Here is a 57,671-nt window from a genome sequence, read left to right on the forward strand (position 1 = left end):
ATTTTGGCTCAAAGAGCCAAATCAATGGTTAATAATCAAGCAGCTTAAGGCAGCGCCATTGGGTCGTTTGACCCAACAAGTTTTTTTTCAAGCACCCCAAGCCTGAAAAGTGATTGAAGATTGGTAATGTTGGGTCAAACGACCCAACCTACACTGTTAATTATGGCAGTTTAATTGTTTTTAAGGCGCCGCCGCCAAGCGCTTCACTGAGGCTAATATACGAATCCAGGAAATTCTGTTTTGCTATTACTAACTCCTCCTGAGCGGAATAAAGCTGGCGCTCTGCGGCTACCACGTTGATAAAGGGTAATAAGCCGCGGCGGTATTGTTCGCGGACTAAATCCAGATTGCGTTGCTGGGTATCCTGATTTACCCTGTAGCGCTGGACAGCGCGATATCTCTGTTGATAGCGGACCAGATTGGTTTCAACCTCGCCCAGTGCATTCAGGATAACGGATTTGTAATTGGCTAATGCCTCATGCTGAGCGCCACGCGCCTCTTTAACCTGAGCGTCTATTCGCCAATAATCCAGCACGCGCCAGCTTAAAGAGGGGCCAGCGTAAAAATAAACTGCATCACGTACTAACAAACTTCTTTGAGCGAGCGCCTGTACGCCGATATCACCCATTAAAGTAAACTTGGGATAATACTCCGCCTCGTTCGCGCCGATATCAGCCGTTGCTGAAATTAATTGCTGCTCCGCACTGAGTATATCAGGCCTTAGCCTTAGCAGTTCAGAAGGCACTCCCGGATTCGGGATAGCCGGAACCATTGGCACACCGGCGGCTTTTTTCAGCTGTGCTTCCAATGTACCCGGCGCCTGCCCAGCCAGAATATCGAGCCGGATAGCGCTCTGGCTTAACTGAAACTGCAAATCTGGCAACAATGCATTGGTTTCAGTCAACAACGCCTTGGCCTGGGTAGCATCAGTTTCTGCGGCGATTCCAGCCTCATAACGTACTTTATTAAGATACCAGGACCTTTGCTGGCTGGCGGCTGTCTTTTGATTAATAATAATTCGTTGTTGCAATGTACGATAAAGCGCGTATTCATGAGCAACCTCAGCAGCAAGCGATACCTCATTTGCCAGTCGATCAAGCACTGCCTTGTCAAGATTGGCAAAAGCCGATTGCCGCTGACGCCGCAAACGGCCAAATAAATCAATTTCCCAGGAAGAATCCAGTTCAATCTGATTCTGACCATAGGTGCGCAGCACAAAGGGGTTCAAACCCTGAAGACCCTGCAGAGAGGTCTGATTCGTCAGTGCGGTTGCAGTGGTTGAACCCTCGGGTAAAAAGCGGGCATTCGCATATTGCAGCCTTGCCCTGGCCTGTTCAATCCTTGCCGCGGCCACTTCCAGATCAGGATTATTGGCTAACGACAACTTGATGAGCTGATCCAGAGTCTGATCATGAATTGCAAACCACCAGGGCTTATCAGGTTTAGGTACTGAAACGGTCCTCGCATGGCTATTTACATAACGGTTGTGAACAAAATTGAATTTTGGACGCAGATAATTCGGGCCAACCATACAACCGCCCAGAAAGCTCGACAACAGCAGCAGAGAAATCGTCCTGCGAATCACCTTAACCGCCTTGCGACATACTTGTCGCCAACAACGGTTTCGCCTTCTCGCTCTCGATATAGGCATCAACCTGTTGACCAATAAACAAGGGGGGATTTTTCTGCTCAATCTGAAAAACCAGTTGCAAAATCCGGGTATCAACAAGTTCTTTCGAGGCGCCGGATAAATTTTCCTTGGGTTTGACGTAGGATTCCACTTTTACCAGCCTGCCCTGCAGCTTTATTAAGGAATCCCCTTTCGGACTAATAATCGCCCGTGGATTTTGATGGATTTTACTGATATCGAATTCATCAAAATTTATCCTGGCATTAAAATGGCGGGTATCGCCCATAATAATCAATGGCTCTGCCAAAACACCGGCAGATGAGAATTCACCGGGACGAACATTGACCCGTAATATTTCTCCGTTAATCGGGGCTCGTACTGTATGAAGCTCAAGATCGGTTTCTGCCTTTTCCAGATTAGCCTCTGCCTCCTGCAAACTGGCTTTTGCCGTCAGTACGCCATTTTGGCGGCTAACCAATTCTTCTCTGGCAATTGCGCCCTTATCACGGACATTTTCATAGAAACCAAGCTGGCTCTGGGCATCCTGCAACCGGGCCTTGGCAACTTCAACCTGCGCCCGGCGCAGACTGCATTCTGCCTGTGCGCTTTTGATATCGAGCTGAAACAGCGGCTCTCCTTTTTTAACCTGGCTGCCGACTTTGACAAAGACCTGCTCAACTACCCCGGATAAATGCGAACCGATTTGAATATTTTCACTTGCGGCTTCAACAAGGCCGGTACCTGCAACAATAATCATATCTTTACCGTTTACCATCGGCGCAGACAATGGCGGCTGCGGCGGTGCCAGTGACGATTCATCAGGCTCCATGGTAATCGCGCTAACGACTGCAAAAACCAAACAGGCTCCGGCCACTACCGGTAAAATAATCCGGGGAGACAACTTTGGCATTGACTGCTCCTACGCCTTATTAATTGATTTAATCAGACCATCACCAATGGTGACAATCACATCTGCAAATTCAAAAATACGATTATCATGCGTTACCACAATAACGCAGCGGCCAGGTTTTCTGGCATTTTGCTGCAATAACTCCATTACCTGCCGGCCAGTAATACTATCCAGAGAAGCAGTTGGTTCATCACAAACTAACAGCCGCGGCTCATGGATTAACGCCCTGGCGATAGCAACCCTTTGCTGCTGTCCGCCTGACAATTCCCGGGGTAATTTATTGACATGCTCTCCCATCCCGACTTCAGCCAGAAATGCCTTGGCAGCCGCTACCGCCTGCTCACGCGCCATGCCATTTGCTACCAAAGGAATACAGGCATTTTCCGCAGCAGTCAACGCCGGTAATAAATTAAACTGCTGAAAAATAAAGCCTATATTTTCCCGGCGAAAACGGGCATTAGCGCTATTGCTCATGGCATTAATATTCTCGCCAAACAAAGTTACCTTACCATCAGAAGCGCTTAAGATACCAGCGATAATTGAAATCAGCGTTGTTTTACCGCAGCCGGAAGGACCTACCAGAAACGTCATTTGTCCGGGCTCTATTACCCAGCTAATGCCATGCAATACTTCGGTTTTGATTTCGCCTTCGCCAAACCATTTTTTGACATTTTCCACAACGATAGTCTGTTCGGCTGAATTATCCATATTACCCCTTAAACACGATGGCCGGATCAATACGCAAAACCCTGCGCAGGCTGAACATACTGGATAATATCGTTACCACAAAAATCAACCCGCCGGTTATAGCCAGCATAAACCAGGGCATATAAAGGCCTTTCAGAGCATAAGTATTGCCAGTAATCCTGAAAAACAAGGTAGCAACCCCACTGCCCAGGGAAAATCCGATTGCAAATACCACCAGCGATTGAACCAATACGATAGACATCAATCGCCTGTTTGCAATTCCCATGGCTTTCAACGCGCCAAATTGCCGAATATTGTCTGAAACAAACATATTCAATAACAGGCCGACAATTGTCGAGCCAACGATCAGGCCAAGGCTTACTGTTACGCCAAAATTAACCGGTATTCCAGTGTTTTCGATATAATATCGAATCGTGCTGCGTTTAAACTGTGGACGGGTCAGCGCTCGTAAAGGGGTTGTTTTTTCAATTTTTCCGGCAACTTCTTCTGGTGAATAACCGGGCTGAGCTTTGACCAGAATAAACGACATTCGCTTTCTGCCGCCATTGGTAAAATTCAGAGCATTGCTATAACGGGTATAAATGATGGGTGCAAACTGAAAGGAAGGCATGGTATCGGCCACTCCGACCAGAACTGCGCGATGATCATTTAACTCAAGCGTCCTGCCCAGTTTGTAATGACCATGATCCTGCGGCCATAACAGATTGTAGCCAATGGTATCAACAATGATTGCATCAGCCCTTCTTAAGTCTTCAATATTGCCTGCTTTCAACAGAGTCGGAGCGCCGGCTAAGGATGGATCATCCAAACCAATCACCGTCGCCTGATTAAGCACGCCATCAGTCGGTTTGGCAATAGCGATAATTTTAAGCAAAGGAGCGGCCCACTGTACCCCAGGTACAGTGCGGACCATGTTCAGCGCCGTATCCCGAAGGGGATCAATAATATCAAGATTATCAACCTGTTTGTCCATAACCCAGATATCAGCATCACGGATAGCATAAATAAAACTGGCGGTCCTTTTCATTACTCCAATAAAAATTGACCCTTGCTGGGCGATAAGCACTGTTGCAAAGGCGATTCCAAATACCAATCCCAGGAATTTGGTTCTATCGCCCACTAACATTTTAAGGGCTATCCAGTTCAAATTATAACGCCCCCTGTTATTAAGTTCGCGTAATTAAGCGGCTTCCCTGATAATCCAGACACGCTTTGCCTGTTGAGGCAATATTGCCGCTTCGCTCCATAAAACGATTGGTGCGTCATGTGAAGCCGGCGCGTCCTTTGATGACAGTTCGACAGCAAACGGGTATTTTTTACGCACATTTTGTAATGCGGATAAAACCCTGCTCAAATCAGCATGATTATCTTGCAGCACCAATTGATTACCCCGATAAATAACCGTAACCGGCAACCCGTTCAAAGCCTGTTTAACCACTGTTTCCAGTCTGCGCCAGCGTGCCTGTCGGCCGCGTTGCTGCTCAGCCTGAGTCGGACTTTGCTGGTATTTGATCCGTGAATTGCTGGTGAATACTTTAGCCCAGGAGTTATTGCCCGGCTTCTGCTGCAGGAAATAAGTGCATAAGGCATCGACCAGATAGCGGTATTTACCAGACACATTATGGCTGCTACCAGGCGTATTATTAATATAAATTGCGAACGCAAGCGTATGGGCATTAGCGGTATACATATAACCAGACAGGCTGACTATGCCAGTCATCGTGCCTGTTTTTGCCCGCACCATATCCTGCTGGTTTGGCTTTCTGAATCGGCGCTGTAAAGTACCATCACGGCCAGAAACCGGCAATGCAGCAATATATTCATAGGACAGCGGAAAACGGTCAAACAGGAAACGCAACAAATTAACGGTCTGGGTCGGCGTTAATAAATCATAACGCGACAAGCCGGAACCATCGGTCAGAACAGCTTGTTGCATATCAATCCCGGTCTGCTGTTGCAGGAATTTTTTTACCAGCGTCTGTGCTTCAGCCCAATTGACTGGCGAACCATTTAATTTGTCGGCAGCATGCAAAAACAGGCTGTCTGCATACAGATTATCTGATGGTTTAAGAGTATCGGCCATTAGTTGTGAAATCGGTTTAGAGACATCGGTCGCTAATAGCATGGAACCATAAGGCGTTTTACCAAGCTGGACGCTGCCGTCAAGGACAATATTCGCTTTGGCAAGCTGTTGTTTGACTTGTCCCTGAGCGTATTTTAATGGGTTGCGTATTGCCATTTTCTGTTGCACTGCCCATTGTCCAACATTAACACAGCCACGTACCGTCAGATTATTATCTTTATCCATTGCAAAACTGACTCCGCAATGGGCTGATTTTTCTTTCGTTTTCACTTGATTGTTAATGATTATGCTGCCGCTGTCGTCATCCACCTCGACAATCGCAGGCTCACCCGGTTTATCAGCGGGATTGGCAGTAGCAATTATACGATTGGCATCAATCATAACCGGCGCTGCTGGAGCGCCGTAGCTATAAGTAAGATCAGAGGCCATCCAGCCTGGCGGATAAGGAGCTACATTGGCATGGCTGCTGTCAATGATCACATTACCCTGAATTCTGGTCAGGTGCAGTTCCTTGAGTGAACTCATCAGGCTGGCAAGCCGGTCACGGCTAAATGACGGGTCGCCTGAAAGTTTCAGATAAAGATTGCCTTTCAGTACCCCATTCTGCAATTGCGCCGTTCCGGTACTCAACTGGTTTCGGAATCGGTAATCCGGACCTAACACCATCAACGCAGCAGCATCGGAAAATAGTTTCATATTGCTGGCCGGGATAAATGATCGAGCCTGATTACGCTGATACAACACGGAACCAGTCGTTAGATCAACAACCTGAATACCGATGTTAATGGCAGGGTCGACCTGATTAATCAATTTGTCAGCGCCACTCTGAATACTGGCATAAGAAATCATTGAAACTAATGACAAACCGGCGATATAGCCAATGGAACTCCATTTCATGGTTTATATTTCCTTAAAAATAATTACCCTAATCATAACGCAAGCCCATACGCTCCAGAAGCCCTGCGAGAGTATCATTATCAAAAAATTTAATTTGCAGCCAACCACTGCTTCCTTTTTCACTGGCTATCTGTACCGGAGCGCCGATTTGTTCCGCCAGAATTTGCTCCAGGCGCTTGATGTCGCGATCGGAAACAGACTCCTGCGACACTGGCATAGCCTTCAAATTTCTTACTTTTTCTTCAAGATATCGTACTGACCAGTCTTGTTCAATCACTTGTTCTGCAAGCATAATCTGCTGATTAACGGACAGCCCAACCAGCGCACGCGCATGCCCCAAGCTTAATTTTCCCTCGGCAATCAAGGTCTGCACTGCGCTACATAGCGTTAATAACCGCAGAATATTGGCAACATGGCTACGCGATTTGCTGACTAAAGCCGCGATTTCATCCTGCTGAAAATGAAATTCATCACGTAATCGCTTATAACCATTGGCTTCTTCAATTAAGGTCAATTCCTGGCGCTGGATATTCTCAACCAGGGTCAGCGCGGCGGCCTGTTGATCAGTGTACTCGCCCGACAAACAGGGAACTTCCGTCAACCCGGCCAGTTTTGCAGCGCGCCATCTGCGCTCGCCCGCGATAATTTCATAATGGCCGCTGGCAATTTCGCGGACAATTAATGGTTCAATCAGGCCTTGGCTCGCTATCGAGTGCGCCAGTTCCTCAAGACTTTTGGGATCAAAATTTATCCGGGGCTGATACCGGCCGCGTTGTAAACTGGCAACCGGGAGCAGCTTATAACTTACTGTCATAAAGATACCATCCCAGGTTGAAGATCAAATGCGAGCAGATTGCGGCCAGGATGCCATGATGCCAGAAAATCCAGCCAAACAGCACGGATTGAAAACAGTTCAAAGCCAGCATCAGATAAACAAACCGCCGGCTGTTCTTACAACCAGCCGCAATATAAACCGGTAAATGGGTGAGCATATACATCAAACCACTTAATATAATTGCCGTCCAGAATACAAAATCGGTTTTTTTCCTGAGCAACAGCAGCATAAAAAAAACGATTACATTCATTAATCCCCAGCGGATTAATATTTCCTCAACCACTCCGTTATAGAGTGCCGCGCCATCAAGGCCAAACACAGCGCGCAGCTTTTTCAATGCCAGCAATGAAACAGTATCAAGCAATCTGCCGACTACACCATAATACAAAACAAAAAACAGAGTTAACCCAAACAAGGTAAGGGCAAGTACAGGCAGAACTACGGGCTGTACAAGATCCAATACTGGCTTGCCTTGCAACAACCCCTCAAGAATCGGATCAGACAAGCCTGTTCGCGACGATAACGCAACGCCGGCCAGGCTCATAAGAAAAACCATAATCAGATTCTGGACTATCACAATAAAACTGAATCGGCTTCTAACCTGCTCGCTGTTATCCGGCAACAACAAACCAATCAGTTTCGGCGTTGCGATTAACACACCGGGTATTGCCAGACAAAAAAGAAAAATCACCAGGGGCCAGTTGATCTGCATCCGTTATCCCTTTTGCAAAATACTATAAAAAAACCCATCACAATCTGACTGGCCCGGCAAAATTTGCCAACCATGCCCCGTTGCTATTCCATGTTGAAATGGCGCATCCTTAACGATACGGCAATCTGGTTGACGAGCAATAAAGCGCGCGATCTGCTGTTCATTTTCTTGTTTAATCACCGAACAGGTCGCATATACCATTCTGCCCCCCGGTTTTAACAGCGTCCATAAACTATCCAGCATTTGTTCCTGTAGCAGCACAACCTGTCCGATTTCCTCCGGTGTCCGTAATAACTTGATATCAGGATGGCGGCGAATAACTCCGGTTGCTGAACATGGCGCATCCAGTAAGATACGATCAAATAAATTCCCATCCCACCAGGACTCCGGCTTCAGAGCATCGCCTTGCTTTATCGTTGCAGTCAGTTTGAGTCGGGCGAGATTCTCCTGTACACGCTGCAATCGTTTACTTTCAATATCGAGGGCTACGCAAGCCTGTAATTCAGTCTCGCTTTCAAGAATATGACAGGTTTTTCCGCCCGGGGCGCAGCAGGCATCCAACACCCGTAAACCCGGTTTTAAATCCAGTAAAAAGGTAACCAGTTGTGCAGCCTCATCCTGGACAGATACCAATCCGTCTTTAAAGCCAGGCAAGTCATTGACATCACAGGCAGTCTCAAGAGCAATGCCGGCACTGGAGAAAACAAGCGCGTGAGCGGCAATGCCTGCGGCATTTAATTGTTGCAGATAAGCCTGCCGCGTCACTCGAGCCAGATTAACCCGCAATGTCATCGGCGGATGCTCATCATTATTTTGCAGTATTTGCTGCCAGTGTTGCGGCCAATCCTGTTGCATCTGTCTGACAAACCAATCCGGGTGGCCGGTCTGGTAATCCGGCAACTCATTGAGCTGCTGAAGAATATCGCTGCTTTCACGGCCAAAGCGCCTTAAAACTGCATTAACCAACCCTTTAGCCCAACTTTTTTTCAGTTTATCAAGCAAGCCAACTGTTTCCTTAACAACGGCATAATCAGGCATGCTCATGTATTGCATTTGGTATAGTCCGGCTAACAGCACAAGCCAGACATCCATCTGCGGCCTTTTATCAACCAGTTTGCCGGCTATAGCCTGTAAGCGGTAATAATGCCGGCACACACCGAAGCAAATTGCCTTGGCGAGGGGCGTTACCTCATCGCTGCCCTGCAATGCATGCATCAAGGGCATGTTCTCAACAATAACCTTGTGCAGCAGTCTGACAGCTTGTAAGCGTTCGTTTTTTTTCATTGTAAAACCAGATTAACAGCCAATTGCGCTTTACCGGAATTCAACCAGTCAGCCACAGTAATTATTTTACCGCCCGCAAATTGCAGACGCTGAATGCGCAAAAGGCCATCGCCAGTCGCAACCTGGATGCCAGACTTGTCAATTGCAACAATAGTCCCCGGCTTCGCATCACAGGTTTTTGTTTCTGCCTGCGCCTGATGTATCCGGATAACTTCATCCTGGGCATGAGTGAAAGCAATTGGCCAGGGATTAAACGCTCGAATCCGGCGTTCGATTTCAATTGCTGTTTTTGTCCAATCAATCAGCGCATCATCCTTACTGATTTTGCCCGCATAGGTTGCCAAATCATGGGCCTGCGGCTTAGGCTCAGCCTTACCGTCCGCGAGTTGCTCAAGCACAGCAAGTAATGGCTCGGCAGCAAGCGCTGCCAGCTTGTCGTGCAGTGTTCCGGCAGTTTCATCGCCAGCCAACGGACAGCGGACTTCAAGCAGGCTGTCGCCAGTATCCATGCCTGCGTCCATCTGCATAATAGTGATCCCGGACTCACTGTCTCCATGCAAAACAGCATGTTGAATAGGCGATGCGCCACGCCAGTACGGCAGTAATGACGCATGAACATTAATACAGCCAAGGCGTGGAATGGCCAGTACCTTACGCGGTAGAATCAGCCCATAAGCGATAACCACCATTACATCAGGCGCTAGCTGCGCCAAATCGTCAACAGCATCCGGCTCTTTGAAATTCAGCGGCTGATAAACAGGCAGGTTACGTTCCAACGCCCAGCTTTTTACAGGCGAAGGCTGCAGTTTACGCCCACGGCCTGCAGGCCGATCCGGCTGAGTATAGACTGCGATTAATTCATGCCCTGATTGACCCAAAGCATCAAGGCACGGCAGGGCAAATTCTGGCGTGCCGGCAAACACTATTCGTAACTTGCTCATGATCTTTTTTCATGCTGACGTTTGTATTTTTCCAGTTTTTTACGCGCCATGGCACGCTTTAGCGGAGAAAGCAGATCGATAAATAACTTGCCGTTTAAATGATCAATCTCATGCTGAAAACATTCGCCCAGTAATCCATCCGCACTCATTTCAAAAAACTCGCCGTGCCTGTCTTGTGCCCGGATAGTCACTTTCTCAGCCCGGGTTACCGTGTCATACGCGCTCGGCACCGATAAACACCCCTCCTGGTATTGAGCCGTTCCTTCACTGGCAATAATTTCCGGATTGGCAATAACCAGTTGCTGGCTTTTGTCGCCAATCACATCGATGACCGAAAGACGCAGGCTAACGCCAATCTGAGGCGCAGCAAGGCCAACGCCCCGGGCGTCATACATCGTTTCAAACATATCCTCAATCAGAGTTTGCAGATTATCGTCAAACTGCTCAACCGGTTTGGCAACCAGCCTCAAGCGCGGGTCAGGGAGATAAAGAATCTTGCGAATTGCCATAAATATCTATTTCCAAATCGTAAATGCGTGCTATTATCGCCAATACTCCGTGCCGCCGCAAGATACCAACAACCATATTCAAGGATTGAAGCATGCGATACCTGTTAATTGCCTTACTCCTCCTGGCTCTGCCTGTACAGGCAAGTGCTGTTACATTACGCAGTGATTACCCAAAGCAATATGTGGTACAGCCAGGCGATACCCTATGGAGTATTGCTTGCCGCTATCTGGAAAAACCCTGGGAGTGGAAAGAACTGTGGTATGCCAATCCTCAGGTTAAAAACCCGAATCGCCTGCATGTCGGTGCGGTACTCAGGTTAAGCTTCAGCCAAAACCGTCCTTATATTCGGGTTTTATCAAACGGCACAGTCAAACTTTCCCCCAATATTCGACGCACCGCTGCCTCTGAGACGATTACAACGATTCGGCTGACTGACATCAAACCATTTTTTAATGAATCAATAGTCATGGATCGAGACAGTTTGCTTAGTGCGCCTTATGTGGTTTCTTTGCCTGAGGAACGGATGCTGGGCGGCCAGGGCGATGAGATTTATGTCAAAAAACTGCACCCAAGCCCACTAATGCCAAGGGGAGCAACCATTCCCTATGCAATATATCGCCCCAATTGCCCCTATGTTGAACCCAAAATCAACCGGGTTATTGGTTACAAGGCAACACTGGTCGGGTATGGTGAATTGGTCAAAGGCGGCGAGCCAGCCCGAGTCATCATTACTAATATTACCGAAGGCGTACGGCTGAAAGACAGGGTTCTGCTTAATGATTTCCCCGATTTCAAACCTTATTTTATCCCCAAGGCGCCGATGACGCCCATAAGAGGCAAGATCATCGATATCCTGGGCGATTATACTCAGGGCGCAGTAGGTCTTGTCGCAGTACTAAACCGCGGTGAAAATGTCGGCCTTGAACCGGGTGATGTACTTGGCATTTACTCACCAGCCAAACTGGTTCCCGATCCATTAATACGGGGTAAATCGGTGCGTATTCCTCCTGAGCGTGTTGGCGAAGTCATGGTATTTCGGGTTTTTTCTGAAACCAGTTTTGCCCTGGTAATGCGTTCGGTTCGTGCAATTCATTTGAAGGACTGTATTACTAATCCATGAATAACAAGTATTATTTCCTCGCATTAAATCGTATGCCTTCAATCGGGCCGCGTACTGTCATGAAGTTGTTACGGCGCTGGCCAGATCTGGCAGAGTTGTTCAAGCTTTCACAAATAGAAATGGAAGAAGCAGGCCTTCCGGGCAAGCTGGCCGCCATCCTTGCCGGTTTTGATTTCAGCCAGGTGGAGCAGGATCTGTTATGGCAACAACAGAATGGAAATACGCTGCTGACCTGGGCAGATTCGGCTTATCCATCGCTGCTCAGGGAAACAGCGGATCCGCCAATGGTACTCTATGCCCAAGGCGATCTTGCCAGTCTCGAACAACCGGCTGTTGCCATGGTAGGCACCCGTAAGCCGTCAATAAGCGGCAGTGAAAATGCTTACCGCTTTGCTCATGAGCTGGCAAAGCATGATCTTACCATTGTCAGCGGCCTGGCCTTGGGGATAGATGCCAGGGCACACGAAGGCTGCCTTGCTGCTCAAGGCAGGACAATTGCGGTTATGGGTACCGGAATTGATTATATTTATCCGCACAGACATCAGAATTTAGCGTTAAAAATCAGGGAAAAAGGTTTGTTGCTAAGCGAGTTCCCATTAAAAGTCCGTCCAAATGCTGGACATTTCCCCCGCAGAAATCGTATAATAAGTGGCTTATCATTATGCACTTTGGTTATTGAGGCGGCAATAAAAAGCGGTTCTCTTATAACAGCAAGGCTCGCTCTGGAGCAAAACCGCGATGTTTTGGCCATACCTGGTTCAATCCACAATCCGCAATCCAGAGGCTGCCATCATCTGCTGCAACAGGGAGCGAAGCTTATCACCTCAAGCCATGATGTACTTGATGAGTTGAACATTGCTCCTATTAAGGCTGATGCAGGCAAGGAACCAGTATCTCTTGCAACCAATAATAAAAACCTAGTAAAGTGCGTGGGCTTTGAAGTTACGACAATGGATCAGATACTTCAGCGCAGCGGTTTAAGCGCTGATGAGGCAGCCTGTAATTTGGCAGAATTGGAATTACAGGGAATTGTACAGGCAGTTCCCGGCGGTTATATGAGGTTTATATGAAAGATAGTTTGTTTGAAATGCTGATGAGCTTTTTTGAAAAAAGCCTGTCCCAACTTACAGAAAGTAATGCTGAAGCTGAAGCGGTTGCAGATAATGCCCAAGACAGCAATGAACAGGAAACAATTGGCATTGATAACAAGACCGTTATTCTGAGGCCGGCAGCTGAAACTGCGACTCGGGTTTTTACTTGTGATGAAAAACACAAATTTACCAAAGCCAGTTACCAGTTTATTGCGCGTATGATGCAATGGAACATTGTTTCTTCTGAAACAATGGAACAGATTATTAATCAGCTTCTATTCTCTGAATCACGCTATGTGACTCTGGAAGAAACAAAATGGACTATACGTAATATACTGGCTGATAAAATGGATAGCAATCAACTCGCGTTTCTCGATCTTGTGCTATACCAAAAAGAAGATCAATTTGCTTTACACTAGGTTTTGCCATTCGCGCGCGCCAACAGGAATGATGAAACAGGACAGGATTATTAAAGTTTTGTCCAGATAAATTGATAACATTAATAATAAAGTAACTATCCGCTGCAATAATAAAATCCTGCTGAATAGTTACATAATCAAAGGGTCAGTTTAAATGAGTAAAAACCTGGTTATTGTGGAATCACCAGCCAAGGCGAAAACCATTCAGAAATATCTGGGTAAAGATTATGACGTGCTCGCCTCGTATGGGCATGTCAGGGATCTGCCTGCGCGTAAAGGCTCGGTCAATCCTGATAATAATTTTACTATGACTTATCGCCCGATTGAAAAAAACGCCCGTCATATCGAAACAATAGCCAAGGCCCTGAAAAACTCACAATCTCTTTTACTCGCAACCGACCCTGATCGCGAAGGCGAAGCCATTTCATGGCATATTTTTGAACTGATGAAAGAGCGTAACCTGCTCAAAGACAAGCCGGTACACCGCATCTTTTTTAACGAAATTACCAAATCAGCCATTCAGGAAGCAATTAATAACCCACGCGATATTTCTACCGATCTGGTTAATGCCCAACAGGCACGCAGAGCTCTTGATTACCTTGTCGGATTTAATCTTTCCCCTTTGCTGTGGAAAAAAATTCGCCGCGGTCTGTCGGCAGGCCGGGTACAAAGCCCTGCGTTGCGGCTGATTGTTGAGCGTGAAGAAGAAATTGAACGCTTTGTCGCTCAGGAATACTGGCGCATTATTGCCGCCTGTGAGCATGATAAAGCTCAGTTTCAGGCGCGGCTGACTCATTATCAGCAAGAGAAATTACAACAGTTTACTATTACTGGCGCAGACCAGGCACACCAGATTCGAGACGCCTTGCTGAAACAGGCGCAAGGGATTCTGACTGTCGATAATATCGAGAAAAAGCAACGCAAGCGTAAGCCGGCTGCCCCCTTTATTACATCCACACTGCAACAGGAAGGCGCACGCAAGCTTGGTTTTACTGCGCGTAAAACTATGATGGTTGCCCAGCAGCTTTATGAAGGAATTGAGATTGGAACCGGTACGGTCGGTCTTATTTCTTATATGCGTACCGACTCGGTTAACCTGTCTTTGGAAGCCGTAACAGAAATCAGGGAGTTTATCGTCCAGCGTTATGGTAAAGATAATTGCCCGGACAATCCGCGGGTCTATAAAACCAAATCCAAAAATGCCCAGGAAGCACATGAAGCCATTCGACCGACTTCTGTCAAGCGCACACCAGAAATGTTGCAGGAATATTTAACAGCGGATCAATTTAAACTGTATAGCCTGATCTGGAAACGCAGCATTGCCTGTCAGATGTCCGATGCCTTGATTGATACCGTTGCTGTTGATTTAAGCTGCGGCCCAGGCAATGTATTCCGGGCCAATGGCTCAACAATTGCCTTCCCAGGCTTTTTAAGCGTCTATGAAGAAAGCTTTGATGATACCGCTGACGAGGAAAATGCCGGTTTGCTTCCAAACCTGAAACAGGGCGATAAAATCAAACTGAATGATCTGTCAGCCAATCAGCATTTTACCGAACCGCCGCCGCGCTATTCTGAAGCCTCGCTGGTCAAGGCGCTGGAAGAATATGATATTGGCCGTCCATCAACCTATGCCACTATTATTCATACCCTGCAACAACGTGAATACGTGATTGTTGATAAAAAACGCTTTGTTCCGACGGATGTAGGCCGAATTGTCAATCGCTTCCTGACTGGCCATTTTACCCGTTATGTCGATTACCAGTTTACCGCGCAATTGGAAGATACACTGGATGCCATCGCCCGCGGCGAACGCGAGTGGATTCCCGTACTTGATGAATTCTGGAAACCATTTATTAACCAGATTCATGACATTGACGAACAGGTACAGCGCAAAGACGTCACCAGTGAAGTGTTATCAGAAAGCTGCCCAAAATGCGGGAAGCCGTTATCAATCCGCCTGGGTAAACGTGGCCGGTTTATCGGTTGCACGGGCTATCCAGAATGTGATTACACCCAGGATCTGGGCTCGCCTGAAGGTGAAAAAAGTGAACCGGATGTCGTTGAAGGCCGTAGTTGTCCCGCTTGTGAGAGCGCATTACATATTAAAACCGGGCGCTATGGCCGCTTTATCGGCTGTAGCAATTACCCGCAATGTAAACACATGGAACCATTGGAAAAGCCAGCGGATACCGGAGTAGATTGTCCAAAATGCCATGAAGGTAAAATTCTGAAACGCAAATCCCGCAAAGGCAAAATATTTTTCTCCTGCGCCAACTATCCTAAATGTGATTACGCGCTATGGAATGAGCCAATAGCCCAACCCTGTCCACAATGCGCCTGGCCGATATTAACGGTAAAAGAAACCAGAACGAAAGGCCGGCAATTACTTTGCCCGAAAGAAGGATGCGGTTATAGCGCAACGGAATAAACGTACTGGGCTGTAAAGCCCAACACCCTGCTCCAACAACTATCCGAATTCAATCTCTGGTTATCACTAAAAAAATTCGTCATAATACCGGGTTGTATTTCAATAGCAGGAAGGGATTATGATAGGCTTTAGGCAATGGAGATGGCTGATTGGCTTTATGCCGATTTTAGTTTGCAGTTGTTATGCTTACTCCCTGGCTGCTCCGAAATTTACAATTTTCCCCACAATTCGTGCGCCGCAGGTTTTACCGGCAAATGGCTCAGCGACAGCGCAATATCGGGTTATTAATAATACTGCAGTCACTCGAACCTTAACAATGATCCCAATAACCGGGGTCAGCGTAACACCACAGGGTATTGGCAGTTGTCAGATTCCATTTACCCTGCCGCCGCATCAAACCTGTTTACTTGACTTGGTCATTAACGGCTCACAGTTAACGCGAAACCTGCAAGGCGGCCCGAAGGTCTGTAAAACACTGGGGCGCGATAACCCGGCGCCCGATCAGTTCTTATGCTCACAGCCGGTATTAAGCGATACGCTGTCCGTTACTCTGGTTCCTGCTGAAGCAGCTGCGCTAAGTTTATCTGGCTCACCATTAACTTTGAATGCTAACGGCAGCGGCAGTGTAACCATTACTAACAACTCTACCACTATTACAGCGACCAATATTAATGCCTATTTAGAAGGAACTGCACTGCACGGAAATGTCAGCGTCATCGGCAATACATGTGCTTCAGTCGCTCCAGGCAGAACCTGTACTTTAACATTTACTGCCGGATTGTCGGGCGTGCCTCAGACCAGTTTTACCCTCTATGGCGACAATACCAGCGTTTTGAATGGGCAAATTACCGTTAATGGCGGACCGCTGGTTACTATCAACCTGACAAATACGCCATTATCCCTGGTAGTTAATGGCGCCAGTGGAAATATAATCGTACACAATACCGGCAGTGCAGATGCATGGAATGTTAGCGCTGATCTGTCAGGCACTGCTCTGGATGGCCGGGTCACTCAGGATGCCAGTAACTGCCTTGTCCTGACACCAGGCAATTCCTGCCAACTGGTATTTACTCCTGGCAGTACACCCGTTCCGGCAACCAGCTTTCCAGTTTCCGGCTCCAATACTACCACCGTAACAGGCCAGATGAATGTTGCTCTTACCTTCGGTTTTGCGTGGGCGGGCGGGCTTGTTTTTGCGGTGAATGCTGATGGAGTAAGCGGCAAGGTCGTGGCCTCTGTCAATAATTCTAACGGTCTGGTGTGGGGCGCATCAGGAACCAACGTAATTGGGGCCAGCAGTATATTGGACGGTGAAGGGAATACAGCAGCTATTGTGGCGGTTTTAGGGGCTGGAACAGGCTATGCGGCTGGATTATGCGATGCCTATTCGATTAACTCTAATGGCATTTCACCATGCACAGGGATACCGGGAGAGACCTGCTATAATGATTGGTATTTACCTGCAGTCTGCGAAATTGGGCTCTCGATTAACAACCCGCCTGCCGCGTCCTGCCCCAATGGCACCCCAAACTTTTATACCAATCTGTACCTGAACGGTTTCGGTGGATTTGACCCAAGTTTCTACTGGAGCTCTACTCAGAACGCCGGTAATCCGACTTTGGGGGCATGGCGGCAGAATTTTTCAAACGGTAATCAAACAACAGTGACCAAAGTCACCCCACAGCTAGTCCGCTGCGTGCGTAAGTTTTCCTGATATCAATCAGAAGGTAATTAACCATTTCATATTTTTCTAAATTCTGCCTCATCATATACATGATTCTTATTTCTTTTGCCCACAGCAATTACTGTTACAATTAATTTATTATCATTTACCTGATAAACCAATCGATACCCAGACTGGCGCAGCTTAATTTTGTAACAATCTTTAAGCGCTCCATTTAATACTGCCGATACAACATGTGGACTTTCAAGACGGCGTTTTGACTGAAATGGCTCTGGAGATTCTGACAATGTATGTGGATCGTTTTGACCCATTTGATTAAGCTGCGTTGCGTCTACCTCTAAAAAATAAAATTCTGCTTTGCTTTCAGCATTAATGCTTGAAAATGCTGAAGATGTTTTTCTGTATTTTCAGGGGATTTCAAAATTAATTCCGACATACAGAGCGCATACAGCAGACGGCGAATTTCCCAAATTGTGCATTGGAAAAGATCGATTTGCTCTTTACTCTCGGGACTTACTTTATTTTCCAATTTCAGATTTTCAGAACTAATTGCAATAGGAGCAAAATGCGCGATCATTTGATCCCGCGTCCGCTCAATGAAAAGAAAGGTATTGGCATTTTGCTGATGGCAAAGATTGATTTCCTGAACTTTGTCCTTAAAATAATTGTAAATCATCAGTTGATGAAAGAAATAAAGCTTCTGGGAATACCGATAACTTTGAAATAAAAAATAATCTCCCACCAGAACAATAATTACTCCGATTAAAGTACAACTTCCTCTGTTAATCATCATTTCAAAAGGACCTTGCGGAGAATTAACATCCGTAGTTTGGGCTAATAAAAGAAATACCGAAAGCGTAATAAAGAACACGCTAATGTCATAGCGGCGTGTATTTAATGCGGAAACATTCAAACCAATTATTGCAACAATTAGTAACACTGGAATAAAACGATAATTTAATTGCGTTAAACCGATTAAGGGAACCAAAATTAACAGGGCGGCGAATGTTCCGCCTATCCGATGCATGGAGCGCCGGATAATAAGCCCTGGCTCCACACCGGCACTGACAACCAGAACAGTTAACAAAACCCAGCGCCGCTCGGGAATGGTTGAAAACAGATAAAGAAACATGGCAATCATAAAGGTAATCGCCAAGTGCACGAATCGGGCATAATCGAGATGTTTTCTTAACTGTTCCGCAGTGCGCATATATTATTCCAGTGAATCAAAGCCCGGGTTAAACAGTCCAGTGCATAACGCTGCAGTCTGGTTTCAGGCAGAAAGTCCATGTGAGGCGGAGCACAAGGAATATACTCTTCCATATTCATGCGCAGCTGATGCAAGTTATTTTTAATACTTCGCCAGAACACCTCATTTTTATTCTCATAATAAAGATTATCGAGCGATAGTTGGATATTGCGGATATAAACAGCCATTTTATAACTGGGTAAAAGGTATTTTTTGCCAACCAGGCGTTGGTAATTACGCAACATTTCAAAATGGACGATTGCTTCTTTTGTAGTCTTCTTGTGGTTTTCTAATAAGGCATTTTCGATATCTTGTTCAAAATATTTTATAAAGCCTTGTAAGGCCCTATTCCAGACCCGCAGATACTGATTAGGAAAAATCCTTAAACAAATCATTGCAGCCATGGTCGAAATTGCAATAGAGGAAACAAATCCATATGCGATTTGTAAATTGCCCTCAGGTTCAGTCGCTAAAACAATAGTACCAATTGACAGTGTAAACATAACCAGATTTTTCAGAGCATAAAAATGACGCAATACCAAAACATATAACACTGACAAAACCAATAAGGAGTAAAAGAAAAAAGTGCCCCGAAAGGGATAAATCAGATAAAAAGAAACACTGATAACTATTACGCTAATACTGATAAAAATCAGCAGCTGCTCCTTTTTTTTAAAATTTGAGAGGATTGGGGTTTCATAAAGCGACAACATAAAAAAGGGTAAAATGAAAGACATATAATCGACAGGCAGACAAAACCAGTAGACATACACTATCACCGTAGCAATAAATAAAGCCTTGTGTAGCGCGCCGCGCTGAATGGTATAGGGATCAACATCCTCAAGCCATTCCTTAAATCTGGACATAAACATACGCGCTGCTTCCTACCCGTAACGGAAAGTGCGGATCGGGATCGGTTATCCGAACAATTACCGGGAGACGTTGCGGTAACAAAATCCACTGGTTTTCATTGGTTACATTCTGCAATTGGGTACGATTATCGACCAACTGCCGGTTAGCTCCCCAATAATCGGAGTCGACAATGCCGTGAAACACTTTGCGTCCCAGGTACATCCGGGGATAAATAAGGACTTTAGACCCTTTGCGCACATCCCGTAAGTCGGTTTCATTAAAGTTAGCCTGAATATATATGTTATCGGTATCTACCAGAGAAAAAAGTGGTTGATTAATATTGACCGGCGTTCCCAAAGTAAAAAATAAATTTTGAATAATTCCATTGCCCTCTGCGTAAACATCGGTAAGCTGCAAGTTAACCTGAGCATTCTTTAATCGTGCTTCAAGCGACTTGATTTCATGTTCCTGCCCCTCAATCTGATGGGTATCTATTTCCAGTTGTTTTAACGCGGCATCCCATTTATCCTTCGCGGCCTGAGTTTCCTGTTTGGAGTTTTGTAATGTAATCAGAGAAATCGATTTTAACTGATAGCCAAGCCGATATTTTTTATCATCCTGGGCTAGTTTTGTATACAGGCTCTGCTCAGTATTACTCAGCTTCAAATCACGCTCATAGGTTGTTTTTAAGGCCGCCAATTGCGCTTTTGCAGCCGCCAGATCGGCTTCAAGCTGTTGTACCGCGTATATATAAGGCTTTTTAAAGACGGTAAAAAGTTTTTGGCCTTTTTTAACAGCCTCGCCATTTTTCACATACAAGCCGGTAATATAGCCATTGGCAAGAGCCGCAACCGGCCGAACGTTATTCACGACAAAGGCATTATCTGTAAACGGAAACAAGAAGGAAAAAAGATAAATAATCGTTGTTAAAACCCCAATCAGAATAATGGTATTGGTAAAAGTAAACCACTGCTTTAACCGTTTCAAAAAGCTACTGTTGCGTTTCTTCAGCCCAACAAAATCAATTTTCATTTAAGTCCCACTCCCTGTTTGCAGGCATATCCGCCTGCCAAATCCTGATATAACACCACTAATGACATAGCTAACTCTAATTTTGCCTGATTTGTCGACAAGGCCAGGTCATCCAGATATATCTTACTCTGTACTAATTCTTTATAAGATATCAATCCTGTTTTTAATAGCCCCTGCTGCAATTGATATTTATGACGGTAATCTCTCTCGGCATGCAAATAAATTAAATACTGCTCATTCATCCGTTTATTTGCTGAATAATCGGTATCAACTTCTTTTAAAATACGCTTGGCAGTTTTAATAAATTCCGCAATTTTGGCATTATATACGCCTTTGCTTGCGCCAATGGTACCGAAAGTATTGAGTGCAATAGTGCCATTGAAATAAGCATCTGTCGCCTGAACAAAAAGGTTATGCGGCACATGCGCTTCACCGATAAACTCATCCAGCTGCAGTGATGGGAAAAAATTACTATAAGCAATATTAATATCCATTTTTGCTGCTTTAAGCGCATATTCAGCCATTTTCATATCCGGCCGATTATTTAAAACCTGCGCCGGCAGACTTCCGGGTTTAAAACGGCTGAAATCCAATTGGGCAAAATTATTTTTGGAGCGCACCGGTCCCGGATCAGCATTAATCAGATAACGCAATGCATTTTGACTGACAACAATGTTATGCCGAATGGGCGGTATTTGCGCAGCAATCTGCCGCTCATCCGCTTGCAATTGGGCTAAATCAATCTGGTTAGCCAGACCAATCTTAATATCCTGCTCACTCAGACCAATTAACGTTTTTAAATCCTTATCCAACTGCTGTATCAGACGTAATTGTTCTAACTGAGCCATCAAAGTGAAATACGAAGCGCTGATCTGACCAATAACCAGTAAACGTACTCCAGAAATCGCCGCCTGATAATAGTCAACATAGTAGCGTGCCTGTTTCTGTTGTGAATAAAGCTGCATGATATTGAGTGCGTAATAAGGCCACACCCCATAAAAGCCCGCTGGAGCGCCTAAAGCCGGATTGGTTGAATAACCAGCATAGGTTTTTATGATTGGAATCCAGCTCAGCCTGACCTGTTGCAAAACACCTTGCGCCTGTTGCAGATTGGCTATTGCAATGTGAATATCGGTATTATTGGCAAGACCCAGTTCAATCAAGCGATCTAACTCTTGATCATGAAACTGCTGCCACCAGAAGAAAGAGGGTAAATTTTTAACAGGCTTGTACGCTTTGGTGCTGGAAGGAAATTGCTGAAGCCGCATGTTGACTGGAGATTCGTATTTCCTTGTACAGCTCAGTAGTCCCGCTGTAAGCAATACGGCGACCAATAGTCTTGTTATCATGCGTTCAGCTTTTATTAAAATTTTTTTATTTCTAATCTTATAGAAATCTTTTGCAGAGAGAAAGGATAAAAAAACTATATTTCAAAGATTACCTGAAATGATGTGTTGGGCTGTTAAGCCCAACACATCTTTAGCGAGCTGAACTACCGCTCAGAGAATTAATGCCCGAACCCACAGCAGAAACCGCGCCTTTACCTAATTTCGCGCCGGCTTTACCAACCATCACTACGCCGGTACCTACGGTTGTTGCCGTATATTTAACGCCTGTCGCGGTATATTTTACACCGGTTGCGGCCACTCTGCCGGTTTCATTCACAGCGCCGGTCATAGAATTACAGCCAGCCAGACTTAATGAGATCGCAACTGCTGAAGAAATTAAAAGTAATTTTTTCATTATGTTCCTCCTTGAATAGCAGAATAATTAACTAATCCTCCTAAAGGATAGATCATAAATAGAAAAAATGTATTTTAATTGACCAGGCGATCTGGCTAATACTGTTTAACACATTTCCCAATTCTTGACTACACTATCTTAAAGACGTGAACAATATTACAGGTTGGGTCGTTTACTCAACAGATAGAAGCTTAAATACTGTAAGAGAATAATGATGATAAAACTATTCAGGAATAAGCATCCAATAATTTTATTAAATTATATCCCCCGCATTTTTGGCCAATTTTACGTGGCGCTAGTGGTTATGACAGTACTTAAAGCTGAAAATAACGATCACTACCTGCTGTATGCCTGTGCTATTTTTCAAGGCTTCATCTGGCCGAATCTTGCACTCTACTTTTCCTGCCGCAGCAAAGATCCAAAATGGCTTGAATTACGTTTTTTAATGCTGGATTCGTTTTTTGTCGGCAGCTGGATTGCCTATCTGGATTTTGCGTTATGGCCGTTAGCGACTTTTACCACCGCCATTATCAGCGCCTGTCTCAGCGTAAACGGCGCATTCATGGGATTATTGAGTTTTCTGGCGTGCCTGTTCGGTATGCTGGTTGTCGGTTTAATCCACGGTTTTCATTTTGAACCCCACAGTCCGTTGCTCGCTTCTATTTTATCTATCGTCGCCATGTTTACGTTTTCTTCGGTTATGGGCTATCTGACTTATCTGCGAAGCAAAACCAACAAAAATACCCGCATTCAATTAAGGCATGCACTCAACGAACTGGACCATATCAATAAAGTGCTGCATGAATCAAGCTCAACATTAAAAGTCGATACCGTCACTCAAATTCTGATTGACTCCTTGCTGGAAAACGTTTTTAAATTCGATATGCTCACTTTTCAGGCGATTGATAATGAGAAAAAAGCTTTAGTTTACAAGACAATCTATGCTCCAAGCCTGCCCGAGATAAAAATAAAAGAACTTAAATGTACTGAAATCCCGCTGGCCAAGCTGTGCCTTGCCAGAACAGTGTTAAGAGATCAGCAATATTTGTATATCAACCATCTCGAGCCGGATTCTGGCAGCGACCATGATAAAAAAGTCCATAACCTTATTGAAGCGCAATCCTTACTGATGTTTCCACTGATTATTAAAAATAAATCGATAGGCATTATTAATTTGTATAGCAAAACCCCACTGGTACTGGAGCAGAAAACTATAGACACGATTAACAATTATATTAAACAAATCACTTTAATTATCAATAATGCAATTCTCTACGAACAAGTCAAAGCCAAGCGCGCAGAAATTTTTCATAAAAACAAACAGTTGGAAGCTGTTTCCAAGCATTTGGCCCGTTATATTCCGCCTCAACTATTCGATAAAATCATGCATGGCGAAGCGGATAAAAATGTCGGCGCAACAAAAAAACTGTTAACCATATTTTTCTCAGATATTGTCAGCTTCACCGAAATGTCAGACCGCATGGATTCTGAAAAACTGACTATTATGTTGAATATCTATATCGACTCGATGACAAAAATAGCCCTCAAACATGGCGGTACCATAGATAAATACATTGGCGACTCAATTATGGTATTTTTTGGCGATCCCAATACCAGTGGTGAAAAGGAAGACGCGATCAAATGTGGATTAATGGCAATTGAAATGCGTCAGCAGCTTGCCGCTCTTGAAGCAACCTGGAAGCAACTGGGAATTAATGAAAACCTGCGAATCCGGATAGGCATGAACACCGGTTATTGCGCCGTGGGAAATTTCGGCTCTGAATTCCGTATGGATTACACTATTATCGGCTCGGCAGTCAATCTTGCCAGCCGCTTGCTGACCGCTGCAAACCCCGATGAAATTCTGATTTCTCAGGACACTTATATGCTTATTAAAGAGGTGATTGCCTGTAAAGAATATGGCATGGTCAGAGTAAAAGGTTTTGCCAAACCGGTAAAAACCTACATGATTCTTGAACATCGCAGTGAAATCGATGATGCGGAACAAAACCGGCTTTTGCAAGGCAACAGTTAACTGACTATATTTAATATATACCTACCTAACAGGTAGAAAGGGAGCACGGTAATGAAACTTATCTTTCTTGGCGCAGGATCCGCGTTTACAGTAGGTACTGATAATTTCCATTCGAACATGCTGTTTGTCAGCGACAATCAGGAAAAACTGATGATAGACTGCGGTTCTGATGCCCGTTTCTCTCTGTTTAAGCAAAATCTGAACCATCTGGATATCAGTAATGTTTATATTAGTCATTTGCATGCCGATCATGCCGGCGGGCTGGAATGGCTTGCGCTAACCACTAAATTTGATCCGCGCTGCACCAAAAAACCGAATCTTTACCTGTGTGAAATGCTGATTAATGATTTATGGAATAAAACCTTATCTGGCGGTCTAAGTACTATTCAATGTGAATTTGCCCAACTTGATACTTTTTTTAATATCCACAATATTCCTGTTAACGGTTCATTTACCTGGGAGTCCTGCGAATTTCGTCTGGTGCAAACCGTGCATGTGATGAACGGTTTTAGTCTGATGTACAGTTTTGGGTTGCTGTTCACCATTAACAATATGAAAATATTCATCACGACTGATACGCAGTTTGCCCCTCGCCAAATGACTGACTTTTATGAGCGTGCAGATATTATTTTTCATGATTGCGAAACCTCGCCTTTTATGAGCGGAGTCCACGCCCATTACAACGAAATGCGTGGTATGCCGGAACATTTAAAAGCAAAAATGTGGCTTTATCACTACAATCCTGGCCCTTTGCCTTCTGCAACAGCAGATGGTTTCCGCGGTTTTGTCATGCCGGGTCAGGTATTTGATTTTGATAAGCCTGAAACGCTGGCCAAGCCTTAATTACTGTTCGTGCATTAACTGTTCAATGTAACGACGGCAGGTCAGCGGTTTATCAATATAACTAATGGTATGTTTAGTCCCGCCTGTTCCAGTAATAGTGAGAGCGCCATACCGTAATATACTGCCAAGAATAGACTGACGGATATCAATAGTCTCAATTTTTGTCAATGGAATATCCACTGTTTGCCTGACCAGCAACCCCATACGTAAAATAACCTGTTTTTTACGGATGGTAAGTGATGAAAAATGATAATTTACCCAAATCATTCCCCACCAAATAAGTGAAAAGATAATTAAAAATAAAGCCAACACTTTTAAAGGTTCAAGGATAATTCCTAATAATAACCCGCCCAGCGCCATTAATATCGGCCAAGTAAACAAAATCCAATGGAGTCTTGCCACATAAACGTCATTCTCCGCGGTCATGCGCTATTCCTGTTATCAGTGAATTAAAGCGAATATCATAGTGTAGATAGACAGAATTTGCTATGCTGTAGTGAATTGCTTTTTTATTTTTATCCATGCGCCGGATTAATCGCTGCCTTAACAGACAAATGCTCGAACTCTGCCAGCGGGCCATTCAGCTTGATGAGCTCAACGACAGTTTAATCGGTTATCTGCCCGAGCATATCCATGCCCATTGCCGTGTAGCCAGCTTTAACAAAGGCACATTGCTGATCGCCGTCACTGATGCAATCTGGGCAACAGAACTCCGTTATCTTACTCCCGAGTTACGGGATCGCCTTCGTAAAGAAGCGGGATTGTATCAGCTTGGTTCAATAAAAATTGAAGTTGCAGCTACCAGTTTAACAACTCCACATACCCATAAAAAGCCGCCGCAAAGAACTCTGTCTGCCACTGCCGAAGAGGAGTTACTTAATATCAGCGAGTTATGTACCTTTGATCCCTTAAAACAAGCCCTTCAGAAACTCGCTTCAAGAAAAAATAACAAATGACAAACTGCAATTTTTTATGTAAGAATCAAAGCGCAGCAGTTTAGCAGGAGTATTAAGATGAACGGATTATTGAATAACTTGATTGGTGCGTGCCTGATTCTTTCCGCTGCCGTATCTTACGCGGCAAATGATGACCTTGAGTGTACAGAGCAAGATAAGCCCTCTATTGCAAAAACGCTGGATGATTACACGATTATGGCTGGTAATAGCGCTAAAATTTCCACTGCGGAAGCCTTTAACGGAACCAATTTTGTTTTTTCCGTTTCAGCCAAAGTGACCAATCCGGCTAACCAGGTCATGATAAACCGCCGCAACGGGATAATTGTTATTAAGGCAGAGCATAAAGATGACTTTGATGTTGTTATAACAGCAACTAATCCCTGCGGCTCGGCGTCAGCGAAATTTAACGTGGAAATTGATGAAGAAGAGTAATTAAAGGACGCGTCCCTATGGCCAGCCGAATATTTTTAAAACTGGGCAACAAAAGCAAAGAGCTCTGGGATTCGTTTGTCCTCTTTTTCCAATATACGGGGGAAATCACCTATAATTTTCTTTTGAATTACCGCTCAATAGGCTGGCATGATACTCTGGTCGCGACATTGCGCTCCGGCACCTGGATTGTGATACCGCTTGTCATCGCCACGTCTCTGATGGGAATTTCACTGGCGGTAACGATTAATCATCTTCTTGCGCCTTACAACCTGCAGGATGAAGCATTGTTTGCGGCGCAGCGGTTAGTGTTGCTTGATTTTACACCGATTCCAATCGGGATCGTCCTCTGCGTCCAGTGCGGACTTAATCTGATTGATGTTAATCATCCCAGCCTGCATCATCCTCCGCAGAAAGTCGTTCTGGAAACGATCATCCCGCTTATGGTCAGTATCAGTTTTACTGCTTTGCTGTTATATACCTATATTTCGATATCTTTTTTTGTCAGCATGTTTTTCGCTTACAATCATCTGCTGAAAGTGCATATCGATGAATACCTGTTACGGCTAAGCGGCACAATCAAGCCGGCTGATTTTCTGTTTTCACTATTCAAAACAATATGTTACGCAACCATTGCCAGTTTTACCGCAGGTTATTATTATTATGATGTTGCCCAGCGCATCATTCCAATCAGAAAGGCAGTATCACGCATTATTACACGCGGCTTGTTCTGGTTAATTGTAGTTAGTGTTGCACTTAAAGTACTTACAGTTTAGTCAGGAACAATATGCAAAAAGATAACCTTTACATTGGGATTGGAATTTTCGTTTTTGGCGCAGCGTTGCTTGGCATTGCCGGAGCTTTTTTTATATACAGCCAGTACCTTCACGCCAAGGTTGAAACCTATGTCATGCTTTTTCAAGGCTCATTAAATGGCCTTGATGTGACATCGCCCATCACCTATCGCGGTGTAAAAATCGGCGAAGTGAAACGGGTTGAGTTAACAACTAACAAAAAAATGAATGTCTCCATCCCGGTATATGTTGAATTTTTTGTTGAGAAAACGTTTGAGCAACATGATGATCCGATCAAAATCCTGATTGACAGCGGCATTGTTGCCTCTATCACTGCACCCAATATTCTGACTGGCACAGCCAGTATTGAACTGGTTCCGGCTGAAAAAAAACAAACGCCGGTTAAAATCAAGACTTTTCGCGGCGTCAATATGTTTCCCACTGAGACAGCCATTGGTGATGACATGACGGCCACTGACACTTTAAAAGCTGCTCGCAAGACATTGAATGACATCAGTGCATTGCTGAGATCGAAAGATTTTAAAGACACCATAACCTCATTCCGGGAGATGGCAAACAGCATCGATCATCTGGCCAACAGCATTGATCATCAAATGCCAGGATCTTTGATTTATTTCAACGAAAGCATGAAAGAGCTTTCCAAAGCCGCCTATTCAACACGTAGCCTGGCGGATTACCTGCTCAGACATCCGGAAGCGTTATTAAGGGGAAGATAATGGCTGTGCACAAATTACTGATACTTATGCTCAGCGCCCTATTGCTCGCTTCCTGCGGCAGTGGCAAGGAACCGCAATATTATGTGTTAAATCCAGCCAATATATCAGCGGCCCCTGTTCGCCATACCGATTTAAATCTCGGCATTGAAGACATATCCATTCCGGAATACCTTGATAAACCGCAGCTCATGATATTCCTAACCCCTAATCAAAGCGCTATTGATGACAATCATCAATGGGCAGAAGAACTCAGCAATAATATCCGTCGCGTAATTACAACCAACCTGCAGAACTTTCTGCCTGGCGCCCTGGTTGAGCTCAAGCCCTGGAATAATAAATTTGAACCGAATTATTATTTACAAATTAACATCAGCCAGTTCAAAGTGGATACTCAGGGTAATAGCATCTTACAAGCAAGTTATGTGTTTTATGATAAAACTCACGCGATCAGACAATTCAAAGCCTCTTATTGTCAAAAGCTGTTGAAAATCACGCCAGACGCCATCGTTGCAAGTATGAATAATAATTTAACCAGATTATGTCGGGATATTGCCAAAAATACCCCGAAATAATTTTTTGAAGCCATCAACTCAACGTAGGTTGGGCTGTAAAGCCCAACACTCCACTATTATCTTGAGCATGCTCGTCAATTTGCTGGTGATTATCTGTAAAGCCCAACAAGTTATTATCCTGCTCATCTGGCTGTCTCACCGCCCAATTAACCGCCTTATGAAAACCATAAACAGGCAAAGCAAGTGCAATCATAAGCGCAAGACCAGTAATAATCTTGGCCAGAAGAACAGGAGCAGCAAGAGCGCCAGCCGCTATTTTTAAAGCGGCAGGCACATTCTCATGAATGGCTACTCGCCATAAATAATGTGCCAGCACGGGTACAATCGTTAAATCCAGCAATCCGAATGCAAATACCCCGCTATACTGGTGGTCAAACTGCTTGCCCATAATCAGATGATACCCCGACTCAAAACGGGTCAACAAAGTGGATTTAGGCGCAAAAAACAGGCTGGCATGACGATAACGGTTTTCGCGGATAAATTGCTTGAGTTCTTTTACTTTAAACTGTCTGATTTCATTCTCAGACAGTAAAGTACTCTCCACTAGCTTCTCATCCGTGCTTAGCCTGAGCATGGAAATCGATTTTTGTCCTTGTACGGATTCAGTTGTAGGAAAGGTATAAGCAACGGCATTTGCAATCATTTTACCCATGATTTCCGAACCATTCTCGTTAGGCTCAATCTGAGCGATATGATTGCCGCCCAAGGGATTCATTGAGGACGTCATGTCGGCAAAGACGATTTCCTTGTTTTTACTGGCCGCATAACTTAACAGCTCCCGGTAAAGTCCATTCATCGTTTCCTGAAGGGCGGTAAATCCATCTTGGTTTGAGCCATTAGCACGTGCGACATGCGCAAAACCGGTATAGATAAAATAAGATGTAAATTCTGTAAGCGCGGGGTAGTACTGGGAGAGTAGTACAATACGTTTAAGATTGGGATTGTTTGTAATCAACGAATCAATTATTGCTTTATACTCCACCAGCAGCGTCTCATGTACCCATTCAAAAACCGCTTTAATCTTTGGTTTATCAGCTTCCGGCGTACTCCTGGTTAGCAACTGAAAGTAGTTCAGCGCTTTGGTTAATGTCCCGTACAAAGCACCCCGGTAATTATTTCCCCCTACGCTCAGCACAACCACATCCGGCTGCCAGGCGGCTACGGCATTCAGTTGGTGAACTTCATTGGATGTATGATCCTCATCTCCGCGCGGCAAAACCGAGTTCAACCTATAATTTTCCCCCAAGCTATCTGTGGTGGCGCCATCAACCGCAAAACAGGCAACTTCATAATTTCCTGCCTGCAACTCGTCTAAATTAACCGCGGCCTGGTGGGTTACGGTATGTGTTTTTTGATGATACGGCAAATCCCTCTGCACCCAATGACCGTTATCTTCGGTTGAGTCGCCAACCAGCGCCACCTTCACTGCCACGCCGGGATGGGCTGTTAATACCTGTTTTAAGCGGCCAGTAGTTGTTGGATAGCCAGGCCCGATTGATTGCGATGAATTTTGAACAGCCATGTTACACCGTTAGGAAGAAAAGATGAACATGCATTATACATCTTGTGTAGATATATTAAAAGCGTAGATTGGGCTGTAAAGCCCAACACTCCACATACCGATCTAGGAATTGTTGGGCTTTACAGCCCAACCTACATCAAATAGTACTGGGTAGTTTACGCTTCAACAGGCAGGTAATTAATATTGAAAAACGGCTGATAATTTTCAGCGTCAAAATAGGTATATTCCCACGCATCCTGCTGTACCATCAATTCACGCAGCAGGCGATTATTTAACTCATGACCTGATTTATACCCTTCAAAAGCGCCAATCAGACCACAACCCAGCAAATACAGATCACCAATAGCGTCAAGTACTTTGTGGGCAACAAATTCGCTCTCGAATCGCAAACCATCTTCATTCAGAACACGATACTCATCAACTACAATCGCGTTATCAAGACTGCCGCCTTTAGCCAAATCACATTCACGTAATTTTTCATAATCGGAAAGGAAGCCAAATGTCCTTGCCCGACACACTTGTTTCACATAGGAAGTGCCTGAAAAATCAAAGGTCGCAGTTTGTGGTTTGTCGTTAAATACAGGATGATCAAAATCAATGGTAAATGAGACTTTATAGCCATTATAAGGAAGAAACTGCACGTATTTGCCATTATCTTCCACACGGATTGGTTTTAAAATACGGATAAACCGTTTTGCTGCGCTTTGCTCACGAATACCGGCTGACTGGATCAAAAACACAAAGGGAGCGGCGCTGCCGTCCATGATAGGAAGTTCGGGAGCGTTAATATCAACATAGGCATTATCGATGCCAAGGCCGGCAAAAGCGGATAAAAGATGCTCTACTGTTGCAACACGCACGCCTTCATGGTTCAGAGAGGTGCATAACATGGTATCGCCAACGTGATCATATTTGGCAGGAATTTCCACAACTGGATCCAAATCAACACGACGGAAAACAATCCCTGTGTTTATAGGAGCGGGGCGAAGGGTCAAAAGGACTTTTTCACCAGAATGTAAACCCACACCTGTAGCCTGAATCACCTTTTTAGGGGTTCGTTGTTTCATCATTCAGCGATCACCTTCTCCAATTCCCGTTTTTTGGCGCAATAAACCGCGATATAGTAGCAATAAATTATTGAATAGTCTAATACTTATTTTATATTAATCACACTTATAAAGTTCCCTTTTCATATCGGGAAAGGGGAGATTTCTTGCCTTGCAAAACTATTTTTCCCTCTCCCCTACCCCTCTCCCGATACGGGAGAGGGGGAACACCACCACCTCTTCAAAACTCCCTCTCCCATATCGAGAGAGGGTTGGGGAGAGGGAAACAAAACCCCATCTCTTAAAAACTCCCTCTCCCGATACGGGAGAGGGTTGGGGAGAGGGAACAAAACCCCATCTCTTAAAAAACTCCCTCTCCCGTACCGGGAGAGGGTTGGGGAGAGGGGAACAAAACCCCATCTCTTAAAAAACTCCCTCTCCCATATCGAGAGAGGGTTGGGGAGAGGGGAACAAAACCCCATCTCTTAAAAAACTCCCTCTCCCGTATCGGGAGAGGGTTGGGGAGAGGGAACAAAACCCCATCTCTTAAAAAACTCCCTCTCCCGTACCGGGAGAGGGTTGGGGAGAGGGGAACAAAACCCCATCTCTTAAAAAACTCCCTCTCCCGTATCGGGAGAGGGTTGGGGAGAGGGAACAAAACCCATCTCTTAAAAAACTCCCTCTCCCGTATCGGGAGAGGGTTGGGGAGAGGGAAACAAAACCCCATCTCTTAAAAAACTCCCTCTCCCGTATCGGGAGAGGGTTGGGGAGAGGGAAAACTAGTCTACCTGTTCTTCCTGACGGCGCAGAAACGCAGGAATATCCAGATAATCAACATCCGGCATTGAATCCGTACTGTTTTTTGCCGCAGCCGCAGACAAGGCAGCCTGTTTACGCATTACTGCTGGTCTTTCTAACTGATTGTAATCCAGTGAACCATCGCTGCGGGTCGTTTCCTGAATACGGTTTCTGGACACTGAAGTCTGTTGAGTCTGGCGGCTGTTACGATTATCACCCAAACCGGTAACAATAACAGTTACGCGCATTTCATCAGTCAGCTCAGGATCTATCACCGTACCAACAACCACAGTCGCATCATCAGAGATAAACTCCTTGATAACATCGCCCACTTCTTCAAATTCGCCAATCGACATATCAAGGCCGGCAGTAATATTGACCAGAATACCTTTAGCCCCTGACAGGTTAACGTCTTCTAGCAACGGCGAAGCAATAGCGGCTTCTGCTGCCTGACGGGCACGCTGTTCACCATTCGCTGAACCCGTACCCATCATAGCCATACCCATTTCAGACATCACTGTACGCACGTCAGCAAAGTCAACGTTAATCAAACCAGGGCGGGTAATCAAGTCAGCAATCCCTTTTACAGCGCCAAGCAAGACATTGTTTGCGGCTTTAAACGCGTTAAGCAGGCTGACATTTTTACCCAGTACGCTGAGCAGTTTATTGTTGGGAATAGTAATCAGCGAATCCACATTTTCAGCCAGACGGCGTATCCCTTCCTCCGCTGCAAGCGCTCTTTGCTTGCCTTCGAATGAAAAAGGTTTGGTGACAATAGCGACCGTCAGAATGTTCAGTTCTTTTGCAACTTCAGCAAAAACAGGCGCTGCACCAGTACCAGTACCGCCACCCATACCGGCAGTAATAAATACCATATCGGCGCCTTCCAGGACTTCCCTGATCCGCTCACGATCTTCTTCAGCTGCTTCCCGGCCGATTCTTGGGTTTGCGCCTGCACCAAGACCTTTGGTGAGCTCTTCGCCCAATTGCATATTGACTTTGGCGTTGGAATTTTTCAGCGCCTGTGCGTCAGTATTGGCGCAGATATATTCCACACCATCAATTTTAACCTGCTGCATTTCATGAACAGCATTACCGCCGCCGCCGCCAACACCGACGACTTTAATGACTGCATTTGTTATATCCTGGCTTTGCGTTAATTCAAACATGCCTGCCTCTCCCCTCAAACTCACAATTATATTATTTTTAAAAATTTCCCTGGAACCATTCGCGCATTCTCGCCCATACGCTTCGACCATTATCGCTCATCACAGGGACATTATAGCCGCCTTCATAGTGTTGTTGATAGCCATGGAGCAACAGACCAACACCGGTAGCCATCGCCGGATTCGCGGTCGCTTCGACCAGTCCGGGAATATGGCTCGCATTACCATGCCGTACTGGCATTTCAAAACACATTTCTGCCAAATCAATAGCGCCAAGAACATTTGAGCCGCCGCCAGTCATAACCATACCAGCAGCTATACGATGTTCAAAACCGCTGCGGCGCAGCTCATTACGGACAAGGCAGAACAGCTCTTCATAACGGGCTGAAACTACGTCTGCCAACACCTTGGCAGAAATTTTACGGCCAGGACGTTCACTGACACCCATCACTTCAATCATTTCATTAGCGCTGGCAAGCTCAGGCATGGCGCAGGCATGCTTTATTTTGATTGCCTCCGCTGATTTGGTCGGAGTTCGCAACGCCATGGCGATGTCGTTAGTAACCTGGTCGCCGGCAATGGGAATAACCGCTGTATGCTGAATTGCTCCTTCCGAGAACACAGCGATATCGGTAGTGCCGCCGCCGATATCGATCACGCATACGCCCAGTTCTTTCTCATCTTCAGTAAGTACTGCGTGGCTTGACGCTAATTGCTCAAGAATAATATCAGCCACTTCCAGACCGCAGCGCCGTACGCATTTTGCAATGTTCTGCGCCGCGCTGACCGCACCGGTGACGAGATGGACCCGGGCTTCAAGACGAACACCCGCCATGCCTACAGGTTCACGTATGCTGCCCTGATTATCGATAATAAATTCCTGGGGCAGAATGTGCAGAATTTTTTGATCAGCGGGAATTGCAACCGCTTTTGCGGCATCGATTACCCGCTCAACATCGGCCTGTGAAACTTCCTGATCACGAATTGCAACAATACCGTGCGAATTCAGGCTACGAATGTGGCTTCCAGCAATCCCTGCGTAAACTGTGCGTACATCACATCCAGCCATAAGCTCTGCTTCCTGCACAGCACGCTGAATAGAATTAACCGTGGCTTCTATATCCACTACAACGCCGCGTTTCAGTCCACGGGAGGGATGGCGTCCGATTCCGATAATTTCTATAGTGCCATCGGCTGTTACTTCTCCAACCAATGCAACTACTTTTGATGTACCAATATCCAAACCGGTGATGATGTTTTTTTCTGATTTTTTAGCCATTATCTTCCCGTTTATTTTTTCCATTGTACCGCCATACCGCGCGGGTACCTTAAATCAACACTTGCCAATTGTTCGGGTTTATCTGCAAATACGGCAGGATACGCCTTGCAGAACCGCGTTATTCTTGTTTCCAAATCACGTTTACCCAGGCGCAGCTTGATGCCATTGGATAAATCGAGTTCCCATGCCCCATTGTCACGCCATGCAAGCGCAGCTGCGTGCAGACCATAGATTGATAATATCTTACTCATTTTTTTATAAACTTGTAAGACTTCCTGATGCTGATTTACAGGTCCGCTTAATTTTGGCAATGATTCATCGCCTAAAACACTGCCTTCATTAAAGACTTCCGCCTTCTCGGTCAGCAAGGCATTATTCCATATTGCCACCGGTATTTTTTCAGCTAATGTTATTTTCAGCGTATCAGGCCATATGCGCTCAATTTCAGCCTGGCCAGCCCAAGGCAGCGCCATTAAATCCTTGTGTAAATTTCCGACCGGCAGGGTAAAAAAACTGGCGGTCAGATAATTCTCAAGTACTTTTTCCAGCTCTTTATGCGAAATATGCGAATATACAGCAGAGATTTTAACAGTATTAATTGGAAAACGCAGGGGGTCTGCCACATATAAATATATTAAGCGGGCGGCTAAAAACAAAGCGCACATCACAAGCAAGGTTAAAAGACCTGCATACCGCAATTGCTCTTTATCCGCTTCCATCCGCCGCCATCGCTCCTGTTAGCCGTTAATAACTGGTAACCAGTTGTTGCCGGCAACGGTAATGCATCTGTGCAAGATTAATTAACTTATCAAGCAGTTCGCTGTAACCAATTCCACTTGCCTGCCATAATTTGGGATACATACTTATAGTAGTAAATCCGGGCAGGGTATTGATTTCGTTAAAATATATCTTGCCGGTCTGCTCATTAACAAAAAAATCAACTCGTGCCATACCTTTGCATTTCAGGCGGGTAAAAATTTCCCCTGCCATCTGCTGCAACTTTGTAACCAGCTTATCGTCCAGCCGGGCCGGGATATGCAACTCAGTCTGATCGCTCTGTAAATATTTGGCCGCATAGGAATAAAAGCCATCGGCATGATTAACTTTGATTTCACCAGCAATACTGACATGAGGAGCCGCAGACGGGTTATCATTTTCAAGGACTGCTAATTCAATTTCACGTCCTTGAAGGAACTCTTCAACCAGAATAGTTTCGTCATAACGCAATGCATCATCAATCGCAGCGCTCAATTCAGCCGTATTACCGGCTTTATGGATACCCACGCTTGAACCAAGCGAGCAAGGTTTGACAAATACCGGGAAACCAAATTCAGCAGCGATTTGCTGGCAGAATTTCTGCCGCTCTGCCGGCGAAGTATGCCAGGATAACGACTGATAGCGTGCGCACTGTATCTGGTCATCACAGGCAAGCCGGCGAGCCATGTCCTTATCCATACCGATCGCAGACGATAACACATCGCAGCCGACAAATGCCGTGTCCGCCAGTTTGAATAATCCCTGGATACAACCATCTTCATACAAAGGGCCATGAACAACGGGAAAAATAACCTCGGCATTAATTGCCAATCGGCCATTATGCAACAGGCTGGGCAGACGCTGTGATTTGGCAGTCGTTACTGGCAAACTGTCTTTGCAGGTCATGAGCTCGTCATAATCATTCAGATAAAAAGCGCCTTCCTTGTCCATTGCAATTGGAATGATGTTGTATTTACTGGCATTCAGCTGGGCCAGAACCGAAGCGGCTGAGAGCAATGAAACTTCATGCTCGCCGGACTTGCCGCCGTATAAAAGCACCAGGTTAACCGGTTTTGTCATTATAAATCTCCAATGATATGCACTTCTCTGACAAGGTCTATTGCTGTTTCCTGATGCACAGTATCGTGGACCAGGTTAATAAGTGACTCAATATCATTTGCTGAAGCCGTACCATGCTGATTAATTATAAAATTCGCATGTTTGGTAGAAACAACCGCTCCTCCAATCTGCCTGCCCTTTAAACCACAGGACTCAATCAGGCGGGCCGCATAATTTCCAGGAGGGTTACGAAATACAGAGCCGCAATTATATTCGCTTGTTGGCTGCGTGTCAGCCCGATGTGCAAGTAATTCTTTAATCAATTGCAGTGATTTTTCCTTCTCGCCGGTTTCCAGACGGCAAACCGCTGCGACAAACCATTCATCCGGGCTCAATCCGGATACATGCCTGTAACTGATATCGAACTGATCGGCCTTGCGAATGCGGCGTTCGCCGCGGCGGTTTATCGTTTCCACTTCAACCACCCAACGCCAGGTTTCACTATTAAAGCAACCGGCATTCATTCTCAACGCGCCGCCCATAGTGCCGGGAATACCTGCCCAGAATTCGCCGCCTGCCAGATTATTACGGGCAGAGAACCGCGCCATACTGGCACAAGAAACGCCCGCTTCAACCCGAATGTGGTTTTCATCCAGCAACTGCAGATCTTTCAGGCAACCCTGAGTCAGAATTACTGTCCCGGAAAAGCCGCTGTCCCGGATCAGGGAATTACTGCCAAGCCCTAACCACAACACCGGCTCCTCAGCTGGCAATTGCGTTAAAAAATTCGCCAGATCATCAATACTGACAGGCTTATACAAGCGCGCTGCCAAGCCGCCGACGCGCCAGGTGGTGTAATCAGCCAAAGGTTCATTATGCAGCAATTGTCCCTGCCATACCGGTTTGTCAATTAGTACATCAGCATCCGTATCATTCACGCTGTTTCTCGCACTGTGTTCATTAAATTAAGCGCCAGTTGGCCAACACTGCCAGCACCCTGCATTAAAATAACATTCCCTTCTGCAACCAGTTCATCCAGCGTCTGCTCAAGGCTTTGCTCATTGACTAAGCGTGCGTTCGGTAACCGGACTTTAATTTCCTGCAGCAGACTCTGGCTTGAAACATTGGGTATTGCCGTTTCACCAGCCGAATAAATATCCATCAATAGCAATTCATCAGCCTGGCTTAACGCTTCGACAAACTGGGGAAACAGCGATTGGGTTCTGGTATAACGGTGCGGCTGAAATACATGGATTAGCTTTTTATCAGGCCATACCTTGCGGAAAGCATCAATTGTAGAAATAATTTCCTGGGGATGATGTCCATAGTCATCAACTACGGTTGCCGAACCATGCTCAAAACGGCGCTCGCCCAGGAGCTGAAAACGACGTCCTACACCCTGAAAATTCAGTAACCCGTTAATAATGGATTGATCATCAACCGCCAGCTCAGTAGCGATTGCAATAGAAGCCAGCGCATTTAATACATTGTGCTTGCCCGGACACTGGAATTTAACCGTAAGCGGGTTATGCGGTTTTGGCCGCTCTATGGTAAATTCGCTTACCAGTCCTTTTTGAGTCCAGTTAACCGCACGGTAATGGGCATCTTCATGAAAACCATAGGTTAGCGTAGGACGTTCGATTGAAGGGATAATCCGGCGCACTTCTTCATCTTCGAGACAAACTACCGCCAGCCCATAAAAAGGCAGGTGATGCAAAAACTCAATGAAAGTATTACGCAGCTTGTCAAAATCATCATCATACGTACCCATGTGATCGGCATCGATATTGGTAACAACCGCCATCATGGGTTTTAAATACAGGAATGATGCATCGCTTTCATCCGCTTCAGCGACAAAATAGGCGGATTTACCCAACTGGGCATTAGCGCCGCAACTATTTAATTTTCCGCCAATCACAAAACTGGGATCAAGCCCACCCTCTGCCAGCAGGCTGCTAACCAGGCTGGTTGTCGTTGTTTTACCGTGCGTGCCGGCGATAGCAATACCATGACGAAAACGCATCAGCTCTGCCAGCATTGCTGCTCTTGGAATAACTGGAATCAATTGTGCACGAGCGGCAACCACTTCAGGATTATCATTGCCTACCGCAGTTGAACGCACAACCACATCAGCACCGATGATGTTATCGACATCATGGCCGATAAATACTTTAATACCAAGCGATTGCAATCTTTGAACAACCCGATTTTCACTCAGATCAGATCCGGTTACCCGGTAGCCTTCGTTATGCAATACTTCGGCTATCCCACACATACCGGCACCGCCGATACCAATAAAATGAATTTGCTCTACCCGTCCCATCCTTGGTGAAAGAAAGTTTTTCAAGTTGTCCACAAAGTTCCCCTTCTCTATGCAGATGGCGAGCGCAGTCCTAGCGCTTGCCAGCGATTTTCATGATCAATGCGCAATAATAACGCAATAACCAAACAATTAATAATGATACTTGCACCACCGTAACTCAACATCGGTAACGTTAGCCCCTTGGTCGGCAATAAACCGGAGTTAACGCCCATATTAATCGCCGCCTGCAAACCCAGCCAGAATGTCAATCCATAAGCTGTGTAGGCAGCAAACAACCGTTCCTGGTAAAAAGCGGTATAGCCAATCATAAGCCCTCTAAATACCAGTATACTATACAAAGACAGCACGAGCAGAACGCCCAGTAAGCCCAATTCCTCAGCCACCACAGCAAAAAGAAAATCAGTATGAGCTTCCGGCAAATAAGACAGCTTCTGAACACTGTCGCCCAACCCGACCCCCATCCAGCCGCCACGGCCAAAAGCAATCAAAGACTGGGTTAACTGATAACCACTGTTAAACTGATCCGCCCAGGGATCAAGAAAAGCGGTAAGTCGGGCCATTCGGTAAGGCGACGACACAGCCAGCAATGCCAAACTGCAGGCTACAACAATCAGCAAGCCAATATAGTAGCGGATTTTTACGCCGCCTAGAAATAACAATGCCATGACTGTACCTGAAATTACAACTGTTGCGCCAAAATCAGGTTCCATAAGCAATAAAACAGCAAAAAGCCCTAATACGATCATGGGCCTGATAAAACCATAAATTGATTCGCTGATTGCTTTCTGCTGACGCACCAAATAACCAGCCATGTAAAAAATCATCGCCAGCTTGGCGATTTCCGACACCTGTATCCCTATCGGCCCCAATGCGAGCCAGCGCCGGCTGCCATTGACCACCCGGCCAATACCAGGAATCAGCACAACCATCAGCATCAGCAGGCAGATAAATACCAGCGGCACGCTGAATTTTTCCCAGGTGCTGCTGTCTATCCGCATAGCCAGAATCGACACAAAAAAACCAACAGCCAGAAAACAACATTGCCGGATCAGAAAATGAAACGGATTGTGATAATCTTTAGTTGAGATCATCACTGAACTGGACGCAACCATCATTAAACCAATGATAACAAGTCCCAGTACAGCCGCAATCAGCCACTTGTCATACAGCGCTAATGGCCGGCTGGAGGGTTTGCCGCGTTGATTATAGTGACGTGGCTGCATGATTATAGCTGCTCTGCCAGACGGGTAAACTCTTCGCCGCGCTGATTAAAATCACGGAACATATCCAGGCTGGCGCAGGCTGGCGATAGTAATACGACATCACCTGGCTGCGCGTATTGGCGAGCCTTATTCATCGCCTGCTCCAACGTCTCGGCCCGGGCTATGTCCGTCAAACCGGATAACGCTGCTTCAATTTTTTCTGCGTCCTTCCCGATTAGGGCAACAGCACGGACATGCTCGGAAACTACGGAACGCAATTCCCGAAAATCGGCGCCTTTACCCAAACCGCCGGCGATTAATACAATTTTTCCGGTGATAGAACCGCCAATACCCGCAATCGCCGATATAGTCGCTCCAATATTTGTACCTTTAGAGTCGTTGATCCAATCCACTCCATCCAGTGTCCTTACCCATTGGCAGCGATGAGGCAAACCGGCAAAGCTTTTCAGGATCTCTGTAACTGCTTCAATTTTAATTCCGATTGCAGTTGCCAGGGCACTGGCTGCCAGAGCATTCTGCCAGTTATGCCGGCCTTTAATCAGCATTTGATCAACAGCGAGAATCAATTGTTGGCCATAAGCCAGATAATCCCGCCCATCCTGTTGGATAATACCCCAATCATTTTGCTGCTTAGGCTGATTAAGACCATAGCCAACAAGCACGCTGTCCGCAGATTTCACATTATCGGCTGGATAGGTCTGGCTATCATCATAGTTATGCACTATCGTTTTAGCTTGCCGGTAAATACGTTGCTTGGCCTCTGTGTAAGCAGCCATAGTATGATGACGATCCAGATGATCAGGGGAAACATTAAGGATAGCCGAGGCTTCAGGTTTGAGCGAGTACAGTAAATCAAGCTGGAAACTTGATAATTCCAGTACCCATAAATCATGCTCATCAGCGCTATCCAGCAGCTCAAGTACAGGCAATCCGATATTGCCCGCCACAGCAACCTTGAGCCCCGCAGCTTTTGCCATTTCGCCAACCAGCGTCGTGACGGTTGATTTGCCATTGGTACCCGTTATCGCAACTACGGGCGCTTTGATTTCACGGGCAAGGCATTCGATATCGCCAACAACGGGAATATTGCGTTGTTTTGCCTGCTGAATAAATGGCTCGTCCAGACTGATACCGGGACTGGTAATAATTTCGATAACCTGATCGTAAAGTTCGGGTGGAAATTCCCCTAAAAAAACATCTACGCCAGGAAATCGGCTCTTGAATTCATCCAGCCCTTCCACCTTGTTTCGGGTATCAAATACCACGAAAGGCAGATTCTTCCGATGCAAATAACCGGCTATTGAATTGCCGGTTTTCCCTAGTCCTGCTACGAGATAAAGAGCCTGATTCATAAGTGCCCGCCTAACGTAATTTTAAAGTTGCCAAACCACACAAGACAAAAACAACGGTCATAATCCAGAAACGAACGATTACTTTCGGTTCTGACCATCCTTTCAACTCAAAATGATGATGCAAAGGCGCCATCCGGAACAAACGCTTACCGCCAGTATATTTGAAATACCCTACCTGCAAAATCACTGATACCGTTTCGATGACAAACAAACCGCCCATAATTAGCAGCACCAATTCCTGACGCACGATTATCGCCACCGTTCCAAGAGCAGCGCCCAGCGAAAGCGAACCCACATCGCCCATAAAAACCTGGGCAGGATAGGTGTTATACCACAGAAAACCAAGGCCCGCTCCGACAACCGCAGAACAGAAAATGGTCAATTCACCGGTATTGGGTACAAATGGAATAGAGAGATAATGCGCATAAACCGCGTTACTGCTAGCATAGGCGAACACACCTAACGCACCGGCAACCATGACAATTGGAACAATTGCCAGCCCATCAAGGCCATCGGTCAGGTTAACCGCGTTACTGCTGCCTACGATCACAAAATAAGCCAGAATAGGGAACAAAGGCCCAAGATCAACAAACAGATTTTTGAAAAAGGGAATAGTCAATTCGGTATGCAAGGGAATACTGTCACTGAAATAAATGGCAACAATTGCGATAACTGCAATCACGGACTGCCAGATGTATTTCCATCGCGCCGGCAGGCCCTTACTGTTTTTACGCACAACCTTGCGGTAATCATCCACCCAGCCGATCAGACCATAACCCACGGTAACAAAAAGAACCAGCCATAATGCCGGTTGACGCAGATCACCCCACAACAGGCTACTCGAAGTAATAGCCAGCAGGATTAACACACCGCCCATGGTAGGCGTACCGGCTTTTGATAAATGACTTTGCGGTCCATCATCGCGCACCACTTGCCCCATTTGAAGGCTTCTGAGCCAGCGAATCATCAATGGACCACAGAACAACCCGACCAGCAAAGCAGTCAGAGCCGCCAGAATTGAGCGGAAAGTCAAATATTGAAAAACTCTGAATGCATGATACTGTCCCTGCATAAGCTGCGTTAACCAGTAAAGCATGTTATTTATTCCTCTTAAGAATTGCTGGCGAAAACGTTTGTTTCAGCCATTGGGATAAAGGTTAAAAACGGGCAAGAATATCATATGTTCCGTATTTTAACCTACCAGTTCATGCACAATTTTTTCCATCGCCGCCGAGCGGGAACCTTTTACCAATACAGTAGTATCCTCGCCCATTTCGGGTAATAAATCACGCACCAATTCAGCTTGAGTTGAATAATGCCTGGCACGCTCGCCAAATGCTTTACTGGAGTATTCACTATGACGCCCACAAGTTAACAATAAATCAATTCCCTGTGCTTGCGCAACCCGTCCGATCTCTTCATGATGCTGGGCGGTCCAGTCGCCAAGCTCTCCCATATCCCCCAGAACCAGGATGCGGCGTCCCGTGCGCTTGGCCAGTACTGATACAGCGGTTAATACTGAACGCAGATTAGCATTATACGTATCGTCAATGATCACGGCCTGATTTTTACCTTGCAAATAAGTCAGCCGTCCTGAAACGCCAGTAAACTGATTTAATCCTTCCGTAATATCAGCCAGACTGATGCCCGCTGCATAGCAGCAAGAGGCCGCGGCAAGCGCATTTCGAATTGTATGCTCGCCTGGAACCTGTAGCTTGATATTGATGTCACCCGCTGGCGTTACCATAGTGAATGAAGCACAGCCATTCTGATCAAATGCAATATTTTGGCTGTATAGATCCCGTGGTTTTTCAAGTGAAAAGCGAATGACTTTTTTATCGGCAAGCAGATTATCCCAAAAATGGGCATATTCATCATCGTCGTTAATAACAGCGGTACCATGCTGTGCCAGCCCCTGATGGATTTCACCCTTCGCACGGGCAACGCCGTCAATCGAGCCGAAGCCTTCGATATGCGCCGGAGCAATATTATTAATCAGAGTCACTGTCGGTTTAACAATCGCAACCGTATAGGCAATTTCGCCAATATGATTAGCGCCCAGCTCAAACACGGCATAGCGATGATTTGGCTCTAATTGCAACACACTCAGGGGGGCGCCAATATGGTTGTTTAAATTACCTTTGGTCGCATGGGATGGTTTCGGCAAAATCCGGGCTATCATTTCTTTAACTGTTGTTTTCCCGTTACTACCGGTTAATGCAATAACTGGACAATCAATCGTCGCCCGGTGGTGTGCCGCAATCTTTGCCAATGCTTTGAGGGAGTCGGCAACAATAAATTGCGGAATCGTTACCGAACTGTCCACACGCTCGCAAACGACCGCAATAGCGCCGCCTGACGCCGCGGAAGCAATAAAATCATGGCCATCAAACCGCTCTCCGCGGATAGCTATAAATAAACAGCCCGGCACAATTTTACGGCTATCGGTACAAACTGCCGTAATTTCAGCTGACGTTGTTACCTTTCCGCCTAAAAGCCCGGCTATCGTATTCAGATTCATTGCTTCTCCCCGCGCAGATTGGATCTGTTTGACCCACACATTAAATTTGATTAAGCCAAAATTTCCTCAGCACCAGTCTCTTCCTGAATATTCAATATTCGGTAGTAATTTTTTAACGCACTATTGGTCAACGGGCGTTGCCGATCATCCAATAGCTGCGCATCAAGGCCATCGCTTAAATGCCGTGCCGTTTCCAGCATAATCGAAAAACGCTCAGCATCAATAACCGGATTTCCCGAAGACTGCATAAACAGACACAATCCCCGTACACTGAACGCGCCGATATTCTGTAAATCAAAAACGCCTGACGCGGTCGCCGCAGCCAGACTGCAGACCACAGGCCCTTGGCCATTCGCATGCTGATGGCGATGAAATAAATTACCTTCGCCAAAACGCAATCCGGCAGCCAATACCGTCTGCAAAAGCTCGTAGCCTGCCAATTGACGGTTTTCCTTGGCTAGCAGAAAAATCATGATTGACTTGCCGCCTTCGGTTTTAGCTTCCTGGCGTGAAGTAGATGCTTCCTCTTTCTCTTCATCAATAAAAACGCGCGGCCTTTTTTCGGCAGCCGTTTCAATAACCGGAAAATCATCGTCATTATCCAACGTATCGTCCTGGCTTATTTTTCGCACTGCAATAATGTCGTCAAACTGTTTATCAGCACCGAGAGAAGGCTGTGCTGTTACCGGTAGATTAAGGCTTTGCCGTCTTGCTTTCATTAAGCGGCCTATTGCCGCAATAACGCCGATAAGCAACAGCACATTGAGTATTAAACTCCAGTTTGCCTGCATGGTTATAACCCCTGTTTACTTTAATTTGTTAACACTAACACAAGATTAAGCTTCCGTCATCGCCAATGCCTGTTCAACATCAACGGCAACTACACGCGATACCCCTGGCTCTCGCATCGTCACTCCTATCAAGTGCTCTGCAAGCTCCATGGTTACTTTATTATGTGTAATAAAAAGGAACTGGACGTGTTGCGACATTTCTTTAACCATGGCACAAAAACGACCAACGTTTACGTCATCTAATGGCGCATCAACCTCATCAAGCATACAAAACGGCGATGGGTTAAGCTGGAAAATAGCAAAAACCAGCGCCACTGCAGTCATTGCCTTTTCACCGCCAGAGAGCAGATGAATAGTACTATTGCGTTTGCCCGGCGGCTGCGCCATTACAACCACTCCGGCCTCGAGCAGATTGTCGGAAGTCAACTCCAGCAACGCGCGTCCGCCGCCGAAAAGACGAGGGAACAGCGATTGGAAAGCCTGATTGACTTCATCAAATGTCTGCTGCAACCGTTGTCTTGTTTCCTTATCCATTTTTTCAATTGCCGCCTCAAGCGTCAATAAAGCTTCGTTTAAGTCATGATATTGGGCATCCAAATGCCTTTTGCGCTCCGACTCACTGTCATATTCCTCGATTGCAGCCAGATTAATTGCCCCAAGACGCTTTATTTTTTCAACAATATCAAGCAATTGCCGCTCACGATCGGCAACTGTAGTTCCAGGCGGAATCATGGCCAGCAGTTGCTCGCGATCCTGTCCCAATTCAGCCAGGCTTTCCAATAGGCCTTCTGCCCGTACAAGCAGTGCCTGCATTTGCAATTGGGCCTGCTGTAATTTCTCCTGAATAATCCTGGCGAGTTTTTCTTCCGCTCGCGCGCCTGTTTCTTTCTGCTCCAGATGCTGGTTAAAAGTATCAAGTTTTTCACGCTGCAAAGCAATTTTTTCTTCCAGTTCGGTATGGAGCATCAATTTTTCATTTAGGCTATTGCCCAGTGAATCATCCGGCGACTCGACCGTAAGCAGCAGTTCAACCGTTGTTTCCAGACGTTCCCTAATCAGCTCAAGCCGTGCTTCATCACGAACAATATTTTCGCCAGTCTGTTTCATTAGCAATTGCTCCCGCTCCCGTTGCAATTGCATTTGATGGCATTCAGCCTGCACTGTCTCGGCTTTTTGCCTGTAATTCGCCAATAAATCATCCCAATGGCTCTTTTCCTGATTCAGTTTATTTTCCTGAGCGGCATATTGCTCACGCACAGCTGAGGTCTGATTCAGTGCCTGCTCCGATTCCTGTTGTTGTTCTGCCAGTTCTTCCAGACGGTCGTTTAACTCTTCCTGCTCGGTAAGTAACCGGGTTCTGGCGGATTGTAATTGTTGTTGCAGACGCTCTTTGGCAGCAATTTCCGTTTCGCAGGCACGTAGTTTCTGCTGTTTATCCGCCAACAACTGTTTGGCAGTATTCAACTCACCCGCGGTTTGCTCTAGCGCTTCACGCAAATGATCCCGGCCAGCCTTCAACTGTTCAAGCTCCGCCTTGCTCTGCTCACACTCAAGATTTAATTGTTTGAGCGTCTGTTGTCTTACAAGCAGACTGGCAGATTTATCGTTTTTATCCCCCAGGATGCGCAACCAGCCCTGAGCGAGCCAATACCCATCGGCGGTAATAATCGATTCATGGCAGTCAAGCTGCGTAAGCCAGCTAAATGCCTCAGCCAAGGTAGCTGCAGTATAAATACTATCCAGTGCCGGATAAAGCGCCGGTTTAAAGCCGCTGATTTTATCGGCAAGAGTTGGAAACTGAACCTTACGAACCTGTTCCTTGGCTGCAATAGTAAATTGCAGCGAAGCATGCCTGACCGTTTCAACCTGCGGCAGTAATTGTTCAAAATCATCAACAACAATAGCTTGCAAGGAATTGCCCATAATAGCTTCACAAACCGATTGCCATTCAGAATCAACGGTCATCACATCAAGCAACCTCTGATTGGATTGCCATTGCGTCTGTTTGCCTGCCTCTGTGTCCTGGCCATTTTTTGCAGCCGCCAGAATTGCACTTAATGCAGCCTGCTCTGCCTTAATCTGATGGTAATTATCCTGTTTTTGATGGAGTAATTTTTCGGTATTCGCTGCCTGGCGGCGCTGCTCTTCTGCTGTAGTCAACAAGGTTTGGCAGCGATTTTCTTCCTGTTGTACTTCTGCTTGCAGCCCGGGAAGGCATTGGCGTAATTGTTCAATCGCCGCATCATCGACATCACTACTCAGTTGACGCAGTTCATCCTGGATTTTCTCTGCCCGCAGCATTGCTTCCTGCCGACGCTGTGTCAAATGCTGTTGCTTTAATTGTTCAAGCTGGATTTCTTTATTCGCATTGGCAAGATTTGCCTGGATAACCCGCATATCCGCCTGCCAGGCGGTATATTGTTGCTGGGCCTGGTCGCAGGTTAACTGCGCCTGTTTAAGCGCCTGCTCAACCTGCTCCAGATTATGCAGTAAACTGGTTAGCCGTTTTTCGCTCTCATCACGGGTTTCACGATCCTGGCCAAGCTGATTAACCAGCTGCTGCCAGTCACCCTGAAGCTGTTGCTGTTCCTGTTGCAGCCGTTGTTTTTCGCGTTGTTGCTGTTGAATATTTTCTTCAAGGCGGGCTATTTCCGCAGCCAACTGGTAAAAACCGGTCTGCAAATGCTGGTAATTGTCGCTTTCCTGATGGATGATCTCGCGCAGTTCCGTCGTTTGCAAATACCCCGCAGCGACAGCTGACTGATGCTTTTCATAATCAACTGACCATTCTTGCATTTGCTGTTCAAGCGTTTGCTGTTCCTGATTCAGCCCCTGCCATTTTAACGCCTGAATTTCAGCGCGGCATTGCTGCTCTTCCTGCTTAAGCATCTGATATTTCTCAGCGGCTCTGGCCTGACGTTCAAGACGTTGTAACTGCTTATCCAGTTCATCACGGATATCGGCTATCCGAGCCAGATTATCACGGGTATGGCCGATACGGGTAAGCGTTTCGCGGCGACGTTCCTTGTATTTGGAAATACCAGCCGCCTCCTCGAGATAGACTCTCAGATCCTCGGGACGCGCTTCAACGATTTTTGAAATCGTACCCTGGCCAATAATGGAATAACCGCGTGCTCCGGCTCCCGTACCTAGAAAAATATCCGTTATATCGCGCCGACGGCAGCGTGTACCGTTAAGATAGTAAGATGAGTCGCCATCCCGGGTTACAATCCGTTTAACTGAAATTTCCTGGTAACTGGCATATTGACCGGTTAATCGTCCAAGGCTGTTGTCAAAAATCAACTCAACCGAAGCCTGTCCGACGGCTTTACGATTGGAAGAACCGTTAAAAATCACATCGGTCATTGACTCGCCGCGCAGGTTTTTCGCCGAGCTTTCTCCCATTACCCAACGCACAGCGTCAATAATATTTGATTTCCCACAACCATTAGGCCCGACAACGCCTACAAGCTGGCTTGGAAAAGGCACTGGGGTCGGGTCAACAAAGGATTTGAATCCGGCTAGTTTTAATTGTTTTAAATGCATTTGTAGCGAAACCTTGGAAAGTACGTAAATTGTAACTCACAAAGTCGCCAATGGTGAAGATGCTCACCGCCATTAAGTTGAGAATACTGTCATTCCCGCGAAGGCGGGAATCCATTTCTCAAGTTGGCTCCTTACCTTGTTTGATGGATGGATCCCCGCCTTCGCGGGGATGACAAATTTCCTTAACTTTATGGCAGTGATGAAGAGAGCTTTTACTACATTCGCAAATTTTTCATTTATTAATCTTTGACTTAATACAATTAATTGCTAATCTAATTTAAAGCACTCAATATAGGTATAGGTTAGGATGACCCACGATAACGAACTCGGCGAACTGATGCGTTCCGTTGCAGAAAAAAGCTTGCAAGTGCTGTCAGGATTTAAAAAACAGCCCAACCAGGTTCCAGCGCTTATTGAACAATACATTGATTTAACTACGGATTATCAATCCCTTTTGTTGAGTATGTTAAAAAATCCTGAGAAAGTCTGGCAGATGCAGATTGCCTACATGCAGGATGCGATGAGCCTTGCACAGGAACAATTAGGCTATTGGCTGGAAGGGAAACCGATGCCGATTGACGACAGACGTTTCAGTGGCGAAGAATGGTTGAATAATCCATTTTTCAATCTGCTAAGCCAGCATTATCTGTTAGCCAGCGAGCACATGAACGCCCTGCTTGAGCAAATGGATTACGGCGACAAACAACTTGCACGGCGAGTACAATTTTTTGCCCGGCAATATATGGATGCCCTGTCACCCGCAAATTATTTACATACTAACCCGCAATTGATGGCTGAAACCATTCAAAGTCATGGTAAAAATCTGTTGCGCGGCTTGCAAAATCTGTTGACGGATCTGGATGCTGGTTCATCACGGTTAATTATTAAGATGACCGATACTGATGCATTCAAGATTGGCGAGAACATTGCAACCACTCCCGGAAAAGTCATTTTCCGTAATGATATGATGGAATTAATCCAATACACACCCGCCACTGAAAAAGTGCATGCAATTCCGCTGTTGATTATCCCACCCTGGATTAACAAATATTATATCCTCGACTTAAGTAAACATAACTCTTTTATTGGCTGGCTGGTCCAGCAGGGAATTACGGTCTTTGTTATCTCCTGGGTTAATCCTGATGCCTCGTATGCGGGGAAAGGGCTATATGATTATCTTAATGAAGGGCCAATGGCTGCAGTCGAAATTATTCAGAATCAGCTTGCGGTAAAACAGGTGAATGCTCTTGGGTTTTGTATAGGCGGAACCCTGCTCGCATGCATGCTTGCTTACTACAAAGCGCATAATCAAAACCCGATTAAGAGCGCAACCTTCCTGGCTGCAATGATTGATTTCAGCGATCCTGGCGATATTTCAGTTTTCATCGATGAACATCAAATCCGCCGGCTGGAAGAAAAAATGAAGCTGAAGGGTTATCTGGACGGCCGCTTTATGGCCAGTACCTTTAATTCATTACGAGCTAACGACCTGGTATGGTCGTTCTTCATTAAAAATTACCTCCAGGGTAAGAATCCGGTTCCATTCGATATTTTATACTGGAACGCAGATGCGACTAATATGCCGGCAAAAATGCATTCCCAATATTTGCGCTGGATGTATCTGCATAATGATTTAATTAAACCTGGCAAGATTAAGCTGAATAATACGCCGCTTGATATAAGCCAGATTGATACTCCGACATTCTTTGTTTCCACCAAGAAAGATCATATTGCTCCTTGGCAAACAACTTATATAGGTTTCAGCAAGCTTAAAGGCAAAAAGCGTTTCCTGCTTGGCGGTTCAGGCCATATTGCCGGTATTATCAATCCGCCCGCGGACGGAAAATACAATTTTTACCGTAACGCCAGCATGACCCAAACTGATGAGGAGTGGATAAAAAACGCTCAAGAAGTACCCGGCTCCTGGTGGCCAGAATGGCTGGAGTGGCTGCAGAAAGAATCCGGCAAGCTAATTAATGCACCTGATTTGGGAACATTACCTTATAAAGCAATCATGAATGCGCCAGGTAGTTATGTTTTGAAGACGTATAAGAATGAAGAGCAGGAAGAGATGGGAAGTTAAACTCCGTCATAAACAATGCAGGTTGAGGAACTCCCTCTCCCGTACCGGGAGAGGGTTGTGGACACAGCCCTTAAGTTAAGAAAATTGTCATCCCCGCGAAGGCGGGGATCCATCCATCAAACAAGGTAAGGAACCAACTTGAGAATGGATTCCCGCCTTCGCGGGAATGACGGTATCATTAACTTAATGGCAGTGGGAGTTGGGGAGAGGGAAAATAGCTCTGGATAAACCTAGGTATTACTCTCTTCCATATACTGACGCAATTTCTTCATAGCACTTTTCTCCAGCTGCCGCACCCGCTCTGCCGACACGCCGTACTTATCAGCCAAATCATGCAATGTTGCCTTATCATCAGCAAGCCAGCGCTGCTGCAGGATATCCTGGCTGCGCTCATCAAGACGTTCAAGCGCATAATGCAGGCTTTCACGGCCATGCTCGCCGCTGCGCTCTTTTTCAACCTGATAGGCCGGGTCGCTGCTGGCGTCATGCAGATAATGAGCTGGTGCTTTATATGCATCTTCCTCATCATCCAGAGCCGCGTCATAGGAAGCATCCATAGCGCTCAGACGCTGTTCCATCACCAAAACCTCTTCCGGACTAACCCCAAGATCCCGGGCGACAGCTTCAACTTCATCATTATTGAACCAGCAGCCCAGGCGATTTTTCATCCCGCGCAGGTTAAAAAACAGTTTACGCTGAGCTTTCGTGGTCGCAACTTTCACAATACGCCAGTTTCGCAATACGAACTCATGAATTTCGGCTTTAATCCAATGTACGGCAAACGACACCAGACGAACGCCCATTGCAGGATCAAAACGTTTAACCGCCTTCATCAGGCCAATGTTCCCTTCCTGAATGAGATCATTTAACGGCAGGCCGTAACCCAGATATCCTCTGGCTACTCGAACAACGTAACGTAAATGGGCAAGAACAAGCTGCCGTGCGCTTTCCAAATCGCCTTCATTGCGGAAACGCTCGGCACAGGCGGTCTCTTCCTCAGCGGAAAGCATCGGTATCTGGTTGACATAATGAATGTACGCATCGAGACTGCCCATTGGCAACGCCAGAGAGGCCAGCTGTAACTGCTGCTGATTCATAAACTACTTCCTCCAGTATCAATAACCTGGTTTGGACAAACCGTCCAGTGTAATGTGAATACCGTTATATAATAATCCGTTTCAAACCAGGATGGAACTCTATAGGTACAAAATATTTACCATAGCAAATTATAGCGAATTTACCATATTTTACACAACTATTCTTTCTTCAAAAATCAGACCAATTTCTCTCATTCCATTAAAAAAACAAGCAATACCGCACATCTATCTGATCTATACTAAAAATATATGCGTATGAGGAATGCGATGGTCGATTCAAACGAGAATGATAACGAGTGGCAGAAGACGTGGGAAGCAGAACTGGGTGCATACTCAGAAACTCCCTCATCCTACACTCGCGCTCCACAACCAGAAAAATTAGCCGCGCCACTGCCCTTACCTGAACCTGAACAGCCAGTTTTGGAAAAATTTGAGGTCTTATGGGAGCAACAAGCAGCTGCGCAGGAAATTGAGAATCTGTACAAAACGGATGAACAAAAAACAAATGCGCCAGAAGCAGATTTACCAGAAGCTGATGCATCAGACACGGAGGATGAAGCCATTGATGAGGACATGGAGGAATCCCTTTCAGATCAATTGCTGGCAGCAATACATCAGTTAATAGAAAAAATTACTGCGATGGTTTCAGAATATCTGCCTGATAATAAACAAGAGAGTGAGCAGAACAATGAAATGGAGAATAATGCAGACAACACAGGACCAGCAATATGAATACCAGACTCAGAATTAAACCCCTGTTAAACAGGTTGGAGCCTGAAATCCAGCAGCTCAAGCAATTGATTACTGATTTGGCTCAAATTGACAGCCCTTATAAATCCAAATGGCAATCATTAAAAAATATAACCGAAACAGGTGAATTAACGCCGAACAGTGCAAAAATACAAGTGAATACGCTTGTATATAGCATGGGAGAATTCAGCAAAATTCTGGCTGCAGTTTTAGAGGATAATACAGCAAAAGGGCAATACATACGTGCCGGGATTCTCGACAGATGTCAGACACTGCAAAAAAATTTACAGGCCAGGATTAAACAGTAACTCGCAAATGTTAAAAAAGCGTAGGTTGGGCTGTGAAGCCCAACAACACGATTAATGCGTTTTACGGCTCTATTGCTGCCAACTGCCTTTTCACCGACAACCGTGCGCCCAGCCAGCCGAGAGCAATAGCGGCCAGAACAATCATATAAGCCTGTTTTACCGATAATCCCAGCAGCGGATAACGCATGTGATAAACCGAAGCGAGTTCTTCAATAGCCACTGCAATGCTCAGCATAATAATATTGGTAAACAAGATCGCAAAAATCGCGCCCGCCAAACCATACCAAATCCCGGAATATAAAAAAGGCCTTAAGATAAATGCATCAGTTGCGCCAATCAGTTTAAGAACCTGAATTTCTTCATGACGATTTTGAATCGCCAACCGCAGAGTATTACCGATAATTAATACCACCGCCGAGGCCAGTAACGCCATCAAGGCATTGGCAATTTTGCTGACAAAGCCCAAAATAGCATCCAGGCGGGTTATCCATTCCATATCAAGCTTTGCCTGCTCTACTTGCGGTAAAGCACGCAAACGATCATAAAGCTGTTGCAATTTTAATGGATTATCGATTGTAAGCGCGGGCGTGATGCTCACTACAGCCGGCAACGGATTTTCAGGTAAATATTTTACAATATCATTCATCCCTTCCTGTTGCTGCAACTCTGCCAATCCTTCCGCAGGCGTTTTCATTGTTGCCTGCCCTACACCATCAACCGCACGGATCTGACCCAACAAAACGGCATCTTCACCGGTACTTTGCTTCAGATACAGTGATATATGGCCGCTACGCTGCCAATCGGCGGTCAAATGTTCAACATTGTCGCTGAAAACCCAAAATAACACCGGCAATGTCAGAGCGATTGCTATAACGATAACCGTCATCATCGTTGCCAATGGCCGACGGCATAGAAAATTGAAGCTGTTTGTCGCTGCCTGCACGTGATACGCAGCCAACGCCTGGAGAGCATCTAGCATAAACGGCCTCCTTTCAGCATGACAATACGATGCCGCATGCTGGCGATTAAAGCCAAATCATGGGTGGCAATCAAAATAGTTACTCCAACCTGATTAAATTGCTCAAAAATTTTCATAATTTCGGCTGAGAGGCCAGGATCGAGATTGCCGGTCGGTTCATCAGCCAACAGTAAAGCCGGTTTATGGACAACCGCGCGGGCAATCCCTACGCGTTGCTGTTCCCCTCCAGACAGGTGCATAGGAAGTACTTTCTCTTTATTTAAAAGACCGACCATATCAAGGGCCGCATGCACTCGCTTGGCAATCATCACCGGCTGAACGCCCCTAATTTGCAAGGGTAAGGCAACATTATCAAATACCGTGCGATCATTAAGCAGATAAGGCGATTGAAATGTGATGCCAAGGCTGCTGCGAAACGCAGGAACCTCTTTTTCCTTCAATTGGTTTAAACGAACGCCATTTACCATCAACTGGCCAGAAGAAGGCGTTTCAAGCTTCGCGATTAATTTCAGCAAAGTACTTTTCCCTGCGCCGGAATGCCCGGTCAGAAAAACCATTTCGCCTCTGGCCAATGAAAAATTAATCTGGCTGAGAGCCTCATAACCGCCCGGATAACGCTTGGTAACCTGATCGAAGTTAATCATCGTTAAAAATTGCCCTGACAAATTGCTGTGCATCGAAAGGACGTAAATCGTCTATGCTTTCGCCAATTCCCAAATATCGCAATGGTATCGCTAATTCGTTAGCGATAGCAAACAGTATTCCCCCTTTGGCCGTACCGTCAAGCTTGGTCATGGTAATACCGGTCAAACCGATTGCCTGATGGAATTCACGTGCCTGATTAAGAGCATTCTGCCCGATACTGGCATCAAGTACCAGCATTGTTTCATGCGGTGTTGCCGGGTCGAGTTTTTGCATAACCCGTTTTACTTTTTTCAGCTCTTCCATCAAATTATTCTGAGTATGCAGCCGGCCGGCAGTATCCGCAATCAATACATCAATTCCGCGCGCTTTAGCAGCCTGCAAGGCATCATAAATCACTGACGCGCTATCCGCTCCGGTATGCTGGGCAATAACAGGAATCTGGTTGCGCTCCCCCCATACCTGCAATTGCTGAACCGCCGCTGCCCGGAAAGTATCGCCGGCGGCAAGCATGACTTTTTTGCCTTGCTGCTGGAATTGTTTGGCCAGTTTTCCAATTGTTGTCGTTTTGCCGGCGCCATTTACTCCAACGGTCAGAATTACAAAGGGCGATTTATCCTCTGTTTCAATATCCAGCGCTTTGGTATTCGCCTGGAGACAGCCCTCCAGACGTTTTTTCAGCGCTTCAAATACGGTATCGCCATCGGTTAATTGTTTCCGTGCCAGGCTTTCGCTCAAATCCTTTAATACGGCCTGAGTCGTTTCCATACCAAGATCGGCAGTCAGCAGCAAGGTTTCCAATTCCTCAAGCAAATTGGCGTCTATTGTTTTCTTACCAAGCAACAAACGACCTATGCTATCGCCGAACTGTTGTCGGGTTTTGCTCAGACCCTGTTTAAAACGGGCATAAAACCCCATTTTGGCAGAAGTCTCCTGCTGGCTATGAGGCGATTCATCACTGCCCGCAGCTGCAATTGCCGTGTTTGTCTGGGGTTCAACCGCTAATGTTTCGGGGGAAACATCCCCCTGATTTTTCTTAAACCATTTAATCATATAGGTATACAAAACAAAGGAAATATGGAATTCTATCACCTTTTTTGCTTAGGAGTTAATCCATGCGTTATGTATTGATGATTATTCTGTCGTTATTGTCATGGCAAACCATGGCAGACGTCCAGAAATTTACTTTGGAAAACGGTCTTAAGATTATTGTCAAAGAGGATCATCGCGCCCCGGTTGCGGTATCGATGATGTGGTATAATGTTGGCTCAGCAGACGAGCCAGGCGGGATTACCGGTGTATCGCATGCGCTTGAACATATGATGTTTAAAGGCACTCCCAAATATCCCATGGGCGTATTTTCCAAAACAGTCGCCAGTGTCGGCGGTCAGGAAAATGCATTTACCAATTTTGATTATACCGCCTATTTTGAAAAAATCGCGGCTGCGCAATTGCCGATCAGTTTTGAACTGGAAGCTGACCGGATGCAAAACCTGCTGCTGGACAAGGCTGAATTCGCCAAGGAAATCAAAGTCATTCAGGAAGAACGGCGATTAAGAACAGACGATAACCCACAGGCCCTGGCTTTCGAACGCTATATGGCAGAAGCGCATCTGACAGACCCCTATCATCACCCGGTCATCGGCTGGATGGGCGATTTGGAACAGATGACCGCCGGCGATGTAAAGGCCTGGTATCAGAGCTTTTATGCGCCGAATAACGCAACCCTGGTGGTAGTCGGCGATGTCGATGCCAATAAAGTTCGCGATTTGGCCCAGCTTTACTTTGGCAATCTGCAAAAGCGTCCGACTTTTGTACGTAAACAACAAATTGAACCGCCGGCGCTTGGCCCAAAATACCAGGAAATCCACGCACCAGCGCAGTTGCCCATGTTAATGTTTGGCTATACTGTGCCCAGCGTAAAAACAGCTGACAATAAATGGGAGCCTTATGCGCTGGAAGTAATTGCCAGCATACTTGATGCCGGCGAAAGCTCACGGCTTGCCAAAAATCTGATCCGCGGCAGCCATATCGCAAGCAGCGCTGATGTTTATTATAATCTGTATACACGGTATCAAACCCAGTTCATCTTTTTCGGCACGCCAACGCAAGGCCAAAACCTGGATAACCTGAAAGCCGGCATGCTGAAAGAAATTCAGCGCTTACAGAACGAACCTGTCAGTGAAGCCGAGTTGAAGCGAGTAAAAACCCAGATCATTGCCCAGAAAACTTTTGAAAAAGATTCAATATTCGGCCAGGCAATGGAACTTGGTTTGCTTGAAACGATAGGATTGGGAACAGACGCGGCTGATCAATATACCGCACAGATTCAAGCGATAACGCCGCAACAGGTGCAACAGGCTGCACGCCGATTTTTTACTGAACGCGCAATAACCGAAACCCGATTATTTCCTCAAACTGCAAATAAGGAACAACAATGAAAACACGATTGACCTTACTTGCTGCTTTAGCCTTTTCGTTAACCCTGAATGCACAGGCTGGCAGTTTTAACATCGAGCGCTGGCAAACCAGTAACGGCGCACAGGTGGTTTTTCACCAGGCCATGGAAGTTCCCATGCTGGATGTGAATGTCGCCTTTGCAGCAGGCTCAGCCTATGACGGTAAAAATTTTGGCTTAAGCGCGCTAACTACCGAATTGCTTGATCAGGGTAATGCGCGATTTGATGCAAACCAGATAGCAGAAAAACTGGCTGATACCGGCGCACAATACGAGAGTGAAACGTCACGCGATATGGTCATGTTGCATTTGAAAACCCTGACCAGTGAAGACGCGCTCGCCCAGGCAATGGAAACTTTCAGCCTTATTATTACTAAACCCGCTCTACGTTTCGATGCGTTTAACCGGGAAAAAAGCCTGTTGTTAAGCCGGATAACTCAGCAACAGGAGTCTCCTGATGAAGTTGCCAATATCGCTTTTTTCAGCAAGCTCTACAAAAATCATCCCTATGCCCACCCGATAAATGGTACCAGCCAGACCGTTAAAATGCTGTCGCTCAATCAGGTACGTAATTTTTATAAACAATATTTTGTTGGGAACAATGCCTATATTGTCATTGTAGGCGCTATAGATAGCGCCAAAGCGCATGAATTGGCCGAACAGCTGGTTAAAGATCTGCCGTCAGGCCAACATGCACCAGCAATTATTAAAGCGACGCCGTTAGCCGCTGCGGAGAAAGCGAATATTCCCTACCCTTCTTCACAAACCGTTCTGCGTTTGGGGCAGATAGGAATTGATCATACCGTTCCTGATTATTTTGCGTTAATGGTCGGCAACTATGTTCTTGGCGGCGGTACCATGGTCTCACGGCTCGCCGATGAAGTCAGGGAAAAACGCGGCCTGACTTATGGCGTAGTCAGCCAGTTCATGCCAATGCCGGGTGATGGACCATTTATTATCAGCCTGTCGACCAAAAACAGTCAGGCCGTACAAGCCCTGCAAATCACCGAAGAAACGATCAAAGGCTTTTTACAAACGGGCGCAAATGAAGAAGAATTAACAGCAGCCAAACAATATTTAACCGGCAGTTTCCCGCTGTCATTAGCCAGTAACAGCAATATTGCCGGGTTACTGATGCGAATGATGTTTTACCATCTGCCAGATGATTACCTGGATACTTATACAGCCCGTATTGAAGCCGTGACATCTCAGGAAATTAAACAGGCATTTGACAAACATATTCGGCCTGACGCCATGCTTCTGATCACTGTAGGCAAGGCATGAAACAGACCGTAAGAATCATTGGCGGCAGATACCGGGGCAAAAAGCTTTCATTCCCAGCAATTGAAGGCTTGCGCCCTACGCCCGACAGAATCAAAGAAACACTGTTCAACTGGCTGATGCATGACATCCATAACCTGCGCTGTCTTGACGCCTTCGCCGGCAGCGGCGCATTAGGATTTGAAGCATTTTCACGC

Annotated in this window: 53 protein-coding genes (1 of these 53 running past the window's edge); 18 read left to right on the forward strand and 35 right to left on the reverse strand. The window is 45.9% G+C overall.

The annotated features are described in order from the left end of the window. Positions 1–160: 160 nt before the first annotated feature. The 10 genes from ACFORL_RS07630 to def are packed head-to-tail and all read right to left on the reverse strand — an operon-like array spanning position 161 to position 10,509. Positions 161–1,585, reverse strand: a complete 1,425-nt coding sequence (locus ACFORL_RS07630; RefSeq protein WP_382342698.1) for an efflux transporter outer membrane subunit — start codon at positions 1,583–1,585, stop codon at positions 161–163. Between the two features lies 1 nt (position 1,586). Further along, positions 1,587–2,540 carry an efflux RND transporter periplasmic adaptor subunit gene (locus ACFORL_RS07635; RefSeq protein WP_382342700.1) on the reverse strand — a complete coding sequence of 318 codons (954 nt, stop codon included), beginning with the start codon at positions 2,538–2,540 and terminating at the stop codon, positions 1,587–1,589. A gap of 9 nt (positions 2,541–2,549) precedes the next feature. Then, positions 2,550–3,248, reverse strand: coding sequence for an ABC transporter ATP-binding protein (locus tag ACFORL_RS07640; protein WP_382342701.1), 699 nt, complete (start codon positions 3,246–3,248; stop codon positions 2,550–2,552). 1 nt (position 3,249) lies between these two features. Next, entirely contained in the window at positions 3,250–4,395 is a 1,146-nt protein-coding gene (locus ACFORL_RS07645; protein WP_382342703.1) for an ABC transporter permease, read from the reverse strand. 33 nt (positions 4,396–4,428) lie between these two features. After that, the gene (dacB, locus tag ACFORL_RS07650) at positions 4,429–6,228 is read right to left on the reverse strand and encodes a D-alanyl-D-alanine carboxypeptidase/D-alanyl-D-alanine endopeptidase (protein WP_382342705.1); all 1,800 of its coding nucleotides are present in this window, start codon (positions 6,226–6,228) and stop codon (positions 4,429–4,431) included. Between the two features lie 28 nt (positions 6,229–6,256). Further along, a complete protein-coding gene (locus tag ACFORL_RS07655; protein ID WP_382342708.1) occupies positions 6,257–7,042 on the reverse strand; it encodes a ParB/RepB/Spo0J family partition protein in 786 nt (261 codons plus the stop codon). Further along, on the reverse strand, positions 7,026–7,775 hold the full coding sequence (locus tag ACFORL_RS07660; RefSeq protein WP_382342710.1) for a CPBP family glutamic-type intramembrane protease: 750 nt from the start codon (positions 7,773–7,775) through the stop codon (positions 7,026–7,028). Before ACFORL_RS07660 ends, ACFORL_RS07655 begins: the two co-directional genes overlap by 17 nt. A gap of 3 nt (positions 7,776–7,778) precedes the next feature. Then, on the reverse strand, positions 7,779–9,059 hold the full coding sequence (gene rsmB / locus ACFORL_RS07665; RefSeq protein ID WP_382342712.1) for a 16S rRNA (cytosine(967)-C(5))-methyltransferase RsmB: 1,281 nt from the start codon (positions 9,057–9,059) through the stop codon (positions 7,779–7,781). Further along, positions 9,056–10,000, reverse strand: coding sequence for a methionyl-tRNA formyltransferase (gene fmt, locus ACFORL_RS07670; RefSeq protein ID WP_382342714.1), 945 nt, complete (start codon positions 9,998–10,000; stop codon positions 9,056–9,058). Before fmt ends, rsmB begins: the two co-directional genes overlap by 4 nt. Continuing rightward, positions 9,997–10,509, reverse strand: a complete 513-nt coding sequence (gene def, locus ACFORL_RS07675; RefSeq protein ID WP_382342716.1) for a peptide deformylase — start codon at positions 10,507–10,509, stop codon at positions 9,997–9,999. Before def ends, fmt begins: the two co-directional genes overlap by 4 nt. 92 nt (positions 10,510–10,601) lie before the next feature. On the opposite strand from def, the gene ACFORL_RS07680 reads away from it, so the two are divergent. The 5 genes from ACFORL_RS07680 (at position 10,602) to ACFORL_RS07700 (ending at position 17,282) form a co-directional block, all read left to right on the forward strand. Further along, entirely contained in the window at positions 10,602–11,630 is a 1,029-nt protein-coding gene (locus ACFORL_RS07680) for a LysM peptidoglycan-binding domain-containing protein (protein ID WP_382342718.1), read from the forward strand. After that, the gene (gene dprA, locus ACFORL_RS07685) at positions 11,627–12,700 is read left to right on the forward strand and encodes a DNA-processing protein DprA (protein WP_382342720.1); all 1,074 of its coding nucleotides are present in this window, start codon (positions 11,627–11,629) and stop codon (positions 12,698–12,700) included. Before ACFORL_RS07680 ends, dprA begins: the two co-directional genes overlap by 4 nt. Continuing rightward, positions 12,697–13,140, forward strand: a complete 444-nt coding sequence (locus ACFORL_RS07690; protein WP_382342722.1) for a DUF494 family protein — start codon at positions 12,697–12,699, stop codon at positions 13,138–13,140. The genes dprA and ACFORL_RS07690 overlap by 4 nt, the downstream gene beginning before the upstream one ends. A 154-nt stretch (positions 13,141–13,294) precedes the next feature. Then, positions 13,295–15,568, forward strand: a complete 2,274-nt coding sequence (gene topA, locus ACFORL_RS07695; RefSeq protein ID WP_382342724.1) for a type I DNA topoisomerase — start codon at positions 13,295–13,297, stop codon at positions 15,566–15,568. A 118-nt stretch (positions 15,569–15,686) separates the two neighbouring features. After that, the gene (locus ACFORL_RS07700) at positions 15,687–17,282 is read left to right on the forward strand and encodes a hypothetical protein (protein WP_382342726.1); all 1,596 of its coding nucleotides are present in this window, start codon (positions 15,687–15,689) and stop codon (positions 17,280–17,282) included. A 26-nt stretch (positions 17,283–17,308) separates the two neighbouring features. Here the strand turns inward: ACFORL_RS07700 and ACFORL_RS07705 are convergent, their stop codons facing one another. From ACFORL_RS07705 to ACFORL_RS07730, 6 genes are all read right to left on the reverse strand, one after another. Then, positions 17,309–17,626, reverse strand: a complete 318-nt coding sequence (locus tag ACFORL_RS07705; protein WP_382342798.1) for a type II toxin-antitoxin system RelE family toxin — start codon at positions 17,624–17,626, stop codon at positions 17,309–17,311. Continuing rightward, a complete protein-coding gene (locus ACFORL_RS07710; protein ID WP_382342729.1) occupies positions 17,590–18,462 on the reverse strand; it encodes an FUSC family protein in 873 nt (290 codons plus the stop codon). Before ACFORL_RS07710 ends, ACFORL_RS07705 begins: the two co-directional genes overlap by 37 nt. Further along, entirely contained in the window at positions 18,441–19,367 is a 927-nt protein-coding gene (locus ACFORL_RS07715) for a hypothetical protein (protein ID WP_382342731.1), read from the reverse strand. Before ACFORL_RS07715 ends, ACFORL_RS07710 begins: the two co-directional genes overlap by 22 nt. Then, the gene (locus tag ACFORL_RS07720; protein ID WP_382342732.1) at positions 19,354–20,385 is read right to left on the reverse strand and encodes an HlyD family secretion protein; all 1,032 of its coding nucleotides are present in this window, start codon (positions 20,383–20,385) and stop codon (positions 19,354–19,356) included. The genes ACFORL_RS07715 and ACFORL_RS07720 overlap by 14 nt, the downstream gene beginning before the upstream one ends. Next, complete coding sequence (locus ACFORL_RS07725) at positions 20,382–21,734, reverse strand: TolC family protein (RefSeq protein WP_382342734.1); 1,353 nt, start codon at positions 21,732–21,734, stop codon at positions 20,382–20,384. Before ACFORL_RS07725 ends, ACFORL_RS07720 begins: the two co-directional genes overlap by 4 nt. Before the next feature lie 130 nt (positions 21,735–21,864). Beyond that, positions 21,865–22,128 carry a hypothetical protein gene (locus tag ACFORL_RS07730; RefSeq protein ID WP_382342736.1) on the reverse strand — a complete coding sequence of 88 codons (264 nt, stop codon included), beginning with the start codon at positions 22,126–22,128 and terminating at the stop codon, positions 21,865–21,867. A 214-nt stretch (positions 22,129–22,342) separates the two neighbouring features. Here ACFORL_RS07730 and ACFORL_RS07735 point away from each other — a divergent pair, with 214 nt between their 5' ends. Then, positions 22,343–24,163: an adenylate/guanylate cyclase domain-containing protein gene (locus tag ACFORL_RS07735; protein ID WP_382342800.1), complete on the forward strand. Its 1,821-nt coding sequence runs from the start codon at positions 22,343–22,345 to the stop codon at positions 24,161–24,163. 51 nt (positions 24,164–24,214) lie between these two features. After that, entirely contained in the window at positions 24,215–25,006 is a 792-nt protein-coding gene (locus tag ACFORL_RS07740) for an MBL fold metallo-hydrolase (protein ID WP_382342738.1), read from the forward strand. Here ACFORL_RS07740 and ACFORL_RS07745 read toward each other — a convergent pair whose 3' ends face one another. Next, complete coding sequence (locus tag ACFORL_RS07745; RefSeq protein ID WP_382342740.1) at positions 25,007–25,432, reverse strand: PH domain-containing protein; 426 nt, start codon at positions 25,430–25,432, stop codon at positions 25,007–25,009. A 95-nt stretch (positions 25,433–25,527) separates the two neighbouring features. Here ACFORL_RS07745 and ACFORL_RS07750 point away from each other — a divergent pair, with 95 nt between their 5' ends. The 5 genes from ACFORL_RS07750 to ACFORL_RS07770 are packed head-to-tail and all read left to right on the forward strand — an operon-like array spanning position 25,528 to position 28,494. Beyond that, the gene (locus ACFORL_RS07750) at positions 25,528–25,962 is read left to right on the forward strand and encodes a DciA family protein (protein ID WP_382342742.1); all 435 of its coding nucleotides are present in this window, start codon (positions 25,528–25,530) and stop codon (positions 25,960–25,962) included. Between the two features lie 57 nt (positions 25,963–26,019). Next, positions 26,020–26,394, forward strand: coding sequence for a hypothetical protein (locus ACFORL_RS07755; protein ID WP_382342743.1), 375 nt, complete (start codon positions 26,020–26,022; stop codon positions 26,392–26,394). Positions 26,395–26,411: 17 nt separating this feature from the next. Further along, positions 26,412–27,167: an ABC transporter permease gene (locus ACFORL_RS07760; RefSeq protein WP_382342745.1), complete on the forward strand. Its 756-nt coding sequence runs from the start codon at positions 26,412–26,414 to the stop codon at positions 27,165–27,167. Between the two features lie 11 nt (positions 27,168–27,178). Then, the gene (locus tag ACFORL_RS07765) at positions 27,179–27,922 is read left to right on the forward strand and encodes an MlaD family protein (protein ID WP_382342746.1); all 744 of its coding nucleotides are present in this window, start codon (positions 27,179–27,181) and stop codon (positions 27,920–27,922) included. After that, positions 27,922–28,494: a PqiC family protein gene (locus ACFORL_RS07770; protein WP_382342748.1), complete on the forward strand. Its 573-nt coding sequence runs from the start codon at positions 27,922–27,924 to the stop codon at positions 28,492–28,494. The genes ACFORL_RS07765 and ACFORL_RS07770 overlap by 1 nt, the downstream gene beginning before the upstream one ends. A gap of 13 nt (positions 28,495–28,507) precedes the next feature. Here ACFORL_RS07770 and ACFORL_RS07775 read toward each other — a convergent pair whose 3' ends face one another. The 14 genes from ACFORL_RS07775 to smc all read right to left on the reverse strand — a co-directional run bounded on the left by ACFORL_RS07775 (position 28,508) and on the right by smc (position 47,876). Next, on the reverse strand, positions 28,508–30,016 hold the full coding sequence (locus tag ACFORL_RS07775; protein ID WP_382342749.1) for an SGNH/GDSL hydrolase family protein: 1,509 nt from the start codon (positions 30,014–30,016) through the stop codon (positions 28,508–28,510). A gap of 155 nt (positions 30,017–30,171) precedes the next feature. Further along, a complete protein-coding gene (lpxC, locus tag ACFORL_RS07780; RefSeq protein WP_382342751.1) occupies positions 30,172–31,086 on the reverse strand; it encodes a UDP-3-O-acyl-N-acetylglucosamine deacetylase in 915 nt (304 codons plus the stop codon). Between the two features lie 755 nt (positions 31,087–31,841). Further along, entirely contained in the window at positions 31,842–33,029 is a 1,188-nt protein-coding gene (gene ftsZ, locus ACFORL_RS07785; protein ID WP_382342753.1) for a cell division protein FtsZ, read from the reverse strand. 37 nt (positions 33,030–33,066) lie between these two features. Further along, positions 33,067–34,305, reverse strand: a complete 1,239-nt coding sequence (gene ftsA, locus ACFORL_RS07790) for a cell division protein FtsA (protein WP_382342755.1) — start codon at positions 34,303–34,305, stop codon at positions 33,067–33,069. A gap of 11 nt (positions 34,306–34,316) precedes the next feature. Beyond that, a complete protein-coding gene (locus ACFORL_RS07795; RefSeq protein ID WP_382342757.1) occupies positions 34,317–35,024 on the reverse strand; it encodes a cell division protein FtsQ/DivIB in 708 nt (235 codons plus the stop codon). 25 nt (positions 35,025–35,049) lie between these two features. Then, entirely contained in the window at positions 35,050–36,141 is a 1,092-nt protein-coding gene (locus ACFORL_RS07800; RefSeq protein ID WP_382342759.1) for a D-alanine--D-alanine ligase family protein, read from the reverse strand. Further along, positions 36,141–37,058, reverse strand: a complete 918-nt coding sequence (gene murB / locus ACFORL_RS07805; protein ID WP_382342761.1) for a UDP-N-acetylmuramate dehydrogenase — start codon at positions 37,056–37,058, stop codon at positions 36,141–36,143. Before murB ends, ACFORL_RS07800 begins: the two co-directional genes overlap by 1 nt. Beyond that, positions 37,055–38,443 carry a UDP-N-acetylmuramate--L-alanine ligase gene (gene murC / locus ACFORL_RS07810; RefSeq protein WP_382342802.1) on the reverse strand — a complete coding sequence of 463 codons (1,389 nt, stop codon included), beginning with the start codon at positions 38,441–38,443 and terminating at the stop codon, positions 37,055–37,057. The genes murB and murC overlap by 4 nt, the downstream gene beginning before the upstream one ends. A gap of 47 nt (positions 38,444–38,490) precedes the next feature. Then, a complete protein-coding gene (gene ftsW / locus ACFORL_RS07815) occupies positions 38,491–39,666 on the reverse strand; it encodes a putative lipid II flippase FtsW (protein ID WP_382342763.1) in 1,176 nt (391 codons plus the stop codon). 2 nt (positions 39,667–39,668) lie between these two features. Continuing rightward, positions 39,669–41,018 carry a UDP-N-acetylmuramoyl-L-alanine--D-glutamate ligase gene (murD, locus tag ACFORL_RS07820; RefSeq protein ID WP_382342765.1) on the reverse strand — a complete coding sequence of 450 codons (1,350 nt, stop codon included), beginning with the start codon at positions 41,016–41,018 and terminating at the stop codon, positions 39,669–39,671. 10 nt (positions 41,019–41,028) lie between these two features. Next, positions 41,029–42,114, reverse strand: a complete 1,086-nt coding sequence (gene mraY, locus ACFORL_RS07825) for a phospho-N-acetylmuramoyl-pentapeptide-transferase (protein ID WP_382342767.1) — start codon at positions 42,112–42,114, stop codon at positions 41,029–41,031. Positions 42,115–42,210: 96 nt separating this feature from the next. Then, positions 42,211–43,539: a UDP-N-acetylmuramoyl-tripeptide--D-alanyl-D-alanine ligase gene (locus ACFORL_RS07830; protein ID WP_382342769.1), complete on the reverse strand. Its 1,329-nt coding sequence runs from the start codon at positions 43,537–43,539 to the stop codon at positions 42,211–42,213. A 50-nt stretch (positions 43,540–43,589) separates the two neighbouring features. After that, positions 43,590–44,330, reverse strand: a complete 741-nt coding sequence (locus ACFORL_RS07835) for a cell division protein ZipA C-terminal FtsZ-binding domain-containing protein (protein ID WP_382342771.1) — start codon at positions 44,328–44,330, stop codon at positions 43,590–43,592. A 45-nt stretch (positions 44,331–44,375) separates the two neighbouring features. Then, positions 44,376–47,876, reverse strand: a complete 3,501-nt coding sequence (smc, locus tag ACFORL_RS07840; RefSeq protein ID WP_382342773.1) for a chromosome segregation protein SMC — start codon at positions 47,874–47,876, stop codon at positions 44,376–44,378. Positions 47,877–48,183: 307 nt separating this feature from the next. On the opposite strand from smc, the gene ACFORL_RS07845 reads away from it, so the two are divergent. Continuing rightward, a complete protein-coding gene (locus ACFORL_RS07845; RefSeq protein ID WP_382342775.1) occupies positions 48,184–49,959 on the forward strand; it encodes a PHA/PHB synthase family protein in 1,776 nt (591 codons plus the stop codon). A 230-nt stretch (positions 49,960–50,189) separates the two neighbouring features. Here the strand turns inward: ACFORL_RS07845 and rpoH are convergent, their stop codons facing one another. Continuing rightward, positions 50,190–51,056: an RNA polymerase sigma factor RpoH gene (gene rpoH, locus ACFORL_RS07850; RefSeq protein ID WP_382342777.1), complete on the reverse strand. Its 867-nt coding sequence runs from the start codon at positions 51,054–51,056 to the stop codon at positions 50,190–50,192. 267 nt (positions 51,057–51,323) lie between these two features. On the opposite strand from rpoH, the gene ACFORL_RS07855 reads away from it, so the two are divergent. Together ACFORL_RS07855 and ACFORL_RS07860 are read left to right on the forward strand one after the other, a co-directional pair. Beyond that, positions 51,324–51,788, forward strand: a complete 465-nt coding sequence (locus ACFORL_RS07855; RefSeq protein ID WP_382342779.1) for a hypothetical protein — start codon at positions 51,324–51,326, stop codon at positions 51,786–51,788. After that, positions 51,785–52,114: a hypothetical protein gene (locus ACFORL_RS07860; protein WP_382342781.1), complete on the forward strand. Its 330-nt coding sequence runs from the start codon at positions 51,785–51,787 to the stop codon at positions 52,112–52,114. Before ACFORL_RS07855 ends, ACFORL_RS07860 begins: the two co-directional genes overlap by 4 nt. 61 nt (positions 52,115–52,175) lie before the next feature. Here ACFORL_RS07860 and ftsX read toward each other — a convergent pair whose 3' ends face one another. The 3 genes from ftsX to ftsY are packed head-to-tail and all read right to left on the reverse strand — an operon-like array spanning position 52,176 to position 54,653. After that, positions 52,176–53,093 carry a permease-like cell division protein FtsX gene (gene ftsX, locus ACFORL_RS07865; RefSeq protein ID WP_382342783.1) on the reverse strand — a complete coding sequence of 306 codons (918 nt, stop codon included), beginning with the start codon at positions 53,091–53,093 and terminating at the stop codon, positions 52,176–52,178. Beyond that, on the reverse strand, positions 53,087–53,737 hold the full coding sequence (gene ftsE, locus ACFORL_RS07870) for a cell division ATP-binding protein FtsE (RefSeq protein ID WP_382342786.1): 651 nt from the start codon (positions 53,735–53,737) through the stop codon (positions 53,087–53,089). The genes ftsX and ftsE overlap by 7 nt, the downstream gene beginning before the upstream one ends. After that, complete coding sequence (gene ftsY, locus ACFORL_RS07875; protein WP_382342804.1) at positions 53,730–54,653, reverse strand: signal recognition particle-docking protein FtsY; 924 nt, start codon at positions 54,651–54,653, stop codon at positions 53,730–53,732. Before ftsY ends, ftsE begins: the two co-directional genes overlap by 8 nt. A gap of 197 nt (positions 54,654–54,850) precedes the next feature. On the opposite strand from ftsY, the gene ACFORL_RS07880 reads away from it, so the two are divergent. The 3 genes in view from ACFORL_RS07880 to rsmD are tightly spaced (at most 8 nt apart) and all read left to right on the forward strand, a layout consistent with a single transcriptional unit that may run on beyond the window. After that, entirely contained in the window at positions 54,851–56,176 is a 1,326-nt protein-coding gene (locus ACFORL_RS07880) for a M16 family metallopeptidase (protein WP_382342788.1), read from the forward strand. 8 nt (positions 56,177–56,184) lie between these two features. Further along, positions 56,185–57,477 carry a M16 family metallopeptidase gene (locus ACFORL_RS07885; protein WP_382342806.1) on the forward strand — a complete coding sequence of 431 codons (1,293 nt, stop codon included), beginning with the start codon at positions 56,185–56,187 and terminating at the stop codon, positions 57,475–57,477. Continuing rightward, positions 57,474–57,671, forward strand: the start of a protein-coding gene (gene rsmD, locus ACFORL_RS07890; protein ID WP_382342790.1) for a 16S rRNA (guanine(966)-N(2))-methyltransferase RsmD. Its footprint extends 348 nt past the window's final position; 198 of the gene's 546 nt are visible here — the first part of the coding sequence; the start codon lies at positions 57,474–57,476; its stop codon lies off the right edge, out of view. Before ACFORL_RS07885 ends, rsmD begins: the two co-directional genes overlap by 4 nt.

Source organism: Legionella dresdenensis, from assembly GCF_042649825.1.
Classification (GTDB): domain Bacteria; phylum Pseudomonadota; class Gammaproteobacteria; order Legionellales; family Legionellaceae; genus Legionella_C; species Legionella_C dresdenensis.

Bases quoted from the DNA above. Each gene is read 5' to 3' on its own strand.
- ACFORL_RS07765 (WP_382342746.1), top strand. From the start codon at position 27,179: ATGCAAAAAGATAACCTTTACATTGGGATTGGAATTTTCGTTTTTGGC.
- ACFORL_RS07775 (WP_382342749.1), bottom strand. From the start codon at position 30,016: ATGGCTGTTCAAAATTCATCGCAATCAATCGGGCCTGGCTATCCAACA.
- ACFORL_RS07740 (WP_382342738.1), top strand. From the start codon at position 24,215: ATGAAACTTATCTTTCTTGGCGCAGGATCCGCGTTTACAGTAGGTACT.
- ACFORL_RS07725 (WP_382342734.1), bottom strand. From the start codon at position 21,734: ATGATAACAAGACTATTGGTCGCCGTATTGCTTACAGCGGGACTACTG.
- rsmB (WP_382342712.1), bottom strand. From the start codon at position 9,059: ATGAAAAAAAACGAACGCTTACAAGCTGTCAGACTGCTGCACAAGGTT.
- ACFORL_RS07640 (WP_382342701.1), bottom strand. From the start codon at position 3,248: ATGGATAATTCAGCCGAACAGACTATCGTTGTGGAAAATGTCAAAAAA.
- ACFORL_RS07735 (WP_382342800.1), top strand. From the start codon at position 22,343: ATGATAAAACTATTCAGGAATAAGCATCCAATAATTTTATTAAATTAT.
- ftsX (WP_382342783.1), bottom strand. From the start codon at position 53,093: ATGCTAGATGCTCTCCAGGCGTTGGCTGCGTATCACGTGCAGGCAGCG.
- ACFORL_RS07880 (WP_382342788.1), top strand. From the start codon at position 54,851: ATGCGTTATGTATTGATGATTATTCTGTCGTTATTGTCATGGCAAACC.
- ACFORL_RS07795 (WP_382342757.1), bottom strand. From the start codon at position 35,024: ATGGAAGCGGATAAAGAGCAATTGCGGTATGCAGGTCTTTTAACCTTG.
- lpxC (WP_382342751.1), bottom strand. From the start codon at position 31,086: ATGATGAAACAACGAACCCCTAAAAAGGTGATTCAGGCTACAGGTGTG.
- ACFORL_RS07680 (WP_382342718.1), top strand. From the start codon at position 10,602: ATGCGATACCTGTTAATTGCCTTACTCCTCCTGGCTCTGCCTGTACAG.
- ACFORL_RS07655 (WP_382342708.1), bottom strand. From the start codon at position 7,042: ATGACAGTAAGTTATAAGCTGCTCCCGGTTGCCAGTTTACAACGCGGC.
- ACFORL_RS07830 (WP_382342769.1), bottom strand. From the start codon at position 43,539: ATGAATCTGAATACGATAGCCGGGCTTTTAGGCGGAAAGGTAACAACG.
- murC (WP_382342802.1), bottom strand. From the start codon at position 38,443: ATGGGACGGGTAGAGCAAATTCATTTTATTGGTATCGGCGGTGCCGGT.
- murD (WP_382342765.1), bottom strand. From the start codon at position 41,018: ATGAATCAGGCTCTTTATCTCGTAGCAGGACTAGGGAAAACCGGCAAT.
- ACFORL_RS07855 (WP_382342779.1), top strand. From the start codon at position 51,324: ATGGTCGATTCAAACGAGAATGATAACGAGTGGCAGAAGACGTGGGAA.
- dprA (WP_382342720.1), top strand. From the start codon at position 11,627: ATGAATAACAAGTATTATTTCCTCGCATTAAATCGTATGCCTTCAATC.
- ACFORL_RS07700 (WP_382342726.1), top strand. From the start codon at position 15,687: ATGATAGGCTTTAGGCAATGGAGATGGCTGATTGGCTTTATGCCGATT.
- ftsE (WP_382342786.1), bottom strand. From the start codon at position 53,737: ATGATTAACTTCGATCAGGTTACCAAGCGTTATCCGGGCGGTTATGAG.
- ACFORL_RS07690 (WP_382342722.1), top strand. From the start codon at position 12,697: ATGAAAGATAGTTTGTTTGAAATGCTGATGAGCTTTTTTGAAAAAAGC.
- ACFORL_RS07770 (WP_382342748.1), top strand. From the start codon at position 27,922: ATGGCTGTGCACAAATTACTGATACTTATGCTCAGCGCCCTATTGCTC.
- ACFORL_RS07730 (WP_382342736.1), bottom strand. From the start codon at position 22,128: ATGAAAAAATTACTTTTAATTTCTTCAGCAGTTGCGATCTCATTAAGT.
- ACFORL_RS07715 (WP_382342731.1), bottom strand. From the start codon at position 19,367: ATGTCCAGATTTAAGGAATGGCTTGAGGATGTTGATCCCTATACCATT.
- def (WP_382342716.1), bottom strand. From the start codon at position 10,509: ATGGCAATTCGCAAGATTCTTTATCTCCCTGACCCGCGCTTGAGGCTG.
- topA (WP_382342724.1), top strand. From the start codon at position 13,295: ATGAGTAAAAACCTGGTTATTGTGGAATCACCAGCCAAGGCGAAAACC.
- ACFORL_RS07750 (WP_382342742.1), top strand. From the start codon at position 25,528: ATGCGCCGGATTAATCGCTGCCTTAACAGACAAATGCTCGAACTCTGC.
- ACFORL_RS07635 (WP_382342700.1), bottom strand. From the start codon at position 2,540: ATGCCAAAGTTGTCTCCCCGGATTATTTTACCGGTAGTGGCCGGAGCC.
- fmt (WP_382342714.1), bottom strand. From the start codon at position 10,000: ATGAGCAAGTTACGAATAGTGTTTGCCGGCACGCCAGAATTTGCCCTG.
- dacB (WP_382342705.1), bottom strand. From the start codon at position 6,228: ATGAAATGGAGTTCCATTGGCTATATCGCCGGTTTGTCATTAGTTTCA.
- ftsY (WP_382342804.1), bottom strand. From the start codon at position 54,653: ATGGGGTTTTATGCCCGTTTTAAACAGGGTCTGAGCAAAACCCGACAA.
- ACFORL_RS07760 (WP_382342745.1), top strand. From the start codon at position 26,412: ATGGCCAGCCGAATATTTTTAAAACTGGGCAACAAAAGCAAAGAGCTC.
- ACFORL_RS07800 (WP_382342759.1), bottom strand. From the start codon at position 36,141: ATGACAAAACCGGTTAACCTGGTGCTTTTATACGGCGGCAAGTCCGGC.
- rpoH (WP_382342777.1), bottom strand. From the start codon at position 51,056: ATGAATCAGCAGCAGTTACAGCTGGCCTCTCTGGCGTTGCCAATGGGC.
- ACFORL_RS07745 (WP_382342740.1), bottom strand. From the start codon at position 25,432: ATGACCGCGGAGAATGACGTTTATGTGGCAAGACTCCATTGGATTTTG.
- smc (WP_382342773.1), bottom strand. From the start codon at position 47,876: ATGCATTTAAAACAATTAAAACTAGCCGGATTCAAATCCTTTGTTGAC.
- ACFORL_RS07860 (WP_382342781.1), top strand. From the start codon at position 51,785: ATGAATACCAGACTCAGAATTAAACCCCTGTTAAACAGGTTGGAGCCT.
- ftsW (WP_382342763.1), bottom strand. From the start codon at position 39,666: ATGCAGCCACGTCACTATAATCAACGCGGCAAACCCTCCAGCCGGCCA.
- ACFORL_RS07660 (WP_382342710.1), bottom strand. From the start codon at position 7,775: ATGCAGATCAACTGGCCCCTGGTGATTTTTCTTTTTTGTCTGGCAATA.
- ACFORL_RS07720 (WP_382342732.1), bottom strand. From the start codon at position 20,385: ATGAAAATTGATTTTGTTGGGCTGAAGAAACGCAACAGTAGCTTTTTG.
- ACFORL_RS07710 (WP_382342729.1), bottom strand. From the start codon at position 18,462: ATGCGCACTGCGGAACAGTTAAGAAAACATCTCGATTATGCCCGATTC.
- ftsZ (WP_382342753.1), bottom strand. From the start codon at position 33,029: ATGTTTGAATTAACGCAAAGCCAGGATATAACAAATGCAGTCATTAAA.
- ACFORL_RS07755 (WP_382342743.1), top strand. From the start codon at position 26,020: ATGAACGGATTATTGAATAACTTGATTGGTGCGTGCCTGATTCTTTCC.
- ACFORL_RS07845 (WP_382342775.1), top strand. From the start codon at position 48,184: ATGACCCACGATAACGAACTCGGCGAACTGATGCGTTCCGTTGCAGAA.
- mraY (WP_382342767.1), bottom strand. From the start codon at position 42,114: ATGCTTTACTGGTTAACGCAGCTTATGCAGGGACAGTATCATGCATTC.
- ACFORL_RS07835 (WP_382342771.1), bottom strand. From the start codon at position 44,330: ATGCAGGCAAACTGGAGTTTAATACTCAATGTGCTGTTGCTTATCGGC.
- ftsA (WP_382342755.1), bottom strand. From the start codon at position 34,305: ATGGCTAAAAAATCAGAAAAAAACATCATCACCGGTTTGGATATTGGT.